This window comes from Moraxella sp. TY6, from assembly GCF_048551375.1.
In the GTDB taxonomy this organism is placed as follows: domain Bacteria; phylum Pseudomonadota; class Gammaproteobacteria; order Pseudomonadales; family Moraxellaceae; genus Faucicola.
Genome location: NZ_JBLYZJ010000002.1, coordinates 1 through 57,671, shown reverse-complemented (window position 1 = coordinate 57,671; position 57,671 = coordinate 1). Strand labels below are relative to the sequence as shown.

The 57,671-nt window shown below is 43.0% G+C and carries 52 protein-coding genes (1 of these 52 running past the window's edge); 29 read left to right on the top strand and 23 right to left on the bottom strand.

Annotated elements, in window-relative coordinates:
• From ACK1U4_RS02155 to ACK1U4_RS02145, 3 genes are all read right to left on the bottom strand, one after another.
• Positions 1–543 carry the start of an NAD(P)(+) transhydrogenase (Re/Si-specific) subunit beta gene (locus tag ACK1U4_RS02155; RefSeq protein ID WP_419400905.1) on the bottom strand. Its footprint begins 846 nt before the window's first position, so 543 of the gene's 1,389 nt are visible here — the first part of the coding sequence; it begins with the start codon at positions 541–543; its stop codon lies beyond the left edge, outside the window.
• Between the two features lie 11 nt (positions 544–554).
• Positions 555–932, bottom strand: coding sequence for a proton-translocating transhydrogenase family protein (locus ACK1U4_RS02150; protein ID WP_419400856.1), 378 nt, complete (start codon positions 930–932; stop codon positions 555–557).
• A 157-nt stretch (positions 933–1,089) separates the two neighbouring features.
• Complete coding sequence (locus ACK1U4_RS02145; protein WP_419400855.1) at positions 1,090–2,211, bottom strand: NAD(P) transhydrogenase subunit alpha; 1,122 nt, start codon at positions 2,209–2,211, stop codon at positions 1,090–1,092.
• Between the two features lie 323 nt (positions 2,212–2,534).
• On the opposite strand from ACK1U4_RS02145, the gene ACK1U4_RS02140 reads away from it, so the two are divergent.
• Entirely contained in the window at positions 2,535–3,902 is a 1,368-nt protein-coding gene (locus tag ACK1U4_RS02140) for a glycerophosphodiester phosphodiesterase family protein (RefSeq protein WP_419400854.1), read from the top strand.
• Positions 3,903–3,969: 67 nt separating this feature from the next.
• Here the strand turns inward: ACK1U4_RS02140 and ACK1U4_RS02135 are convergent, their stop codons facing one another.
• Positions 3,970–5,019: a ribonuclease Z gene (locus tag ACK1U4_RS02135; protein WP_419400853.1), complete on the bottom strand. Its 1,050-nt coding sequence runs from the start codon at positions 5,017–5,019 to the stop codon at positions 3,970–3,972.
• A 188-nt stretch (positions 5,020–5,207) separates the two neighbouring features.
• On the opposite strand from ACK1U4_RS02135, the gene ACK1U4_RS02130 reads away from it, so the two are divergent.
• Positions 5,208–7,007 carry a sigma 54-interacting transcriptional regulator gene (locus tag ACK1U4_RS02130; RefSeq protein WP_419400852.1) on the top strand — a complete coding sequence of 600 codons (1,800 nt, stop codon included), beginning with the start codon at positions 5,208–5,210 and terminating at the stop codon, positions 7,005–7,007.
• Between the two features lie 14 nt (positions 7,008–7,021).
• Here ACK1U4_RS02130 and ACK1U4_RS02125 read toward each other — a convergent pair whose 3' ends face one another.
• From ACK1U4_RS02125 to pheA, 9 genes are all read right to left on the bottom strand, one after another.
• The gene (locus ACK1U4_RS02125; protein WP_419400851.1) at positions 7,022–7,522 is read right to left on the bottom strand and encodes a hypothetical protein; all 501 of its coding nucleotides are present in this window, start codon (positions 7,520–7,522) and stop codon (positions 7,022–7,024) included.
• A 13-nt stretch (positions 7,523–7,535) separates the two neighbouring features.
• On the bottom strand, positions 7,536–8,051 hold the full coding sequence (gene folB, locus ACK1U4_RS02120) for a dihydroneopterin aldolase (protein ID WP_419400850.1): 516 nt from the start codon (positions 8,049–8,051) through the stop codon (positions 7,536–7,538).
• A gap of 15 nt (positions 8,052–8,066) precedes the next feature.
• Positions 8,067–9,038, bottom strand: coding sequence for an EamA family transporter RarD (gene rarD / locus ACK1U4_RS02115; protein ID WP_419400849.1), 972 nt, complete (start codon positions 9,036–9,038; stop codon positions 8,067–8,069).
• A gap of 99 nt (positions 9,039–9,137) precedes the next feature.
• Positions 9,138–9,686, bottom strand: coding sequence for a CbrC family protein (locus ACK1U4_RS02110; RefSeq protein WP_419400848.1), 549 nt, complete (start codon positions 9,684–9,686; stop codon positions 9,138–9,140).
• 6 nt (positions 9,687–9,692) lie between these two features.
• Complete coding sequence (locus tag ACK1U4_RS02105; protein ID WP_419400847.1) at positions 9,693–11,912, bottom strand: bifunctional prephenate dehydrogenase/3-phosphoshikimate 1-carboxyvinyltransferase; 2,220 nt, start codon at positions 11,910–11,912, stop codon at positions 9,693–9,695.
• Positions 11,913–12,005: 93 nt separating this feature from the next.
• Positions 12,006–12,650, bottom strand: a complete 645-nt coding sequence (locus ACK1U4_RS02100; protein WP_419400846.1) for a hypothetical protein — start codon at positions 12,648–12,650, stop codon at positions 12,006–12,008.
• 132 nt (positions 12,651–12,782) lie between these two features.
• Positions 12,783–13,724, bottom strand: a complete 942-nt coding sequence (locus ACK1U4_RS02095; RefSeq protein WP_419400845.1) for a DMT family transporter — start codon at positions 13,722–13,724, stop codon at positions 12,783–12,785.
• Between the two features lie 289 nt (positions 13,725–14,013).
• Complete coding sequence (hisC, locus tag ACK1U4_RS02090) at positions 14,014–15,108, bottom strand: histidinol-phosphate transaminase (protein ID WP_419400844.1); 1,095 nt, start codon at positions 15,106–15,108, stop codon at positions 14,014–14,016.
• Positions 15,109–15,132: 24 nt separating this feature from the next.
• Entirely contained in the window at positions 15,133–16,239 is a 1,107-nt protein-coding gene (gene pheA / locus ACK1U4_RS02085) for a prephenate dehydratase (RefSeq protein WP_419400843.1), read from the bottom strand.
• 563 nt (positions 16,240–16,802) lie between these two features.
• Here pheA and tal point away from each other — a divergent pair.
• Entirely contained in the window at positions 16,803–17,738 is a 936-nt protein-coding gene (gene tal, locus ACK1U4_RS02080; protein ID WP_419400842.1) for a transaldolase, read from the top strand.
• 173 nt (positions 17,739–17,911) lie between these two features.
• Here the strand turns inward: tal and ACK1U4_RS02075 are convergent, their stop codons facing one another.
• Positions 17,912–18,439 (bottom strand): adenine phosphoribosyltransferase, encoded by a 528-nt coding sequence (locus tag ACK1U4_RS02075; RefSeq protein ID WP_419400841.1) that lies wholly within the window; start codon positions 18,437–18,439, stop codon positions 17,912–17,914.
• Positions 18,440–18,778: 339 nt separating this feature from the next.
• Here ACK1U4_RS02075 and ACK1U4_RS02070 point away from each other — a divergent pair, with 339 nt between their 5' ends.
• The 4 genes from ACK1U4_RS02070 to ACK1U4_RS02055 all read left to right on the top strand — a co-directional run bounded on the left by ACK1U4_RS02070 (position 18,779) and on the right by ACK1U4_RS02055 (position 22,519).
• Positions 18,779–18,943 (top strand): rubredoxin, encoded by a 165-nt coding sequence (locus ACK1U4_RS02070; RefSeq protein WP_419400840.1) that lies wholly within the window; start codon positions 18,779–18,781, stop codon positions 18,941–18,943.
• A 17-nt stretch (positions 18,944–18,960) separates the two neighbouring features.
• Positions 18,961–20,343, top strand: coding sequence for an FAD-dependent oxidoreductase (locus ACK1U4_RS02065; RefSeq protein WP_419400839.1), 1,383 nt, complete (start codon positions 18,961–18,963; stop codon positions 20,341–20,343).
• Positions 20,344–20,546: 203 nt separating this feature from the next.
• Positions 20,547–21,497 carry an alpha/beta fold hydrolase gene (locus tag ACK1U4_RS02060; protein ID WP_419400838.1) on the top strand — a complete coding sequence of 317 codons (951 nt, stop codon included), beginning with the start codon at positions 20,547–20,549 and terminating at the stop codon, positions 21,495–21,497.
• An 89-nt stretch (positions 21,498–21,586) separates the two neighbouring features.
• Positions 21,587–22,519 carry an NAD(+) kinase gene (locus ACK1U4_RS02055; protein ID WP_419400837.1) on the top strand — a complete coding sequence of 311 codons (933 nt, stop codon included), beginning with the start codon at positions 21,587–21,589 and terminating at the stop codon, positions 22,517–22,519.
• 3 nt (positions 22,520–22,522) lie between these two features.
• Here the strand turns inward: ACK1U4_RS02055 and ACK1U4_RS02050 are convergent, their stop codons facing one another.
• Positions 22,523–23,551 carry a methionine synthase gene (locus ACK1U4_RS02050; RefSeq protein WP_419400836.1) on the bottom strand — a complete coding sequence of 343 codons (1,029 nt, stop codon included), beginning with the start codon at positions 23,549–23,551 and terminating at the stop codon, positions 22,523–22,525.
• Between the two features lie 28 nt (positions 23,552–23,579).
• Positions 23,580–24,554: a DUF1852 domain-containing protein gene (locus ACK1U4_RS02045; protein WP_419400835.1), complete on the bottom strand. Its 975-nt coding sequence runs from the start codon at positions 24,552–24,554 to the stop codon at positions 23,580–23,582.
• A 376-nt stretch (positions 24,555–24,930) separates the two neighbouring features.
• Here ACK1U4_RS02045 and ACK1U4_RS02040 point away from each other — a divergent pair, with 376 nt between their 5' ends.
• Genes ACK1U4_RS02040 through ACK1U4_RS02030 form a run of 3 tightly spaced genes read left to right on the top strand, consistent with a single transcriptional unit; the run spans position 24,931 to position 27,598 of the window.
• Positions 24,931–25,458 (top strand): hypothetical protein, encoded by a 528-nt coding sequence (locus ACK1U4_RS02040; RefSeq protein WP_419400834.1) that lies wholly within the window; start codon positions 24,931–24,933, stop codon positions 25,456–25,458.
• Positions 25,459–25,473: 15 nt separating this feature from the next.
• Complete coding sequence (locus tag ACK1U4_RS02035) at positions 25,474–27,048, top strand: DUF3482 domain-containing protein (protein WP_419400833.1); 1,575 nt, start codon at positions 25,474–25,476, stop codon at positions 27,046–27,048.
• A gap of 52 nt (positions 27,049–27,100) precedes the next feature.
• Positions 27,101–27,598: a hypothetical protein gene (locus ACK1U4_RS02030; RefSeq protein ID WP_419400832.1), complete on the top strand. Its 498-nt coding sequence runs from the start codon at positions 27,101–27,103 to the stop codon at positions 27,596–27,598.
• A 334-nt stretch (positions 27,599–27,932) separates the two neighbouring features.
• Here ACK1U4_RS02030 and ACK1U4_RS02025 read toward each other — a convergent pair whose 3' ends face one another.
• The gene (locus tag ACK1U4_RS02025) at positions 27,933–28,616 is read right to left on the bottom strand and encodes a YARHG domain-containing protein (RefSeq protein WP_419400831.1); all 684 of its coding nucleotides are present in this window, start codon (positions 28,614–28,616) and stop codon (positions 27,933–27,935) included.
• A gap of 157 nt (positions 28,617–28,773) precedes the next feature.
• On the opposite strand from ACK1U4_RS02025, the gene ACK1U4_RS02020 reads away from it, so the two are divergent.
• Positions 28,774–29,454, top strand: coding sequence for a DUF2306 domain-containing protein (locus ACK1U4_RS02020; protein WP_419400830.1), 681 nt, complete (start codon positions 28,774–28,776; stop codon positions 29,452–29,454).
• Here the strand turns inward: ACK1U4_RS02020 and ACK1U4_RS02015 are convergent.
• Entirely contained in the window at positions 29,435–29,821 is a 387-nt protein-coding gene (locus ACK1U4_RS02015) for a hypothetical protein (protein ID WP_419400829.1), read from the bottom strand. The genes ACK1U4_RS02020 and ACK1U4_RS02015 overlap by 20 nt on opposite strands.
• A gap of 276 nt (positions 29,822–30,097) precedes the next feature.
• On the opposite strand from ACK1U4_RS02015, the gene ACK1U4_RS02010 reads away from it, so the two are divergent.
• The 12 genes from ACK1U4_RS02010 (at position 30,098) to ACK1U4_RS01955 (ending at position 40,504) form a co-directional block, all read left to right on the top strand.
• The gene (locus ACK1U4_RS02010) at positions 30,098–30,772 is read left to right on the top strand and encodes an alpha/beta hydrolase (RefSeq protein ID WP_419400828.1); all 675 of its coding nucleotides are present in this window, start codon (positions 30,098–30,100) and stop codon (positions 30,770–30,772) included.
• A 145-nt stretch (positions 30,773–30,917) separates the two neighbouring features.
• Positions 30,918–31,454, top strand: coding sequence for an REP-associated tyrosine transposase (locus ACK1U4_RS02005; RefSeq protein WP_419400827.1), 537 nt, complete (start codon positions 30,918–30,920; stop codon positions 31,452–31,454).
• A 144-nt stretch (positions 31,455–31,598) separates the two neighbouring features.
• Positions 31,599–32,699 carry a cell division protein ZapE gene (gene zapE / locus ACK1U4_RS02000; RefSeq protein WP_419400826.1) on the top strand — a complete coding sequence of 367 codons (1,101 nt, stop codon included), beginning with the start codon at positions 31,599–31,601 and terminating at the stop codon, positions 32,697–32,699.
• A 36-nt stretch (positions 32,700–32,735) separates the two neighbouring features.
• Positions 32,736–33,011 (top strand): hypothetical protein, encoded by a 276-nt coding sequence (locus ACK1U4_RS01995; RefSeq protein ID WP_419400825.1) that lies wholly within the window; start codon positions 32,736–32,738, stop codon positions 33,009–33,011.
• Between the two features lie 97 nt (positions 33,012–33,108).
• Complete coding sequence (locus ACK1U4_RS01990) at positions 33,109–33,762, top strand: FMN-binding negative transcriptional regulator (RefSeq protein WP_419400824.1); 654 nt, start codon at positions 33,109–33,111, stop codon at positions 33,760–33,762.
• 87 nt (positions 33,763–33,849) lie between these two features.
• A complete protein-coding gene (locus ACK1U4_RS01985; protein ID WP_419400823.1) occupies positions 33,850–34,359 on the top strand; it encodes a hypothetical protein in 510 nt (169 codons plus the stop codon).
• 378 nt (positions 34,360–34,737) lie between these two features.
• Positions 34,738–35,976, top strand: a complete 1,239-nt coding sequence (locus ACK1U4_RS01980) for a P1 family peptidase (protein WP_419400822.1) — start codon at positions 34,738–34,740, stop codon at positions 35,974–35,976.
• 300 nt (positions 35,977–36,276) lie between these two features.
• A complete protein-coding gene (locus ACK1U4_RS01975) occupies positions 36,277–36,840 on the top strand; it encodes a nitroreductase family protein (RefSeq protein ID WP_419400821.1) in 564 nt (187 codons plus the stop codon).
• Between the two features lie 204 nt (positions 36,841–37,044).
• Positions 37,045–38,253 carry an NAD(P)H-dependent glycerol-3-phosphate dehydrogenase gene (locus tag ACK1U4_RS01970; protein ID WP_419400820.1) on the top strand — a complete coding sequence of 403 codons (1,209 nt, stop codon included), beginning with the start codon at positions 37,045–37,047 and terminating at the stop codon, positions 38,251–38,253.
• The gene (locus ACK1U4_RS01965) at positions 38,250–38,732 is read left to right on the top strand and encodes a SixA phosphatase family protein (protein WP_419400819.1); all 483 of its coding nucleotides are present in this window, start codon (positions 38,250–38,252) and stop codon (positions 38,730–38,732) included. Before ACK1U4_RS01970 ends, ACK1U4_RS01965 begins: the two co-directional genes overlap by 4 nt.
• Before the next feature lie 12 nt (positions 38,733–38,744).
• Positions 38,745–40,022, top strand: coding sequence for a type II secretion system protein GspL (gene gspL / locus ACK1U4_RS01960; protein ID WP_419400818.1), 1,278 nt, complete (start codon positions 38,745–38,747; stop codon positions 40,020–40,022).
• Complete coding sequence (locus ACK1U4_RS01955) at positions 40,019–40,504, top strand: hypothetical protein (RefSeq protein ID WP_419400817.1); 486 nt, start codon at positions 40,019–40,021, stop codon at positions 40,502–40,504. Before gspL ends, ACK1U4_RS01955 begins: the two co-directional genes overlap by 4 nt.
• Positions 40,505–40,660: 156 nt before the next feature.
• Here ACK1U4_RS01955 and ACK1U4_RS01950 read toward each other — a convergent pair whose 3' ends face one another.
• The 4 genes from ACK1U4_RS01950 to ACK1U4_RS01935 all read right to left on the bottom strand — a co-directional run bounded on the left by ACK1U4_RS01950 (position 40,661) and on the right by ACK1U4_RS01935 (position 44,411).
• Positions 40,661–41,329 carry a DUF2057 family protein gene (locus ACK1U4_RS01950; RefSeq protein WP_419400816.1) on the bottom strand — a complete coding sequence of 223 codons (669 nt, stop codon included), beginning with the start codon at positions 41,327–41,329 and terminating at the stop codon, positions 40,661–40,663.
• Between the two features lie 81 nt (positions 41,330–41,410).
• Positions 41,411–42,181 (bottom strand): DnaA ATPase domain-containing protein, encoded by a 771-nt coding sequence (locus ACK1U4_RS01945; protein ID WP_419400815.1) that lies wholly within the window; start codon positions 42,179–42,181, stop codon positions 41,411–41,413.
• A gap of 183 nt (positions 42,182–42,364) precedes the next feature.
• Positions 42,365–44,047: an RNA repair transcriptional activator RtcR gene (rtcR, locus tag ACK1U4_RS01940; protein WP_419400814.1), complete on the bottom strand. Its 1,683-nt coding sequence runs from the start codon at positions 44,045–44,047 to the stop codon at positions 42,365–42,367.
• A 28-nt stretch (positions 44,048–44,075) separates the two neighbouring features.
• On the bottom strand, positions 44,076–44,411 hold the full coding sequence (locus ACK1U4_RS01935) for a hypothetical protein (RefSeq protein ID WP_419400813.1): 336 nt from the start codon (positions 44,409–44,411) through the stop codon (positions 44,076–44,078).
• A 249-nt stretch (positions 44,412–44,660) separates the two neighbouring features.
• Between ACK1U4_RS01935 and ACK1U4_RS01930 the strand changes: the two genes are divergently transcribed.
• Positions 44,661–46,382, top strand: a complete 1,722-nt coding sequence (locus ACK1U4_RS01930; RefSeq protein ID WP_419400812.1) for an RNA-binding protein — start codon at positions 44,661–44,663, stop codon at positions 46,380–46,382.
• A 700-nt stretch (positions 46,383–47,082) separates the two neighbouring features.
• Positions 47,083–48,093 carry a hypothetical protein gene (locus ACK1U4_RS01925; RefSeq protein WP_419400811.1) on the top strand — a complete coding sequence of 337 codons (1,011 nt, stop codon included), beginning with the start codon at positions 47,083–47,085 and terminating at the stop codon, positions 48,091–48,093.
• 98 nt (positions 48,094–48,191) lie between these two features.
• On the opposite strand, the gene ACK1U4_RS01920 is transcribed toward ACK1U4_RS01925, so the two are convergent.
• Positions 48,192–50,804: a heavy metal translocating P-type ATPase gene (locus ACK1U4_RS01920; RefSeq protein ID WP_419400904.1), complete on the bottom strand. Its 2,613-nt coding sequence runs from the start codon at positions 50,802–50,804 to the stop codon at positions 48,192–48,194.
• A 513-nt stretch (positions 50,805–51,317) separates the two neighbouring features.
• On the opposite strand from ACK1U4_RS01920, the gene mrcB reads away from it, so the two are divergent.
• The 4 genes from mrcB (at position 51,318) to ACK1U4_RS01900 (ending at position 57,301) form a co-directional block, all read left to right on the top strand.
• Entirely contained in the window at positions 51,318–53,822 is a 2,505-nt protein-coding gene (gene mrcB / locus ACK1U4_RS01915; RefSeq protein ID WP_419400810.1) for a penicillin-binding protein 1B, read from the top strand.
• A 42-nt stretch (positions 53,823–53,864) separates the two neighbouring features.
• The gene (gene prmA, locus ACK1U4_RS01910; protein WP_419400809.1) at positions 53,865–54,782 is read left to right on the top strand and encodes a 50S ribosomal protein L11 methyltransferase; all 918 of its coding nucleotides are present in this window, start codon (positions 53,865–53,867) and stop codon (positions 54,780–54,782) included.
• 214 nt (positions 54,783–54,996) lie between these two features.
• Positions 54,997–56,121: a DUF3426 domain-containing protein gene (locus ACK1U4_RS01905; protein ID WP_419400808.1), complete on the top strand. Its 1,125-nt coding sequence runs from the start codon at positions 54,997–54,999 to the stop codon at positions 56,119–56,121.
• A gap of 211 nt (positions 56,122–56,332) precedes the next feature.
• Positions 56,333–57,301, top strand: a complete 969-nt coding sequence (locus ACK1U4_RS01900) for an IS4 family transposase (protein ID WP_419400903.1) — start codon at positions 56,333–56,335, stop codon at positions 57,299–57,301.
• Positions 57,302–57,671: the final 370 nt, after the last annotated feature.

The following is a 57,671-nucleotide window of genomic DNA, read 5'->3' as shown; positions in this document are numbered from 1 at the left end:
GGACTCGGTCATAAAATATACTGCACCGCAAGCAATCATGGCGATAAACAACACGGCTTGCACAGGCTTAACCCAGCCACCTTTAAGGGTTTTCGCCCATTTTTTGGCAGCCAATTTACCAAACGCAAACATCGAAGCCGAAAAGGTAATCGCACCGATAAAGCAACCGACAAACAACTCAAAACGACCTACCGTATCATGCTGAACACCCTTATGTAGCACGCTTGCCAACGCAATCGCAACAGCAGAAAGACCGACCAATGAGTGCATTAATGCCACGGTTTCAGGCATTTGGGTCATGGCAACGGTGCGAGCTTTCCACGTACCGACCACCGCACCCAAAATCATCGCCCCAACAATCAAAACAAATACAGGACTAGGTGCTAAGAAAAAAGTAGTAATAATCGCAATCGCCATCGCAATCATACCAAAACGATTACCACGGATTGCCGTTTTTGGGCTTGATAAACCACGCAAAGTTAAGATAAACAGCACTGCACCGACCAAATAAAACCAATCAGCATGCTGGGCGACCCAATTCATATTCTCATTCATTAGGCATCTCCTTCTTTGTTGGCTTCAGCTTTAGTGGCTGGTTTATCTTTTGATTTGTCTTTGGATTTAAACATGGCAAGCATACGCTCAGTGACGGCAAAACCACCAAAAATATTAATACTGGCTAAAAATACCGCAAATGCTCCCAATAAACTGGTTGGGGTAAACATATTGCCATCAATCGTTACTGTCTGTAGCATCGCACCGACAACCACAATACTCGATAACGCATTGGTCACTGCCATAAGTGGCGTATGTAAAGCAGGCGTTACACCCCAAACCACGTAATAACCCACAAAAATTGCTAACACAAAAATACTAAAAATTGCCACAAAAGGCGTTGCAGACGTTGCAGTCGCTAAAATGCTCATTAACATAAAACCTCCTAACATTTAAAACGGTTTAAGTAACCGAACAATTTTTAACCCCCTCTAACTCCCCCTTAACAGGGGGAGAACCGCTCCCTCCCCTGTTAAGGGGAGGGTTGGGGTGGGGTTTTATTGGCATTTTGCCCTGTTACTTGCTTAAAATGGGTTAGCGACTGGCTAACAATACTTGACCTTGATGGGTGACGAGCAAGGCTTTTTGAATTTCCTCATTGGGGTCTAATGCAAAGGCTTTATTGTCATCCACTAAAGTAGCAAAAAAGTTATACAAATTATTGGCATAGAGTGCTGAGGACTGGGTTGCCAAGGTTGACGGAATATTAGGTGTTCCCATAATCGTCACACCATTGGGCGTGATGATATTTTGTCCGACCACTGACCCTTCGACATTACCGCCTGTTTCGACTGCCATATCAAGAATCACCGCACCTGATTTCATCTTATCAATGGTGGCTTGATGAATCAGACGAGGGGCATTGCGTCCTGGTACTTGAGCCGTGGTAATGACGATATCCGCTTGACTGACTGCTTTATCCACGACACTGGCTTGGTCTTTGATATATTGCTCAGACGGTGTCCACGCATAGCCACCTGTTGACTTGGCTTTGGCTTTTTCGTCATCACTCATTGGTACATCGAGCCATTTACCGCCCACTGATTCCACTTGGTCACGCACAGTTGGACGTAAGTCACTGGCTTCAACGACCGCACCTAGACGGCGAGCCGTTGCAATCGCTTGTAACCCTGCCACACCCACACCCAAAATCACAACACGGGCGGGTTTGACCGTTCCTGCCGAGGTCATAAACATCGGAAATGGACGACCAAACTCATTGGCTGTCAAAATCACTGCTTTATAACCAGCCAAGTTGGCTTGTGACGACAATACGTCCATATTTTGAGCACGAGAAAGGGTACGAGGTAATAACTCCATCGCATATACACTTGCCCCACGATTGGCATAATCTTGCAAATTGGCGTTACGATAAGGATTCATCATACCGATGACAATGGCATTTTGTTTCAATTGATTAATTTGCTCAACTGGCAAGCTATTAACCGTCAATACAATGTCGCTGGTGCTAATGGCATCATCCACAAGCTTTGCCCCTGCTTGCTCCAATGCCTCATTGGTAATAAACGAACCTTGCCCTGCATCACGCTCTACCACCACGTTATGCCCTGCTTTGATATACTTTTTAATCGTATCAGGGGTAATGGCGATACGTTTTTCATAAGGGGAGTTGTCTTTTGGTACACCGATTTGCATAAAGTCGCTCCTAGTTGAACAAATTTGCCATGCTTAACTTATGGTTAAGCCACCTAAAAATAATGGTTATAAATTAAAAAAATGATAAATAAAATAACATAAATTAAAATGATAATACATAATTATATTTTGAGATGAGGCAATTTTTTCTGACTGGTAAGTTTAAAAAAATATTATGCTTAAATAAATTTTGATAACTTTTTGTTATTTCAAAAGATAACTCCTACCTATGCCTGTCACACAACTATCATGTTATCGTCATGTTAATTTCACAAAAAACCTGTTAACTGTGTAAACATTTAAATACTTTTGAGGAATCACTGATGTTCAACCATAAACGCCACCTTATCACCCTTGCTATCGCCAGTACCTTGTCACTAACCGCCTGCAATAATGACAACAACGACAACAATAAAAACAACACGTCAAATAACACACCTTCACCCAACACCCCTCAATCCAATACACCCCCCTCCAACCCAAGCACGACTGTGACTGCCGATAAGCTACTTTCACAACCTGCCTTAACTTATGGGGTACGTCCGCAGTATTTGGTCAACGACATGGACGCAGGGGCGGTCAAAGACAAACTAGCAAGCTGTGCCTACCAAGCCCCAAAACGTACCGAGTTTTCGATTGCCCACCGTGGTTCGACTTTGCAGTTTCCAGAGCATAGTCGTGAAAGCTATATGTCTGCCAATCAACAAGGGGCAGGCGTACAAGAATGTGATGTCGCCTTTACCAAAGACCATGAATTGGTTTGCCGTCATTCGGATGCGGATTTACACACCACCACCAATATTTTAGCGACCCCACTTGCCAGTAAATGTAGCCAAAACTTCACCCCAGCCACATTTGATGCGACTGGCAAGCTACTCACGCCTGCCTCTGCCAAATGTTTGACTTCGGACATTACTTTGGCAGAATTTAAAACCCTAAAAGCCAAACAAGATGGGGCAAATCCGAATGCCAAAACCGTTGAAGAATACCTAAAAGGCACACCGTCTTTCCGCACCGACCTTTATAGTCAAAATGGTACGCTGATGAGCCTAAAAGACGCATTGACTTTGTTTAAACAAATGAATGTCAAAGTCACGCCAGAGCTAAAACAACCGACTATTACCATGCCTCATAATGGCTATACTTATGACAACTACCGCAAGCAATTGATTGACACGCTCAAGCAATTTAATTACACCGCCGACCAAACTATCGTCCAATCATTCAATCTTGACGATATCAAATACTGGATTGCCAACAACCCAGACTATGCCAAAACAGCCGTATTCCTAATGGATGACAGCAATGCCTCAAAAGACGGCATGACCTTTGACCCACAAAATCCAAATACTTGGAAATACAGCATGGCAGAGCTTAAAGCGATGGGCGTGCAGAACCTTGCCCCTGCCACATGGCTACTGGTGACTAATGCTAATGGCAAAATCGCTCCGAGTGAGTTTGCCAAACAAGCCAAGGCTCAAGGGTTTGGCTTGATTACATGGACGATTGAGCGTTCTGGCCCATTGGCGAGTGGTGGCGGTTGGTATTACACAGGTATTAATGCCCTAACCAACAATGATGGTGATGTGTATCATTTGGTGGATGTGCTTGCTAAAGAAGTGGGCGTAAAAGGGATTTTCTCGGATTGGCCCGCTACCACGACTTATTATGCCAATTGTAACGGTTTATAATGGTCGAATAATTGAAGTAAAAAAGACGCTTATCACTTAGCGTCTTTTTTGTTTTTTAGTCGAAAAATCATCTATTTGTGGTTTTTCTTTTTACCCTTGTTTGTTGCACTTCAAACTCATCAAAATCATTCGCTAACCAAAACTTTCCTTGATAAAAACTTCCCACTTCCTCACGCAAATGCCCCATATTGAGCGTGGTATGGCTCGGCTTGTCAAATGGCTGAAAGCGACCACTAAAATGCGTCAAAATCAAATTCGGCAATCCCACTGACTGAGCAAAGCTCGCCACTTGCTTGGCACTCGAATGCTGAGGGTCAAAGCCATCCCCTCGTTGGGCGATTTTATCGGCAATCGCTTGGGTATAAGTCGCCTCATGCACCAACAAACTCACGCCTTGACACGCCTCACGCAACAAGCTCGGCGTATCATTATCCCCTGCCACGATGATAGCTGTGGTGGGGCTGATTGCCTCGGTCAAATCCTTAGCCAATAGCGTCCGCCCATCCTCAAGCGTCACATCATAGCCATGTTGCAACTTGCCCCATACCGCACTCGGTGGCACGCCCATCGCTTGAAGTTTGGCGGTGTCTAGCTGTACGGTATGCAAGGTTTGGCAAATTTTAAACGCATGACTGGCAACACGGTGGGACAACGCAAACGGCTCAATCGTCAATTGATGGCTGTCTGATAATGACAAATCAACAGCTTTAAACCGCTGATTGGTTAAAGACAAACTTTCAAGACTGATAAAATCAATGTTAAAATTAAAATATAGTTCGGTATGCAAGGTCAAACTATCCAATAAATTGCCAATTGCCTGTGGAGCAATCAAGGTCAACGGCTGTTTGCGTCCATTCATCGACATACTCGCCAATAGCCCTGCCAAGCCATAACAATGGTCGCCATGAACATGGGTAATGCAAATCGCTCGCAACTGCTGAAGCGACAACGGCGTATGCAGAATTTGGTGCTGTGTCCCCTCACCACAGTCAATCAGTAGCCAAGGCGTGTCTTTGGTGGTGCTATAGGGGTTTATCAGCGATACGCCCAGCCCTGTGACGTTTCGCTGTTTGGTGGGTACGCCTGCCGATGTCCCCAAAAATGTGAGTTTTAACATGACCTTATCCTAATATTCGTATTCTAACCGCAAAATCCGACCAATAACTGACGCAAATTGTCAGTTTATGCTATAATCGTTAAAATCAACCGATTGTTACCCTTTTGTCCCATTTGTGTGACTTTAAATAAAAAGCTAACCCTTTATTTTAACAAGCATATTTATAATTTAAAAGGATTGTCAGACTTATGTCATTAGCACTCATTATTGACGATGAAGCCGACTTATGTCGATTAATGCAAATGACGCTCAAAAAAATGGGCATCGAATCGATGGTGGCGTATGATTTTGCCACAGGGGTTGAGCATTTAGCCAATCATCATTTTGACTTTTGCTTGACCGATATGCGATTGCCTGATGGGTCTGGACTCGACCTTGTTAAACTAATTAATAAAGAACACCCCACCACACCTGTCGCTGTCATCACGGCTCATGGTAGCATGGATTTGGCGATTGAGGCACTAAAACTGGGGGCATTTGATTTTGTCAATAAACCATTAGAATTGCCTCGCTTACGCCAACTGGTCGAAAATGCCCTAAAAGTCGCCCAAGATGTCGAACAAGCCCAAAGCACGCAAGCCCCAGACCCTTTTGCCAATCGGCTAATTGGTCATTCCGAACCCATCGAAAAACTCAAAGCCACCATCCAAAAACTCGCTCGTAGCCAAGCCCCTGTATTTTTGTGGGGGGAATCTGGTACAGGTAAAGAGGTGGTCGCCAAATTGATTCACGATTTAAGCCCACGAGCATCCGCCAGTTTTGTGCCTGTCAACTGTGGAGCGATACCATCAGAGCTGATGGAAAGTGAGTTTTTTGGGCATAAAAAAGGCAGTTTTACAGGGGCAACCACCGATAAAGAAGGGCTTTTTCAACAAGCCAATGGCGGTACGCTGTTTTTGGATGAAGTGGCAGACTTGCCCTTAGCCATGCAGGTCAAGCTCTTGCGAGCTATTCAAGAGAAAAAAATCCGCCCTATTGGTGGCACACAAGAGGTCGCTGTTGACATTCGTTTATTGTCTGCGACCCATAAAAACTTGGCTCGTCTAGTCGATAAAGGCGAATTTCGCCAAGATTTGTATTACCGCATCAACGTGATTGAGGTGATTTTACCCAGTCTAAACGACCGCAAACAAGATATCGGCATTCTCGCCAAACACTTTTTGCAACTCATCGCCCAAGATTGGGGGCTTGAACAAACCCCAGAACTTACCGATGAAGCGGAACACGCCCTGCTACAACACCACTATTCGGGCAATGTGCGTGAGCTTCGCAATATGCTAGAGCGTGCCATTACCCTGTCGGATGGGCATATTATCGGTGCGGAGCATCTGAACCTAACGAGCAACCATGTCACCAACAATACCCCCAAAACAACTACCGAACCAACGGCTCATACAGCCACACCATCTAATATTGCCGAAACGTCCAATGATGATTTTGCTAAACAAGTGATGGCTCAACCCACTGGCTTTGACACTATGAATCGGGAAAATATAGCGGATAATGGGAACAATCACACGCCACCACCATTACAACCCACCCATCAACCTACTAGCCAAACCAGCACAAAACCTGCGGATACTAGTAAAAAAATGTTGATGTATGGTAATGGGGCGTTTGACACCCAATTGACCGTCAATACCTCGATCAATATTCACGGCAATAAACCCGAAAAAGCCGATAAAGTCATCCAAACCATCGCCCCCATTCCTGCCAAAGTCATGGGAACGGTTCACACTGCCTCGAATACTGCTAATACAACATCTGATAATCGGCAAAATACGGATAAAAATTTTTGTGAATTACCGCCAGAAGGGCTGGAAGAATACCTACTCAATCAAGAACGTCAACTGATTATCACTGCCCTTAATCAAACAGGGGGCAATAAAACCAAGGCAGCTCAGTTGCTCAATACAACCTTCCGTTCATTACGCTATCGTATGAAAAAACTGTGTATTGATAGTGATGACGATACCGACAATGAGTAGCTAATCTGTCATTCCTACATTTTTTGAAACAACTTCACATAATCCATCGGTAATTGCTCAATCCCTTGTTTATCATAACTGGCAAGCGGTAGCCGTCTGGTTATCGCCCACCAATTATCAAGGATGGGGCTAAAACCAAAACCTGCCAAATCAATATTTTTATTATCAAACTTACCACTTTCCGCTGAAACAACTTGCACCGCTAATACATCGACATCAAGCGTCACCAACGGCTTGGCAAATTCCCCTCGCTCATTTTCCTGTTCTAACTGTTTGGTCATTGCCAAAAAATCCTGCACACCCATCGGTTCATTGAATTGCAACACGCCAATTTGATTATGATAAACGGGTACATCGAGCAGGGTGTTTTGACAATCATTGAGCAAGACAGGCGTGACGATAAGCTCGCCTAAATTGGCAAGTTGATGCTGACAATTTGCCAAATAATGCTCGGCTTTGACATTACTTGCTAACGATAACAGGCTTGCTGTGATGAGAAAGTTGGGTGTATTCATGGTTTAAGGTTTATTAATTCTGACGAAATCGAGTAATCTTCACCCCAACACTATCCGCTTCTTTGATGGCGGTAGGTTTGTGAATGGTGATGGTGACTTTTTCTGGGGCAAATTCCGCCAAAATCATCTCTGCCACCAGATGAGCCAAGCGTTCTAGCAATGCCACTTTATTGGCAAGGCTGACTTCGGCAACTCGCTCACTCACGCTTTTATAATTAATCGCATCATGGATATCATCGGTTTGTGAGGCTTGGTATTGACAGCCGACCATCTCGATATCATAAATCAACGGCTGGGTAATTTTCTGCTCCCACTCATACACGCCAATCACGGCATCGACCTTTAACCCCTTGATAAATACCGTATCTGTAGAATTACCTGTTAGCCGTGGCGTTTGGCTTTGGTGCAGATTATCGGCATGGACTTTTGCCAGTGCATCCGAAGCAGAATATAGCGATTCGTGCATGGGTTCTGGTGTGGCTTTTTCTGAGATATCAGGATTTTGTTGGTCTTGCGATTGCGAGGTCATGGGATTTTCCATTGTTTACTTAGAATTTTTATTGCGTTGTTTAATTAAATCATAGCTAAAACACGCCAGCCCAGCCCAAATAAAGGCAAAGGTCACTAATTTGCTCATATTAAAAGGTTCATGATACAGGAAAATCGCCAAGAAAAAAATAAACGATGGCGTTAAGTAATTCATAAAACTGAGCAAACTAAAGGCGACCATCTTGGTGGCTTTGTTAAACATTAGCAAAGGTATCAAGGTAATCGGGCCTGCCAATATCAACAGCCCAATATCAGGCGACACCCAAAACGCAAGCTGACTACTCGCCACATCGTGCATGGCAAACCAACCGATAAACACAGGCACAAGCATGGTCGTTTCGATAAACATCGCCGATAACGCATCAAGTGGCGTGTGACGATGCATCAAGCCATATACCGAAAAACTCAACGCAAGCCCTAATGACACCCACGGTAATTTGCCCATCGCAATAAGCTGAATCACCACGCCTATGCCTGCCAACGCCACCGCCGTCCATTGTAGCGGTCTGAGTCGTTCTTTAATCACCAATAAGGATAACAATATCCCCACTAAAGGACCAATATAGTATCCCAAACTCGCCTCAAGAATTTGGTTATGATTGACCGCCCAAACATAGACTAGCCAATTCACTGAAATTATCGCCCCAGAAATAGCGGTGTATACTAACCATTTTGGGTTATCTTTGATTATTTTAAGCCATTGCCATTTTTTGGTAATCGTCATAATCGCCAAAATGGTGACAAACGTCCAAATGATACGGTGACCGATGATTTCAACAGCATCATAGTCTTTTAATAGCTTGAAATATAATGGAAAAAATCCCCAAATGACGAATGCCCCCAATGCGGTTAATATACCTTTGGGGGTGGTGACGATGATCGGTTTTTCGTGGTCGGTGACATCAACGGCTCGTGTGGGTAGTTCGCTGTTGATGATGTCGGTAGTGTGTGGGGGTTGGGTCGCCATTGTTTTGTTCTTGTTAAAATGCTTTTTAGGGTGGTATTTTAACATAAATTGGCTAGGTGATTTTGGGATAATAAAGCTTTATATTTCAAATAATAACTCCTAACTCGCATCAACATATAAACGGTATTTGCCACATTTTACACATTGAAATAAATATCCTGCCAACTCACTATCACGCCCTAGCTCATTTCTAATCATCTCTGCTGGATAACCACTATTCTCAATATCTTCTATTAATTCATCGAGCAGAGGGCGAATCGTATCAACATCTGCATAACTGATAAATGCACAAGGTTCATTACAATGAGTTAGCCAATACTGCTGTTGCCATGAATGATAGCTAGGTGTTCGATAGGCAATTTCATCAAACAGTTTGTTGGGATTCTTGGGTAAAAAAGCCTCTTCGGTTTCTAATATCTCCACAGTTTCAATACTTAAGTAATTATTGAACTGACCACCATATTTATTACTCGCACTACCATCAGAGATACAAAATGGGCAAATATAGTCAAGTTCTTCAGCCGAATAAAACGAACAGTCATATTTTAATTCACTTGGCTTACCACAAACATCACAAACACCTTGCTCTTTGATAAAAATATCTAAATCATAGGCGTTTGGATGATATTTAAAGATTGGGTAGTTCATTATTCATTACTCACCAACTACTGCCACTTTTAAACCCGCACTATTTACCAATTCTGCAAAGTTCGGAAAGCTAGTATTCACCGTTTCCGTGCCATGAATGGTAATGGTATCGCTAGCACGCAAACTCGCCACCGTAAAGCTCATGGCAATACGATGGTCATGATGACACTCGATTTCACCACCACCAAACACATGGTCAATGTCACCTTTACCGATAATCTCAATGCCATCATCTAGCACAGTACAGTCAATGCCTAGCGTTTTTAAACCATCTGCCATGACTTGAATACGGTCAGATTCTTTGACACGCAATTCTTCCGCCCCATGTAGCACAGTTTTACCAGTCGCACAGGCAGAAGCGATAAACAGCACAGGAAATTCATCAATCGCCAACGGCACAAGGTGTTCAGGGATTTCGATACCTTTGAGTTTTGACGATTTCACCACGATATCCGCCACAGGCTCACCGCCCACGATGGCTTCATTGGTTAGGGTCAAATCTGCGCCCATGAGTTTTAGAATATCAATCACGCCTGTGCGAGTAGGGTTGATACCGACTTGCTTGATGGTGACGTTGCCCTGTTTGGCAATCGCCCCTGCCACCATAAAGAATGCCGAACTCGAAATATCCGCAGGGACAGCGATATCACAAGCGGTCAAGCGACCACTGCCTACAATGCTAATCGCATTGCCTTCTTTCTCGACTGGGTAACCAAATGCGGTCAGCATACGCTCGGTGTGGTCACGAGTGACTTCTGGCTCAATCACGGTGGTTTTGCCATTCGCCCATAATCCTGCCAATAGCAGACAAGATTTGACTTGAGCGGATGCCATTGGCATTTCATACGTGATACCTTGCAAGGCTTGATTGCCTGTAATGCTTATCGGTGGCGTGCCTTTTTCACCTGTGGTTTGCACCTTTGCACCCATTTCACGCAAAGGCTTGGCGACACGTTCCATCGGACGTTTGGATAGGCTTGGGTCGCCTGTCATCACGCTGTCAAATTTTTGGGCGGATAAAATCCCTGAAAGCAGCCGCATACTTGTGCCAGAATTACCCATGTACAGGGCATTTTTGGCAGGTTTTAACCCATCAATACCAACGCCATGAATAGTGACTTCGCCATTTTTAGGGTCGGTGATGTTTACGCCCATATCTCGAAACGCTTGCAAGGTTGCCAACGCATCTTCACCCTCAAGAAAGCCTGTGACATGGGTCACGCCGTCAGCAAGGCTACCGAGCATAATCGAGCGGTGCGAGATGGATTTGTCCCCTGCCACGGTGTGCGAGCCTGTGAATTGTTGGGATGGGGTGATGATGTAAGTCTGTGTCATGGTTTGTTGTTCCAAATAAGCAGTTTTATTAAGCATATGTCCAAAATGTTGGCGAGCGTGGCGAGCATTGGTGAGTAAGCCGAGTATGGCTTGTGAATCATCAGTTTCAATCATCGCACGCAAGTTGGCAAGGTGTCGGCTAAAGTCATCAATACTGCCGAGCAAGGCGGTTTTGTTGGCATAAAAAATGTCGTGCCACATAGTCGGGTCACTGGCGGCAATGCGGGTAAAATCCCGAAAGCCCCCTGCCGCAAAGCGAAAGATGTCCATATTATCGTCATGGGCGGACAGTTGGTCAACCAAGTTAAATGCCAACAAGTGAGGTAAATGACTGGTACGAGCCAAAACATTGTCATGGTGTTGTGGGGTCATACTGATAACCTCTGCCCCTGTACGTTGCCACAGCTCGGTCACTTGGCTGACGGCTTGTGGATTGGCATTCGGCAATGGCGTGATGATGACTTTGTGATTGGCAAACAACTTGGCATTACGAGCATCAATACCTGATTTCTCCGCCCCTGCAATGGGATGAGCAGGGATAAAGCCTGTTGGCATCTCGCCAAATACGGCTATGGCATCGGCAACGATATTACCTTTGGTACTACCCACATCAGTGATGATGGTGTTGGGGGTAATCACGTCTTTGATTTGCTCAAGGATACCTTTAATCGCTTGCACTGGGGTAGCGAGGACGATTAAGTCCGCCCCTTTTGCTCCTTCGATGGCGGTTGGGTAGCCAGCGTCTAGTAAGCCATAGGCGATACCTTTGTCAATGGTCGTTTGTGAGCGACTGACAGCGACTATTTGTTTGGCAAGCCCTTGGTCTCGCATGGCTTGGGCGAGGCTTGCACCGATTAGACCTAAGCCGATAAAACATACTTTTTGGAACATTTTTTAAATCTTCATGTTTATATATCTTGTAATGTAAAGCACCTAAATTGTTTTAAAAGTTAGGTGCTTTAACTATATAGCATAGCCTTGAGTTTACTTACTTCTATTTTTTAAATAATCTAGTATTTTTTCTCCATCTTTCATACGAATAAGCGTTTGCAATGGAATTAAGGTTCTATCTAGAATCTTATTCATTTCCTTAAATGAAATAGGTTGTTCTAAGACCTTGAACTCATGTAATTTTCTATAATGAGTTTTATCAGCTATACCATAGTGTTCATCTTTAACTACTATTGCATCAGCTTTGCCATATGCCACGATTCCTTTTCCAGATTCATAAAGAAAGACAGTAGAATTTGGTTTAATAGAATCAATTTTCTCTTTATAACCATCTTCAAAAGCAGCCGCTATTCCTTCTCGCAACATACGTTTATGGTCATCCACATCATGTACCTTACAAGTATTCAATAAATAAAATAAATTGTTTTGATTCTCATTAGATTCTATTTTTGTGTCAATTTCATAGTTATTTTGATTTCTTATATTATCCCAAGCTGGTAGTATTGCAAACTCAATAGCTTGATACATTAGTTCTTGTCTAGTCAGATTATAGTAATCAGCTAAATCTTGAATCTTAGCTTCCTCCTCTTCAGTCACACGGATAGTCATACTAACCTGCGAAGCTTGGCTTTTTCGATTTTTGTTAAGATGTTCAATAAAAGTTGATTGCTTATTCACTACAAAATTCCTTATATCAAAAATTAGAAAATTTAGTTTAGTTACGTAACAAAAGAATTATAGTGATTAATTTAAAATCTGTCAAATATAACCTGAATCTAATCTGAATCTAATCTGAATCTAATTATAAAATCATTGTCTTTTAAAGTTCGCCAAAAACACCGCCCCTGCAATCATCACCCCACCGATAAGCGTCATCAAGGTCACTGGCTCACCAAGCCATACAACCCCCAAAATCACCGCCACCAACGGAATAAAATAAATATACAAAGACGTTTTTACCACGCCCAAATAATGATTGGCTCGATTCCACAACACAAAACACAACGCAGAAGCAATCCCACCCAAAAACCCCAAATTTGCCAAATTGACTGACTGTAAGGCTTTCACATTCACAAACGCCTCGCCCACCAACCCCATATAAATCGCTGTCGTCACAATCCCATAAAAAAAGATTTTTCGCATACGCACAATCGGGTTTAGCCCATCGTTCATTTTTGCCATCAAAAACCCAAAAAACGCCCACACCAAGCCCGATACAATCGCCAAGCCATTACCCAGTAAATCATTGCCAAAATTGGTAGTAACGGACTGATGAGGGTGTTTCGGTGCTTGGCTATAAATCACCAACGCCACGCCCACTAATGCCATGATACACGCCCAAAATACTCGCTGATTAAAGGCATGGGTTTTTAGCACAAAACTGGCAATCAACACAGTAAATAAGGGTGATGCCGTCACCAACAACGCCACATTACTGCTATAGGTATAAATCAAAGCCGTGTTTTCGGTCAAAAAATACAGCGTAATACCGCACAGCCCTGCCCCAATATAAAGCAATTCCGTGTGCAAGCTATGCCAAGTGCGAAACCGAGGTGACATCACCCACAACAAGCCATACGCCATGATAGCACGGTAGAGCATGATTTGAGCAGGTGACATACTTGCCAATAGCACTTTGGTACTGGCAAGCGTTGACCCCCACACCACCACAATAAATAACGCCACCAGATGCCACAGTAATGGGTGGTGGGTATTTTGATTTGTCTGAGTTAGTGGTTTACTAGATGACATAAATAATGCTCAAAATTATACCCAACCCAATAAATATCATATTGCGGATTGTAGGTGAGAAACACTGTTTCGCAAGGCATAAGCCCAATATTTCACATCTCAAATAGGGCGTAAGCATTACGCCCCTACGACTTTAATTTTTTTGATAATGTTCAACTGGTAAGTTTTAACAAATCAATGGTAAGGTGCGTCTCACGCACCAACTTAGATTACCTTTTTTGATGGTGCGTATGACGCACCTTACGATTAGCAAAACTTACTTCTTATGCAATACCATTTTTTAAATACATCAACTTAACACTTGTGCCAAGGTATCCAAAAAACGATTGTTTTCTTCTGGTAAACCCACGGTGACACGAATCCATTCCACCAAGCCATAGCCTGCCATCGGACGTACCACCACGCCTTGCTCAAGTAGGGCTTGATACACCGCCAAACCATCGCCCACATTCACCATCACAAAATTGGTCGCTGATTTGACATATACCAACCCCAACGAATCAAAACCTTTATACAAGGCATCACGTTGTTCACTGTTAAATGCTCGATATTGTTTGATAAAATCTTGGTCTTGCAACGCCCCTTTTGCCCCTGCATGAGCGAGCATATTGGTATTAAAGGCTTGGCGAGTGCGATTGAGCATATCCGCCACCGCCTCACTGGTAATAGCATAACCAATGCGTAATCCTGCCAGCCCATACGCCTTAGAAAACGTACGTAAAATCACCACGTTATCATGGTTTTCAAGCAAGGTTAAACTGTCATTACTGACAAAATCACTGGTCAATTCGATATACGCCTCATCAATCACCACCAACACATCGGCAGGAATTTTTTTGATAAATTTACGAATATCTGCACCGTCCAATAACGTGCCTGTCGGATTGTTTGGATTGGCGATAAATACCAGTTTGGTATTGGGGTTGTCCAACACTGCCTGTTGCATGGCAGATAAATCATGCGAAAAGTGCTTGGCAGGCACTTCGACTGGGTCGGCATCCACCAACATACTGGCGACTTCGTACAGCGAAAACGCATATTGCGAGTACACCACTGCCTCTTTATCATTGACAAACGTTTGCACCAATAAATTCAGCAATTCATTTGAACCATTGCCCAACACCACGCCATTGGCATCCACGCCATAAAACTTGGCAATGTCTTGCTTAAGGGCAAACCCTGCCCCATCTGGGTAGCGAGATAGCTCGCCCAATGATTGCTCAATGGCAGTAGCGACTTTGGGCGAACAGCCAAGCGGATTTTCATTACTGGCAAGCCGAATGATATCCGACACCCCATATTGGGCGGTGATTTCATGGTTGGGCTTGTCGATTTGATAGGCTTTTAGTACGTTAATACTAGGGAATGCTGGTGTGATAGTCATGGTTTTCTCGCTTAATTTTATCTCTTACAAAACCGCCTTCGGATACGAACCCAAAATGCGTAAATCTTTGACTTGTGGGCGGATTTCTGCCAATGCCTTTTGCACATTGTCATCATCAATATGCCCAAGCATATCAATAAAAAACACATACGCCCACTTACTTGGACGCTCTGGGCGAGTTTCGATACTGGTCATCGACACGCCATGTTTTGCCAATGGTTGCAAAATCTGAATCAACGCCCCTGCCTTATCATTGGCAGACACCAAAATCGAGGTTTTATCCTGCCCAGATGGTGCGACCGCCTCACGCCCCACAATCAAAAAGCGAGTGGTATTGGACGGATTGTCCTCGATATTTTCATACAGTTTATGCAAATCATACTCAGCCATTGCCACATCCCCTGCAATCGCCGCCGAATGCCATTCGTTTTTGATACGTCTTGCTGCCTCGCCATTGCTCGACACCGCCACACGCTCGACATTTGGATAATGGGTATCAAGCCATTGACGGCACTGAGCAAGGGCTTGCTGATGGGCGTAAATCTTTGAAATCGCTGTCACTTTGGTATGCTCACCGACCAAAAATTGATGATGAATCGGCAGTTCAACCTCACCGATAATCTTCAAATCCGAAGTCAAAAAACCGTCCAACGTATGATTTACCACGCCTTCAGACGAATTTTCGACTGGCACAACGCCATACATTGCCGAACCTGCCTCAACTTCACGAAATACATCGTTAATGGTAGCAAGTGGCACGGTAGTCGCCGCTTTACCAAAATGCTTGAGCGAGGCGGCATGAGTAAACGTCCCTGCAGGCCCTAAATAAGCGATTTTTTGTGGGGCTTCGAGGTCAAGGCACACCGACATAATTTCACGGAATAAGCGAGCCATCTTATCGGCTGGCAATGTTCCGCCCAATGCGTCATTGCGTTCCATCACTTTTTTAAGAACTTGGGCTTCACGCTCTGGGCGATAAAAAATCGGATTATCTTCGCTGTCTTTTTTGGCGATTGCCACTTGGTTGGCATAGCCTGCACGCTCATTGATGAGTTTTTGAATTTGCTCATCCACGGTATCAATTTTTTGGCGTAAGGCTAATAAATCGTTAGAAGAATTTTGTTCGCTCATGTTGTTTTCCCTCATACTTGGTATTTTGGTAAATACTAGCATAAAATGGCGGATTAGAGGGATAATTTCCCCATGTTAAAGGCGGTTTTTGGGGTAAATTTTGGTTAAGAGGGATAAAAATTTTGGTTATCAATGATTGGTCTGTATGCCTAGAAAAATTCACTAAAAATGATAAATTTTCATCAAAATTACGCTAAACTTCTGTTAAGATGGTAGATATAGGAATTATGCAAACTTTACTCATCTTGCTAAATAAAGACGCTAGACCCCTGCCTACGCAGGTTTGACGAATCATTCAAACTTGCTCGTCATTCCTGCGAATGCAGGAATCCAGTGTCTTTTGGGTAAGCTTTAACATAATATAGATGGCTTGTTAAGTTCATTATTTGCACCATTTGAACATTTTGCTCTAAATCTCCCCCAACCCCCTCTTTACAAATGAGGGGGCTATGCTTCCTTCTTTTTGGAGAATAAAAATCTCCCTTTGAAAAAGATGAGAAATACCTTACGCAAAATGGAAATTAAAACTTAATATACCCCTACCTTTAATAATAGGAAAAACAATGACTTCTACCTTAAACCAACTCAAAATGATGACCACCGTGGTCGCCGATACAGGCGATTTGCAAGCTATCGCACGCCTAAAACCAGTCGATGCCACCACCAACCCAAGCCTCATCACCAAAGCCCTATCCGACCCAGCTTTTGAGCCGATTTTACGGCAAAGTTTAGCCAAACATCATAACGACATTGATAAAGTCATTGACGAACTTACCGTGTATATCGGCACAGAGATTTTAAAGCTCATTGATGGGCGTGTATCGACCGAAGTAGATGCTCGCTTGTCATTTGATACCGAAGCGACCATTGCCAAAGCCAAAGAATACATCCAAGCCTACGAGCAAGCAGGGGTGGACAAAGAACGTGTGTTAATCAAAATCGCCTCGACATGGCAAGGGATTCAAGCAGGGCGAGAGCTTGAGCAACAAGGCATCCATTGCAACCTCACGCTACTATTTGGACTCCACCAAGCCAAAGCCTGTGCCGATGCCAATATTACGCTGATTTCGCCATTTGTGGGGCGGATTTTGGATTGGCAAAAGAAAAACTTGGGCGTGGAAAGTGTGGCGATTAATGAAGACAAAGGCGTGCAATCGATCAAAACGATTTATGCCTACTACAAGCAACACGGCTACAAAACCCAAGTCATGGGGGCAAGCTTTCGCAGTGTGGAGCAGATTTTAGCATTGGCAGGTTGTGATTTGTTGACGATTGCCCCAGATTTAATTGATAAAATGGCGAGTATGGATGTCAAAATCGAGCGTCAATTATTCCCAGATATGCAGTTTGAAAAACTAGATAAGCAAACACCTGATGAAGCGACTTTTAATGAGCAATTAAACCAAGACCCAATGGCAAGTGAGTTATTGCAAGGGGGGATTGATGGCTTTGTCAAAGCAAGGGAAGAATTGGTAGCTAAATTGCAAAGTTTGGTTTGATATTAGCATTCTTTCCAAATTACCAAGTAGTTACCCACGGAACCTATAGTCGTTTAAAATAGAAATAAGACAGTCTTGTAGGGGCTTATTGCATAAGCCCTCTTTGTAAAAAAGTTAGAATCTCACACAGGGCGTAAGCATTACGCCCCTACAAATTTATGCGTTATTCCTAATTAAGCCGTCAAAACCGTATAAACAGGCACATCCAATGGAGCGTGCAAATCCACTAAATCCAGTAACACCAACGCACCCAGTACCGTATGCCCTGCTTCTTCACACAGCCCAATCGTGGCTTTGAGCGTACCCCCAGTCGCCAAAATATCATCAATCACCAACACTTTGGCAGGTGGTAGCCCTGCTTGCATCTCAAGCGTGTCCGAGCCGTACTCCAACGCATAGCTTTTATTCGCCACAGGCGGTGGCAATTTGCCTTCCTTACGCACCAATACCATACCTTTACCAGTATGCCCTGCCAATAGACTGGCAAAGATAAAGCCTCGAGCCTCTACCCCTGCAAAACAATCGACTTCTTCCAACAATCCATTTGGCAAGGCTTGTAACAAAGCTTGCACCACTTCGTTAATATGATTACGAAGTAAGGGCGTGATGTCATAAAAATCAATGCCTGCTTTTGGGAAATTCGGCACGGTGCGGATGATTTGCCAAAATGGGTGGGTTGGATTTGGGGTATTTGTGGTCATCAGATTTTCTCTTTTTAAGTGTAAGGTTTAGATAATTTATAAAATCACCTTATTCAAAAAGACGCTAGACCCCTGCCTTCGCAGGGGTGACAGAGAATTAAAATATTTTCGTCATTCCTGCGAATGCAGGAATCCAGTGTCTTTGGACAAGGTTTATAAGCATCAATATTTTTTACATTTTACCATTGTTTCACCAATCAGATGTATCTTAACATTGAAAATTTCAGTGAATACTTGTACACTATAATTTTAATAATATTTATGGGCTTTTTAGCCGTTTTTTAGCCAAAGCTGTTAAAATAACGCAACGTGATTCATAACTTGTTAGGTGCAAATCAAATGAAAAAATACCAATGTATCGTATGTGGTTGGATTTATGATGAAGAATTGGGCTGTCCAGAAGACGGTATTTCCGCAGGCACAAAATGGGAAGATATCCCAGACGACTGGCTATGCCCAGAATGTGGCGTGGGTAAGCAAGATTTTGAAATGATTGAAATTTAAATTGGATTAAAAATCTTATGTCAGACAATACGTTTAAAGACCCTATCATTATCATTGGGGCAGGTATGGCAGGCTACACGCTGGCTCGTGAGCTACGCAAACTCAATGCCGACACGCCCATTACGCTGATTGCTCGTGATGGGGCGGACAGCTACGCCAAGCCGACTTTGTCCAACGCCCTTGCTCAAGGTAAATTGGCGGACAACATTGCTAATGCCAGTGCCGAACAAATGGCGGAAAATTTAGCCATTAGCGTGATGAAATTTTGCCAAGTTAATCATATTGATGTTGAGAAGAAAACCATCACCGTTGAGCCTATTAATTTAGCAACGCAAAATTCAAACGCCACTCAAATATTGTCGTATGCTAAATTGGTGCTTGCGACTGGGGCAAATCCTCGTTTATTGCCAAATGTTAACGTGGATAATGAACGGATTTTTGCGGTCAATCATTTGGATGATTATAAAAAATTTCAGCAAAAAATCCATGCCTTACTCACCCAAGCCAATGCCGAAACTGGCTATGGAAAAGTTAACGTAGCGATTATTGGGGCTGGCTTAATTGGCTGTGAGTTTGCCAATGATTTGGCAAGTAAAGTTAATTCAGCCGATAATGCGAATGCACTGAACATTACCGTGTTTGACAATGCCAAATTACCACTTGCTAATCAGTTGCCTGCTGTGGCTGGCGAGGCGTTACAGACTGCGTTGCAAGATGTTGGGGTAACGTTTGAACTGGGTGTGACGATTGATTCAATTCAACCCAGTGGCAATTTAAACAATGTAAACGATGGTAAGAGTGGCGTTGAAATCGTGGTAAAAAATGCCAACGCTGACCTTATTCACCATCAAGCCGATGTGGTGCTAATCGCCATTGGATTGGTTGCCAATACCCAACTTGCCGAAAATGCAAGGCTAAAAATCGCCCAATTATCTGATAGCGTTAGCACAGACACGCATTTGCCACGCACCGCCCAACAAGGCATTTTGGTTGACCAGTTTTTGCAAACCTCTGTCAAGGATGTGTATGCGATTGGTGACTGTGCCAATGTGATGGGTAGTTTTATGCCGTATGTCATGCCGTTGATGAACCAAGCCAAAGCCCTTGCCAAAACCTTGAGCGACCAACTGACCGACCCCACACTGCCACCGACCAAAGTCAACTACCCTGCCATGCCTGTGGCAATCAAAACCCCTGCGTTGCCGTTGGTGGTATTGCCTGTGTCGGCTCGTTATTCAGCGGATGACATTGATTGGCAACAACAAATGACGGATGACGGGATGGTTTTGTCGGCTTTTGCTAAGGGTGATAGCGAAAAACTATTGGGTTTTGTGCTAGTCGGTAAAGAAGCAGGCAAACAACGCATGGCTTTGGCAAAACAAGTGGCGGATTGGCTTTAGTATCATCTTTATTTTTTAACAGAATTAGGACTTACACGATTTGCAAATTTACCTTGCTTAATAAAGACGCTAGACCCCTGTATTCACAGGGGTGACGAGAAACCAAAAATACTTTCGTCATTCCTGCAAATGCAGGAATCCAGTGTCTTTCGTATAAGTCATCATATCGTAATAATAAATAATCTTAACACAATGAGTTTGTTATGGATTTGACCCAATTCGAGTTCACCCAATCGCCGATTAGCGACTTTATGCAGACTACCTTTATCGACATTGATGATAATTTACGTCTGTGTGTCGAAGTCGGTGGCGACCCCAGTCATCCGCCCTTGCTACTGATTTTGGGCTTGGGTTCGCAGATGGTCTTTTGGACGGATAACTTTGTCAAAGGGCTGATTGACGCAGGATTTTTTGTCATTCGCTTTGACAACCGTGACATTGGATTGTCGACAAAAATCGCTCGTCCGTTTCCTCGTTTTCCCATTAACAATATCAAAATGATGGCTCGGATGCAGATTGGGCTGACCAATCGCCATTATCCTGTGGCGTATAATCTGTTTGATATGGTGGAAGATACCAAACGTTTGCTCGATAAAATGGGGCTAGAACAAGTGTATGCGGTGGGGGCTTCGATGGGCGGTATGATTGCCCAAATCCTTGCCTGTAAATACCCCAAAAAGGTCGCCAAACTTGGGCTAATGTTTACCAGTAATAATCAACCGATGTTGCCCCCACCCAAGCCTAGGCAGTTACATACCTTGATTGCCCACCCCAAAACCACCCAAGTCGATGATGTGGTCGCCTTTGGTATTTGGGTCATGCAACGTATCGGCTCACCTAATCATGTCGATGAAGCAGAAGTCGAACGTATGGTGCGTCTGCGGTTTGAGCGGAGTTATCACCCTCGTGGCTCACTTCAACAATTACAAGCGATTTTGGCAACTGGGTCGATTGTGAAATATGACAAAAAAATCACCCAACCCACAATTGTGCTACATGGCGAAAAAGACGGCTTGATTCCGCCTGCTCATGGGCGTGCGGTGGCAAAGGCGATTCCAAATAGTGAATTTCATTTGATTCATGGCATGGGGCATGATTTGGCAAAGCCATTTGTGCCTGTGTTGGTGGATTATTTGGTGAAGCATTGGCATTAGCCGTTGGGTTCAACAAATTTCATAAAACTCCTAATATAGTTATGCTAAAATAGTGTGTACCTACCGCTATACTGTAAGACACTATTACTATGACCGCCACTCTTATCAGCAATCCTGCCTTTCGCCGTATCGGTATCATGGGGCGTGCCAACAAAACCAGCATTATCCAAAGTATTTATCAACTTTGCGATTTTTTTCACAGTCAAGGTTTGCCAATTTGCATCGACCACCAAACCGCTCGCCTGCCCTTATTGGATAAGAAAAAACTTGGTGACGTAAGGGTGGTTGACCGTAGTTTATTGGGTGGCGAATGCGACCTTGTTGTCGTGGTGGGGGGTGATGGGTCATTGCTTCATGCTGCCCAAGTGCTTGCTAAATATAGCGTGCCTGTCGTGGGGGTCAATCGTGGACGTTTAGGCTTTTTGGCAGATGTGCATCCTGATGATTTAGTACAACAATTTTCTGATATTTTAAACGGACGCTTTCACCTTGACCATCGGTTTTTGTTAAAAATGGAAATCCGTCAAGGTAGCCATGTGATTTATGAAGACATGGCTCTCAATGATATCGTACTGCATGCAGGTAAATCGGTACATATGTTGGATTTTAACCTAAAAATTGATGGGTTGGATGTGTATCGCCAACATAGTGATGGGTTAATTGCCTCGACTCCGACAGGCTCAACCGCTTATGCCTTGTCTGGTGGAGGCCCAATTGTGCATCCCACCTTGAATGCGATTTGCCTTGTTCCCATGCACCCACACACGCTGTCTAGCCGTCCGATTGTGGTTGATGGTAATAGCGAAATCAAAATCCGTATCCATAAAGACAATCGCACTCAGCCGATGGTCAGTGCGGATGGTAAACCGTCCGTTCCGCTCAATCAAAACCAACGCTTAATCATCCGCAAACACCCCAACAAACTGATTTTATTACATCCGTGGGGCGTGGATTTTTTTGAGGCGTGCCGTACCAAACTGGGTTGGAATACCTATGCGGAAGAGTTTTCACTAGATAGCTAACGTTTAGCCAACCAGTTCTTGCCGTACAATATCCGAACCTGCGGTTAATGCCTGTAATTTGGCATTGGCAACCGTGCGAGATAAAGGGGTCATGCCACAATTTGTTGATGGGTACAGTTTATCAGCATCGACAAAGTTTAATGCTTTACGCAGGGTTTCTGCCACTTGCTCAGGGGTTTCGATGATGTTGGTCGCCACATCAATCGCACCGACCATGACTTTTTTACCTCGAATAATTTCGATTAATTCCATTGGCACACTTGAATTTTGACATTCGAGTGACACAATATCAATCGCAGACTGCTGAATTTTTGGGAATATTTCTTCGTATTGTCGCCACTCACTGCCCAAGGTTTTTTTCCAATCGGTATTGGCTTGAATCCCATAACCATAGCAAATATGCACGGCGGTTTCACATGTTAGCCCTTCAATGGCTCTTTCGAGCGTGGCAATACCCCAATCATTGACTTCTTCAAAAAACACATTAAAGGCAGGCTCATCAAACTGAATGATATCCACCCCAACGGCTTCTAAGGCTTTGGCTTCTTCATTCAAGATTTTGGCAAATTCCCATGCCAATTTTTCACGGCTACCATAATAGCCATCATACAAGGTATCGACCATGGTCATCGGGCCAGGCAATGCCCATTTGATAGGCTGATTGGTATAGGCACGTAAAAATTTGGCATCCTCGACAAACACAGACTGAGGGCGTGACACCGCACCGACCACGGTTGGCACACTGGCATCATAACGGTTGCGAATTTTGACAGTTTCACGTTGGTTAAAATCCACCCCTGCCAAATGTTCAATGAAAGTTGTGACAAAATGTTGGCGTGTTTGCTCACCATCACTGACAATATCAATGCCTGCTCGCAATTGCTCTTGTAATGCCACTAGCAGGGCATCTCGCTTGCCATCAAGCAATTGGTCAGGTGGCAATTTCCAATCTGACCATAATTGCTCAGGCTCGGCTAACCAAATTGGTTTTGGCAGGCTACCTGCCGTTGATGTTGGTAATAACTTATTCATATTCGTCTACTTATCTTTTAATGAGGACTTAAAGCACCACGGTATTTGCCCATTGCTGTAATAAATTTCTATGTGGCTGAATAAAATTGGCTTCCGTATACTGACCTTGTTTGATGGCTAACTGGGTACGCTCTTCACGGTCATAGTCAATTTTTGTCAAAGAATGGTCTGGATTATCTAAACTAGGACGATAACATTGCCCTGCTTTGGCATTGGCGTTATAAATCTCTGGGCGATAAATTTTTTGAAAGGTTTCCATCGTGCTAATGGTGCTAATCAATTCAAGATTGGTATAATCATTCAATAAATCGCCTTTAAAATAAAACGCAAATGGGGCAACCGATTTGGGAGGCATAAAATAACGTACCGACAACCCCATTTTGGCAAAATAATCATCGGTCAATGAATACTCATTTTGCTGATACTCCACGCCCAATATTGGGTGTACATTGGTGGTTTGGTAGTAAGTTTTGGTATGAGAAACACTCAAACAAATCACAGGATTTTTGTGAAACTGGCTGGTGTAGGCATCCGACTCAATCAAATATTGAAATAATTTACCGTGTAATTCACCAAAATTATCAGGCACACAAAAAGCAGGTTTTTGTTTATTATATGCCAACAACAACACGCTAAAATCATAATCTCGCACATAAGACGAAAAACTATTGCCAATAATCCCATCAAGACGTTGATTGGTATGATGGTCAACAATGGTGGTATTTAGCACCTCAATGGCAGGAAAACGCTCACCATTGCCCTCAATATCAACATCCACCGAAACAATATCTAGCTCAACTGAATAGCGATCGGCATTTGGGTTATCCCAGTTTGCCAAATCATTAAAACGCCGATTAATCATTTGTAAGGTATGACGCAAATTCTGCTCACGGTGTTCACCTCGTGCAAGATTGGCAAAATTGGTGGTCAAACGTGTATGTTGTAGCGGTTGATAATGCTCATCAAAACGCAATGTATCAATAAAACACTGAAACTGGCTCATAAAACTACCTCAATTTTCAAATAGTACAAATATCATTCAAATTGCCCTGTTAATGACGGTATGAATGTCTGGGGTATATTTATACCTAATTTTTAACATGAATAAAAACGATATAATTATTATAAAACATGAGAAAAATTCAATTTATTATTTTTATTAAATACATAGTTTAACTATCAATTAAAAATATTTTTATTTGCATTTGTCAAATGTTAGCGATATGATTGATAAAAAATGCCTTGGGGTTCTCTTTATTTACCGTCATCTAAAAAAGTTTAAAATCTCAAAATAGGGCGTAAATATTACGCCCCCACGACTTTAAATTTTGGATTTAATGCTATTTACAATCATCCATAACAATAAATTGGAATAATTTATGCAAAGCTATTATGATGTCACCAATTTTATCCATGAAAAACTTCAACAATTATCAAGCGAACAACAAGCGGATTTTATCAAAAATTTGATTTATCACTTTGTCAAAGGTTTGCCAACCGATTGGCTTGAGGGTGAATTAGACAGCGAAAAACCGCATTATCAAGCCATTATTCAGCAAATTTTGCAACCGAATTGGCATGATGAGATAATTGAACAACAATTGCTGGTGCTTGATGATATTATGTTTAGCATGGGTGATGCTTATCCTCATAATACCAGTGAGGCACTGCTGATGATTTGGGAGTTATTGGATTTTTATTTATCACTTCGAGAAATGGCTCAAAAATCTGATAATAGCCATGAATTGGGAATGTTATCTGCCATCAGCTATTTAGAATATGTTGAGAGTTTGATAGAAAATAATCTTGGGCAAGCTTCGGATTTTGAAGATTGGTTAGCACAACCCTTGATGGCGACTGCCTTTGATGATATTAAACACGCCTTAACCCTTGCCCAAAAAATCTAAAAATTTGAGGAAACTATGGAAAATAATCAACTCACCAAAACTGATACAGACCTGCAGATTAATTTAGACAAAGATTTTTTTCCAGCCGTCAAGCCCACCGCATCGTTTCCTCAACCCTCATCTGAACCATTGCCAAAACAAGGTGAGCATGAACTTACCCCTTTTGACCCAAGCAATCAAAACCATCAATTAAACCAAAATCAATTAACACAAAACAGCCCCAAAAAAGTCAGCATTGGTGAAAATGAAGCGTTAAAACTTGCGGTGGTCGGACATACTAACACAGGCAAAACCTCGCTACTGCGTACCCTATTGCGTGATGTATATTTTGGCGAAGTCAAAAACGCCCCTGCCACCACTCGCCATGTCGAAAAAGCCCTAATTAGCGATAGCCAAACTGGACAAAACTTAGTGGCGTTATACGATACCCCCGGATTGGAGGATGCGACAGGCTTGCTCGATTGGCTTGAGGAAAATACCGCCAGTCGCCGTGATGGGGTGGAACGTTTGCAACAATTTCTCGCCAGCCCACTCGCCCAAGATGACTACAGTCAAGAAGCCAAAGTCATTCGCCAACTACTTGCCAGTGATATGGCGATTTATGTGATTGATGCTCGTGAGCCTGTGCTTGGCAAATATAAAGATGAACTCACCGTGTTATCATGGTCAGCGATTCCTGTGATGCCTGTGTTTAATTTCACCCATGAGCAAAATAGCAATATCATCGAGTGGCAACAACAACTGGCTAGACGCAATCTGCACGTTTCCACACGCTTTGACTCAGTGGCGTTTGAATTTGATGACGAAATCAAACTATGGCAAAACCTTGCCACCATGCTGATTCAGCCTGAGATTGTTAGCCAACTCATTGAACGCCGTCAAGCCGATTGGGATGGCTTGTATGATGATGCCAATATTATCATCGCTCACTTTTTGTTGAATGTGGCAAGCTTTGTCGAAAGTATTCACGAAGATGACGACCCCCTACCCACGCTAAATAAAATGCAAGAAAAAGTCCGCCAAGCCGAACGAGCAGTGCAAGACGAATTGCTAAATTTATATAAATTTTATGATAACACTGTGGCGACCACACCGCTTGAATTGACGGAATATCGCCGTGACCCCTTTGACAGTGAGCTACTGGCAAGCTATGGCATTCGCACCACCAGTGGGGCAGCGGCAGGGGCATTGATTGGACTGGGGATTGATGCAGCGACTTTGGGAACATCGTTGGGACTGGGTACGGCATTGGGCGGTTTGATTGGGGGGATTGCAGGTAATACTGGGGCGATTGCTGATAAAATCAGTGGGGTCAAACGCCTATACATCGACCCTGCGACCATTACCTTGCTAGCCACTCGTGCGATGGATTTGCTCAATGCGTTACGTCATCGAGGGCATGCGTCCACTGAAACAATTATGACCAAGCAAGCCCTTGCACCGTGGTCGCCAGATAAATTGCCAAGTTTGCTAAAAAAAGCCCGTGGCAAACCTGAATGGTCTTCGTTAAATGGTGGTAAATTGGCTAACTCTGCCCATGATTTGCGTGATGAATCGGCGTGGCAATTATCACGGCAATTAAGACGTTGATTTTGAAAAAATTACCCTTATTTAAACTGTAACATAAATAAGGGTAATAACCATGAATGACATTCAATTTAATCCAAATTTACAACGAGCGGAAGATGAGCCAGAACTGACTGATGCACAGCTTGCCGAGCTTGAAAAAAAACGCACTCACCTCAAACAACAAGCCGAAGCCATCATCACCCTTGCTGAATCACAAACTAATTCAGCATTAAACTGCCTACACAAAATCAACGTGCTAGGCGGTACGACCGAAAAAGCCTACACTGCCGTGCAACAGCGGATTTTACAAGACCAAGACGCTCATGGGGCATATCATGCCATTGCGATGGCTCAATCCACTTCGGATTTGCCGTTTGATGTGCCAAAGCTTATTGAGGTGGTTTTACAACATGGCGAACCTGCCTTGCAATTTCGCTTGTTAAAGCTATTTGACACCCAACCACTGACCGCACCGCCACTACCCCAGCTTATCGAGGCGATTCAAACCGCTGATGATGGCGTGACCGTAGAGGCGTTACAGCAGTATTTACAAACCAAACTCAAAAATTAAAATAAGACGAGGACTATGCTCGAAATGACGAAATTTAAATAGGACTTACGCAATTTTGGATAACTTTGCAAATAAAAAAGATGCTAGACCCCTGCCTTCGCAGGGGTGACGAGTAATTAAAATCTTTGTCGTCATTCCCACGAATGTGGGAATCCAGTGTCTTTTGTGTAAGCCCTACTATAGCCGTTTAAACTACAAATAAGACAGTTTCGTAGGGGCATATTGCATACGCCCAAAATTTCAAAGTCTTATTTTTGATTTAATTCACTATACCTAAACTTGGGGTAAGAAGTATTAGCATCTTACATAGAATCCCCTCAATGTTTACCAACCGTTACCGCCCAAATTTACTGGGATTTTTCTTGGCATACGCAGTCATGGCAATGATACGTTTGATATTTTCTTTTTCGACTGGGCTTAACGCTTGGTCAACATTGGTATAGCAAGGTACATACCAATCCTCTGTCGCATATTCACTGGCAATACCAACATCTTTAAACGAATAGCCGTGGCGTGCAAAAATTTCATTTCGCATACCGTCTAGCTCCTCAGCCGACATAAACAAATCATCGTCTTCCAATAAGCGTTCTGAGGCTTCTGGGTTATAACCTTTACCCTTTTTAAAGCCACAACTTGACTTGCTTAGGCTAAAATTTTTAGGGGCGATGCCTTTTTTGGTATCATTTTTGGCAAATACTTTCCAAGACCCTGTCAAAACTGTGGGCGTACTTTTTGCCACCAATAAACTAAACTGCCCATCGCCAGTGCGGTCGGCAGGCTCATTGAGTAACACTCGCCAGTAGCTGCCTTCAGCTTTGACTGTGCCTGTCAGTGTGCGATAATTTTGCAAATACAGGCTTCGCCCTTTGATAGTACCATTATTGATACTGTCGATAAAAATGGTGGCTTTTGCCTCACCAAATTTGCCCGAATACGCCCCTGTGCTGATGTCTGCCAATGCCATGATTGGCAAACTGGCACAGCTTAAACTGATAATCAATGAAGTGAAAATACGCATGGTGTTCCTTATGTTGTTTAATTGTGTTGAAAAGTTATCATCCAGCATGGATAAAATACTGGACTTTTATTAGTTGTAAATATGATATAGTAAGAGCAGAAAGTCAATCATTGATTGTAATTTTAAGCGTCATCAACGAATCGGAATCCCCAAACTCATGCGTTTGCCATTTTTTGCCACCACACCAAAAAAATCAATATTAGCCCCTGTTTTTACTGGTATGGCGTTAATATGTTTGGCATATTTTTGTTGGCTAATGGGGCAAATCGTGTGGGGCTATCGCACACTTGACCCTATGAATGATTTTTTGATTCTCAAGCAATTTTGGGTCAAATTTGATTGGTGGCGATGGGCTTTTTGGACGCACGTTTTTAGCAGTGGCTTGGTGTTATTAGCAGGGTTTAGCCAGTTTTGGCAAGGCTTTGGCTCGTTAGACTATCGCAAATGGCATAAATACTTAGGCTATTTTTATGTGATAACCGTGCTAGGTTTGGCATTGCCATCAGGTTTTGTATTGGCGTGGACAGCGTTAGGCGGTTGGCTAGTCAAGGGCAGTTTTTTGACGCTGTGTGGGTTGTGGGGGTATACCACCATCATGGCAGTGGTAACGGTACGCAAGCGACAAATCGCTCGCCACCGCACTTTGATGGTGTATAGCTATGCGTTGGCGATGTCAGCGATTACCCTGCGATTGCTCAAATTGGGGCTGTATCAACTTGCCCCTTATGTCGATTGGCTGACACCGATGACGATTTATCGTACCGAAAGTGTATTGGCATGGGTGATAAACCTCGCCATTGCGTGGCTATTTCTCAAACTTACGGGCAACGGAAAGTGATGGTATATTCATAATCATCATCACGAGCAATACTGGCTTTATTACCAAAAATCCCTCCAATCACGCCCATCGCTTGGTCTGCGATACGCCCCAAACCTTCATCCAAAACACCATTATATTTTGTAGTATCACTTAACACAATCGGTGAATGATTGCGACATTGTTGCGTGGCATAGTTAATAGCATTGGTCTTGGCGATGGTGGAAGTTTTGCCCAAACCTGTGGTTTCAAACACGTTATTGGGGCGTTGAATCACAGGTAAATTGGTGGGCGTACTTTGACAAGCAGTAAGTAACACGCTACTTAACACCGCAAGTGTGGCCGTTTTTGATGATAAATTTAACAGAGAAAATGAAAACTTTGGCATGGTAATAACCTTTTGTTAGTGAGGGCTTCAACCTTAAACAACGCCTAGTTTGCCCAAAAATCCACCAAATGGCAAATTCGATAACAAATCATTAACAGTGAGCAAGTTATCGGCATTTTTAGCAACATTTTGCGAAATACGCTGACCACAAAACCACGCCAGCCACCGATAGAATTTTTTATAAAAACACCGATTTCACATAGCTATTTAAGGCATTTTTGGGTAGGATAAGGGGTTACATTTTGATAATTTATGCTAGTTTTTCGGTGATAATTCATGTTAAAACCCCACCCCCATATTTTAGTTGATGCCCCACAGGGTAAACTCGAAGTCGATGCCCTTTGGCAAAATGGCAATCCAACCGACCCAAATACCCAACGTGTCGCCCTACTCTGCCACCCCAATCCGCTCCAAGAAGGCACGATGATGAATAAAGTCGTGTCCACCATGTACCGCTTTGCAAGGGATAATGGGATGCACGTTGTCCGCTTTAACTATCGTGGCGTGGGACAATCAACTGGTGAATATGGCGATGTGGTCGGCGAAATTGACGATGCGATGACGATGTTACATTGGATTCATGGTCAAACGGACGCTCGTCAATTATGGTTAGGTGGATTTTCGTTTGGGGGATTTGTGATTGCCAAAGTCGCACAGCAACTGGCAGAACAAGGGGCATTTTTGGGGCTTGATGATTTTGAATTGACGGATTTGGCGTTAATTGCCCCTTCGATTGAGAAAAATAGCACTGCCGATTTGGTATTGCCAACGGATAAAACTTTTATGGTGTATGGTGAACATGATGATGTCGTGTCACCGCAAGTGATGGTGGATTTTGCCAATGAATTTGGGATAAGACAGGCGATGGTGGCGAATACAGGGCATTTCTTTCATGGCAAATTGGGCGAGTTGAAAGAGCAATTGCAAAATAATACATCAAAATTAGTTTGATAATGTAGATAATGTAGCGTGGGTTAGCGACAGCGTTACCCACGAAATCAAACACATATTTAACTTTGCTCAATTACTTACCCACGAATTTTATAGCAAAAAATGATTAACCCACGTTTTGTAGAAAATTTTTCAAGGATGAAATATGAGTTATCGGCGAAACTTTCAACAAGGTGGCACTTATTTTTTAACACTTTGTCTCGCTGATAGGAAAAGTGATTTATTAGTTGAAAATATAGCAACTTTACGCCTTGCTTATCAAAAAATTCAAGATAAAATGCCCTTTTATACCAATGCGATTGTTATAATGCCCGACCATATACATTTGCTATGGACACTACCTGTCGATGATAGTGATTATTCATCAAGGATTAAATTACTCAAAAATTATTTTACAAGACAGTTGCCACTTAATTTAAAACATACGTCAAATTTAAGCCGAAAAGATAAAAATGAGCAGGGTATATGGCAACGCCGATTTTGGGAACATACGATTCGAGATGAGTTTGATTATAACTCACACGTTGAATACATTTATTTTAACCCTGTTAAACATGGCTATGTCAAAAATGTGAAAGATTGGCAGTTTTCAAGTTTTCATCGAGATGTTAAAAAAGGGATTTTTACCTTAGATTGGGGAAGTGATTTAAACATTAATACCAATTTAGAATTTGGTGAATAGAATTTTCGCAAACCAAAGGTAAGGGTGGATTAGCCTTCTGTTTGGCACGACTCATGGAATTAAAAAGCATTATTTACAGAATTTATCGTGGGTAACGCTTCGCTAACCCACGCTACTACCAAACGCAATTTTTTGGACTTAAATATGAACAACCTCTCACCCATTCAACGCTATGAACAAGCCCTCCAAACAGGCGAATTCAGCGAAGACACCCAACAACGCCAAGCCATGCAATACCTTGACGGCGTATATCAACAACTCCTCGCCAACCAAGCCAAATCCAAAGGCTTGTTTAGCTTTTTGCGAAAAACCGAACCGCCAAAAGGCTTATATATGTGGGGCGGTGTCGGACGTGGCAAAACGTGGATGATGGATATGTTCTACGAGTCGCTACCTGCCGAAGGCAAATTGCGTCAGCATTTCCACCACTTTATGAAACGAGTGCAAAGCGAACTCATCACCCTACAAGGTCAGCAAGACCCCCTCCAAAAAGTCGCCGACATCATCCATAACGAAGCCCAAGTGATTTGTTTTGATGAATTTTTTGTGTCGAATGTGTCGGATGCCATGATTCTTGGCGATTTGTTTACCATGCTATTTAACAAAGGCATTACCCTTGTCGCCACCTCCAACATCGCCCCCAATGGGCTGTACAAAAACGGCATTCACCGTGACCGCTTTTTGCCTGCGATTAGCGAAGTGGAAAAAAACTGCACCGTGATGAACATTGACAGCGGTATCGACTACCGTCTGCGTGTCTTGCAACAAGCCGAGCTGTATGTATCACCTTTGACCAAAGAAAATCAACATTGGCTCGCCAATCGCTTTGTGGCATTGAGCAACAATCAACACGTTTATCAAGAGCCGATAATGGTCAATGGTCGAGAAATCCCCATCAAAGGACGTACCGAAAATACGCTGTATGTCGATTTTCGTGCCTTGTGTATGCAACCACGCTCGGCAAGCGACTTTATCGAGATTGCCAATGATTTTAGCACCGTGTTGGTCGATGATGTGCCTGCACTAAACGATGTGGTCTCCGACCCGACACGGCGATTTATTTATTTGGTCGATGAGTTTTATGACCGCCGTGTCAAGCTGTTGATTCGTGCGGAGCAGTCGATTCTTGAGTTGTATCAAGGCGAAAAATTGGCATTTGAAATCGAACGCACTCGCTCTCGTTTGCTTGAAATGCAATCGGAAGACTACCTAAAAGCCGAACATCGGTTAGATGATGTTAGTTAAAATATGATTGGCTGATAACAAAATGAGGATAATACCATGGCAACATTAGCGTTACCACCTTTGATACAGCAAGTTTTGCCGATATTACGTTCGCTTAATGCCGAACAAAAACAACAAGTTATTCACGAAATATCAGCCCCTAGCCAAAAAATGGTATCTGACAGTCAAGAAAACAATGCTCAATTAGCTTGGGAAGTTGGACAGCAGTTTTTTGGTAGCTATGATAGTGGGCGTGATGATTTATCACAAAATGCCAAACAAATCGTCAAACAACGAATCCGAGAAAAATATCGCCAACACGCAACGCATTGATAAAATAGCCACGATTGATTCGGATTTTCACATTTATCGCATACATGGTAAATATCCGTTTCGATTGGTACTTTAACCAAATTATAGGTAAAAACTTATGTTTATTCCCAAAGATTTTCGCATGAGCGATTTTGAGCCAGTCAAAGACTTTATCCAACAAACCGTGCTTGCCAATATTGTCGCCAGTCAAAACGATGTCATTGAAATCTGCCCTGTACCGTTACTGTGGCAGGATGATGGCAGTGAGTTTGGCTGTTTGATTGGTCATGTCGCTAAGATGAATCCGATTGTTCAATATTTGGGTTTGGGTAAAAATTGCAAAGTGATTTTTAATGATAATGGGCATTATATCAGCCCAAACTGGTATCCAAGCAAAGCCGAAACGCATAAAGAAGTACCGACTTGGAACTATCAAAGTGTGCAATTGACCGCCACGCCGACCCTGTATCACGATGCGGATATGATTAAAGGCATTATCGGCGATATGACGGATTTTTTTGAGGCTCAATTTAGCCAATCGCCTTTTTCACCGTGGTCGCTTGCCGATGCACCAAGTGAATATATTGAAGCGATGTGTCGGGCGTTGGTGGGATTTAAGTTGGATATTGTGAGCTTTGAGGCGAAGTTTAAATTGAGCCAAAATAAATCGCTCGACAATCAAAATGGGGTGATTAAGGGTTTACAGAAAGTTGATACAGCTAATGCCAAAGCTATGGCGACTTTGGTGAATAAGCATTGTGGCTCATGCTAAAAGTGAAGTTTTGGCAATCGTAAGGTGCGTTCTACGCACCCTTTAAACCACAGATTATCAATGATTTTATAAATCAAAGGCTCTAATATGGCTTGGGAAAAATTTCATAGTTTCTTAAAAACATCAATAATTGCTGAGAAATATGATACAGAAGAAATTGTTGAAAATCATAATTTCAATAGTGAGAACGATTATTTGTTTATTAACTCACGCAGAAATGGGCTTAAATGGAATTTGAAAGAAATATTCCAAACATTAAATGATTCGTTTGGTTTGGAATTTTTATTGAATGATGAAGATTTACCTCACGAAAACCTTGATGAAACACAAATAATTTTTTCTTCACAACAGCAAATGGATGTCATTAATTCAATCCATACCCTTTATCAAGAAATAGAAAATCAGCGACCAAAATTACTTGGCGATGATATCTATTGTCTAGTTCAAAAAGCAAAATTACTTGAAACGTCAAATTTTAGCTTTGAAGATAATGATTCTATGACTGAAGCAATTTTGACAATCGAAGAAATTAGACGTTTTTTTGAAGATAGTGTGAAGAAAAATCAAATCATCATAAAATATGAGAGCAACTCGTAAAACAAAATTAAAAAGGAAACCAAAATGTAAAAACAATAATTTTTAGAGCTTCTTGCAATAGTGCATTTTGAAGAGAATCATTCCTACCGACCCACGATGAACAATGTTTGAACCGTTGATTTCACTGCATTATCCCCATATCACGCTACTCCTATCCTCTGTTATATCAAAACAACTACCCGCCCCCATTGCTCGGCTGTCCATGCTTAGTTACTGAACAAAAGAATCGATAATTACTTGCTTTTTTATTAAAAAACAAATACCATCTAAACAAAGGTAAACAGTATCACTTAAATTAATTACATTTAGATTAGTTATCTTAAGATTACCTACCTTTTTTTACATAAAAACACATTTCACTTGGAGAGAATTGTAAAGATGAATATAAATAGATTTCAACTAAAAACTATTAGTAAATTTATTTCAGTTTTTATCGCTGGCGTATTATTTTGTTCACAATCTTACGCAGAACAGCCACGAGCTAGAGATTTAGGCATACCGCTTGATGGAAAAACGGGTAAATTCAACGCAATTACAGACGTTCAAGGCGTTGAAGTTGGTCATACAACATTAATATCAGGTGAAGGTGCATTAGAAGTCGGTAAAGGCCCAGTTAGAACTGGCGTGACCGCAGTATTACCACGAGGTCATAAATACGACCCTGTCTATGCAGGATGGTATAGTCTAAATGGTAATGGAGAAATGACAGGTACGACTTGGGTAGAAGAGTCTGGCTTTTTGGAAGGCCCAATCATGATTACAAACACCCATAGCGTTGGTGTTGTAAGAGATGCAGTGGTTGAATGGGAATATAAGAACAAATTTTTTGACCCTCTTCCAGATGAGCCAGATATTTTTTGGGCATTACCTGTTGTCGCAGAAACCTATGATGGTGACTTGAATGATATTAATGGATTTCATGTAACAAAAGCAGACACATTTGCTGCACTCGACAATGCCAAATCAGGCAAAGTAGCAGAAGGTGGCGTTGGTGGTGGTACTGGTATGGTTTGCCATCAATTTAAATGCGGTATTGGCACAGCTTCACGTGAAATTGTGGTTAATGGTAAAACCTATACCATCGGTGTCCTTGTTCAGTCTAACTATGGTACACGTGATTCATTAACCATCGCAGGTGTACCTGTAGGTAAAGAAATCACCGACTTAATGCCTGTTTGGGACCCTATCAAAAAAGAAGAAGGTATCAAGAAAGCAGAAGCTGTCAGAAAAGTTCAAGACACAGGCTCAATTATTGTGGTTGTTGCAACAGATGCACCATTACTGCCTCACCAATTAAAACGACTTGCTCGCCGAGTTCCAATAGGCATTGGTCGCCTTGGTGGTTATGCTTCAAATAGCTCTGGTGATATTTTTATGGCGTTTTCAACTGCCAATAAAGGTGCTGCAAACAGAGAGAAAAACCAAATGGTTGAAATGATACCTAACGACCAAATGTCACCATTCTTTGAGGCGACTGCTCAAGCCACAGAAGAATCAATTTTAAATGCCTTGGTAGCTGCTCAAACTATGGTTGGTAAAAATGGTACTACGGTATATGAGCTACCAGAGCAAAGAGTCGTTAAATTACTAGAAAAATACAATAGACTAAAAAAATAATATAGTGCAATACTGACTATATGTAATTGATTGCTCTAATCCGAACCGAAAATCCTGACAGATTTTCGGTTTGGTTTTTAAGGGTTTGAGTCAGTTAACAATTAGATGAAGTTATTCAAGAAATTGTAGGTTTCCAAAATTTTTTAGAAACAACGAATGACGTTTATTACTGTCAAAGTAACGATTTTGGTTACCTAAAAAATCAAATAGCGTTTATTTTAGAAAAATTTTCTGAACTTAAAACCATGAGAAATGATATTATCATTTGGATTGGCTAAAAAATTAAAAAAGGAAACCAAAATGCAACCACAAGAAATTCTCGATTTTATCAAATCCCGCCGTTCAATGGGCAATCTTATCGCCCCTGCCCCCACCCAAACCGAAGTCGAACAAGCCATCGAAGTCGCCATGACCGCCCCCGACCACAAAGGGCTACAACCCTACCGCTTTGTCGTACTACAAGGCAACGCCCTCACCGACTTTGGCAAAGCTCTGCACCAAGCCAGCCTCGACCAAGGCGAAACCGACCCTGCTACCCTCGCCAAAGCACTTGCCATGCCCCACCGCTCGCCCATGATTATCACCGTCATCAGCCACTACCGTGAGCATGAAAAAGTACCGCATTGGGAACAGCTTGCCTGTGCATCCTCAGCCACCCAAAACCTACTGCTTGCCCTACAAGCAATCGGCTATGCGACCGTATGGCGGACAGGCAATCTCATTGACACTCAGCCAGTCAAAGATTATTTTAACGTCACTGATAAAAATCAAATTGTCGGCTTTGTATATGTTGGCACGGCAGGGGCAGAATTGCCAAAACGTCCGCCGATGTTGGTGGATGATTTTATTGATTATCGTGCATAGTTTGACTACAATGCTTTGCGTAAATTTGAATTGTTATAGTCGTTTAAATTAGAATTAAGACATAGTTTGTAGGGGCGTATTGCATACACCCAAAATCTCAACGTATTATTCTTGATTTAATTCACTATGGTTTAAAAAATTGTATCAGTCACCGTTTATCCGTTTAAATTTGCTTAGGCTATTTGGCAAAGCAAGGAAACCGTTATGAAAAAACCCCAACTGCCCACCTTTAATGTCAGTGAAAATCTCGAAAAGTTAACGACCAATCGAGAAAAAGTCAGCGGTTTACTCAGTGACTTACTCGAAAAAGCCAAAGCCATCAAAGACAAAGAAGCCGAATCCGCTCAAGCCAATCAACATGACCGCAACGCTTTGACAAAACCTTATACCAACCCACTCAAAATCACCGTGTTAGGCGGTGGTAGTTTTGGTACAGCAATGGCAAACTTATCCGCCAAAAACGGCTGTGATGTGACGCTATGGGTACGTGACAAACGCACGGTCAAAGCCATGCAAAAAACCCATATCAACAAAAAATACTTACCTGACCACAAACTTGACGAACGCCTAAAATTCACCCATGAACTTGCCGATGCGGTCAAAGACAAAGACATCATCTTTGTGGCTGTACCAAGTTCGGCATTTCGTGAAACCTTGCAAAAAATCTCACCCATGCTCACCTCGCAAGCCGTGGTATCACTGACCAAAGGCATGGAAAAAGATACCTTTGCCTTGATGAGTGACATCATTGAGCAAGAGCTACCCAATGTGGCATTTGGCGTGATGAGCGGCCCAAACCTTGCCAAAGAAATTATGAACAATATGCCATCTGCCACCGTCATCGCTAGCCAATCCGAAGCAGTACGTCATGCGGTGCAAATGGCGTTACACAGTGCGTTCTTTCGTGTGTTTGCCAGTGATGATGTGACAGGTGTGGAGCTTGGTGGGGCGTTGAAAAACATCTATGCCATTGCGATGGGCATGGCGACTGCCTATGACATTGGCGAAAATACCAAAGCCATGATTTTGACTCGAGCCTTGGCAGAAATGAGCCGTTTTGGGGTCAAAGCAGGGGCGAATCCGCTCACCTTTTTAGGCTTGTCGGGCGTGGGTGATTTGTACGCCACTTGCTCATCGACTTTGAGCCGTAATTATCAAATTGGTGAGATGTTGGGGCGTGGCTTGAGCCTTGAGCAAGCGGTGAAAAAGTTAGGGCAAACCGCTGAGGGTATTAACACCATTCAGCAAGTGAATGAAAAAGCGATGAAAGATGGGATTTATATGCCGATTACCCATGCCTTACACGACATTATTTTCCAAGATAAAGCCCCACTTGGCGTGGCATTAAACTTGATGGAAAGTGGCTTTAGAAGTGATGTTGAGTTTGTCATGCCACATGAGGTGAAAAAATGAAAATCATCCTAACTCGTCATGGCGATGCAGGGGCTTATACGTTGCCCGACCATGAGCGTAATTTATCCGACCTTGGCAAAGCTCAAGCCACACAGACCGCACACTGGCTAGCTGACTATGCCAAAAAAAACGGCTCACCCACCCTATTTATCTCAAGCCCCTACAACCGAGCCTATCAGACTTGTGAAATCGTCAAACAAGGCTTTCCCACTGTGCCACACACGGTTTTTGAGCATATCACCCCAGATGATGATGCCAAAATTGCTATTGATGGGCTATATCCACTCGTGGAGGACTTAGCCGAAGATAGCTGTGTGGTGATTGTGTGCCACATGAATATCATTGCTTATATGGCAAGTATTTTGACAGGTGATACGCCAGAATCTTTTGGTTTGGCAGAGGCAAGGGTATTTAAGGCAGAGGTTTTTGCACCCAATTTGGCAGTTGAAATTGAGCGTTTTTCCCCAGTTAATCATTAGAGAACATTGATTGTGATTCATATTTGGCTACCCAATCCACAAGCCCCCTTACGAGTGTGGCAAGACACCACCCAAACATGGCAAACTGCTGACAACTGGCAAGAAGTCGCCACGCTTATCAACCTTCAACACGCCAAAGCAAAAGACAAAGTTGCCTGTTTATATTTCCCAAGTTTAAGCGTCCTAAAAATCCAAACCGAACTCACCCCCAGCCAACTCAAAGCCTTAGGGGATACAGGCAAACGCTATCTATTTGAAGACATTAGCATTACAGCGGTCGATGACCTTATCGTCAACACCCAACCCAACAGCGAAGCCCCTGCCCTCTACGCCTTGCACCAAGCTGACCAAAGCCAATGGCAACACAGTGCCAGTTTGGTAGGTGTTACACTGGGGGCATTATTGCCTGACTTTGTATTATTGCCAAACCTAGCACAGTCTGCCACCGCTCCCTCGCAAGGGACAGTGACTTATTATCAAGATAACGACACCGCACTGCTTCAACTGCCCCACGAGCAAGGGTCAGCCGTGAGTCATTTGCCGATTACCTTGCATAAATCGACCAATATCGACTATGTATATCTAACAGGGCAAATTGACCAAGCATTAACTAACCAACTTGACACACTCAGTCATATTAGCTATCAGCTTTCGGACGCAATGCCTCAGCCTGTCGCCAATCCGACACGCCATTGGCTGAATTTTACCATCCGCCAATCCACCACCAAATTTTCCCCCTACCTCAAAACCATACTGATGGTGGCTGGGTTTGCACTGCTTTTGAGCATGGTGGTTGATGGGTTGCGTTGGTATCATTATCAAAAAGCCACAGGGCAAGCCAAAACCTTGCTCAAGCAACAATATGAATCGTGGTTTCCAAACGAAAAATTTAACACTCGCCTTAATATCCAACGCCTTATGGCAGACAAATTGGTCAATAATCAACCCAGTAATACCAATATATTAAGCGTGCTTGCCAGTGTACAACCTGTATTACAACAGTACCAAATCACTGCCAAACAGCTCAATTATCAAAACAATACCGTGCAACTACAGCTAGTCGCCAAAGATAATGCCACGCTAACTCAAGCCGTCAGCCAACTGACCAATCAAGGTATCAATGCCAAACTAGGCTCGGTGACTGGCAATGCCCTTGGCAATGCGATTGCCAATAATCCTGTTAGCCCCACCAATCCCAATGAACCCAGCCCCAATACACCCACTGGCATGAATAGTAATGCACCCAACAGCCCCACAGGGGCAATGGCAATGGTAGAAATTCAATTATGATAAAAAAACTCACCGCACCTAAGATGACCTTTGCCAAACCCTTGACCCAAGCCATCAGCCATTTATCATTGCGTGACCAGTTGGCATTATTGGCGTTGGTGGTATTTTTGGTTGTGACAGGAGCATGGCTATTGCATGATAAAGCCAATGCGAGCCAAAAAGCGTATGATTCGGCTTTGAATGAGGTATTTTGGCTTCGCAGTCAAGCCAGTAATATCAACCCTAATCAAGCCACCGCACAAGCCCAACCGCTAAATAAAGCCGATATGTTACGCCAAATTTTGGCAAGTGCAGGGATTACAGGGCAGGTTACCGAAAATGCAGGGGCGATTCAGCTAAGTTTTAGCCATGCTCAAGCCCCTGTGATTAACAATGTGATGAATCAAGCGGTGCAACAAGGGCTGAGTATTCAACAATTACAGATGAATCAACCCAGTTTGGAAAAAATTGAAGTACAAGCAACGTTGAGTAGTGGCAAATAATCTAAACGATTGTATTCAAAATAAACATTATCACTGTAGGGGCTTATTGCATAAGCCCAATTGCTAAAATTTCAAATAGGGCGTAAGCATTACGCCCTTTCACTTAAATCTCCCCCAGCCCCTCTTTACAAAAGAGGGGGTTTTATTTGCTATTCGCTATTTTTGCACCCATTGACGGATTTTATCACGCTCGGCTGGGGTGGCTTTTAACCACAGGTTCATAAATTGGTCAAGCGTATCTGAGCTAGCACTAGCTACCGCAGGTTGGGTCGCTTGAATCGCAGGAATCGTATTGGCAGGTTTGCCTTCTAAGGCATTGATGGTTTGTTGATTGGATTCGATGGCTTTATTACCGCCCCCAAACACCCCACCCAATGCCGTCCCCAATCCTATGAATAGGCTTGAGCCACCAACGCTGGTTGACTGTTGACTTGCTAAGGTTTTACCATTTTGCACCACGGCAAGGGTTGGTTTTTTGGCATATTCTTTGGCACTGGTATAGTCGTTTGGTTGATTTGCCATGACTAGCTCATAGCTTTGATTATCCGCCAATTCGACAGGCACGCTGATATTGCTTGAACGCAACATATCGTGATTATCACCACGCAATTCATACAGACGGTTGTATTTTGCTGTAATGACGTGCTTCCCTGCTTCTAGGGTAAATTTACGTTGGGGATTGCTAAACATGCCTGTTTGGACTTCTTGACCATTAATCGCTGTGACGACCACATTTTCGCCCAGATTGAGGGTGACTTGGGCTAGGGCAGGTAAGCTCGTGGCAGTCAACAAGGTGGCTAGTAAAATTTTATGACAGTTTTGCATGGGGGATTCCTTGGTTATGGCTATTTATGAATGGCTTTTGGTTGGGTGGTTATTACAAAACAAATGTAAGGTTAAACGATATCAAAAGTCCAAAAAATCATCATGTTCATCAATCGCCAAATCTTGTAGCTCATAGGTCAATGTTTGGTCATTGATGATACTCACCGCCTCTTGGATTTTGGCTTTGGTCACATAGGTGCGTTCAAGGTTAGAAAATAGTGGTTGTAAGTGATTAATCACCGCTAACATCGCCCCCACTCGGTACGGGCCTTCATTAAGTAAATGTTCGGTGATACGAGAATCAAAATGCCAATTCCGCCGTTTTAGCACTGCCTCTAAAATCAACTGACGGTCAAGGCGGTTTTGTCCAGAGGGGAGCTGATAAGTCGGTGATTTGGCAAGGCGTGACATCAAGTCTTTTAGCTCAAAATCCAATTGGTTCACAGGCAATCGACTGGCAAAAATCAGCGTAGATTGGTGTTCATGTGCCAAATTAATCAGATGAAAAATCGCTTCCTGCCAATTGACTCGCCCTTGCAACGCCTCGATATCATCAAGGGCAATCACCTGCATGGTTTCAAGCCCTGACACCACCATAGGGTCAGCGTCTATCAGCTCACGCAATGATAGATAAATCACTGACTGCCCAATCTCACGAAATGATTCGCTGATTGCCGATAATAGGTGGGATTTTCCTGTGTCTTGCTCGCCATACAAATACAATTGTTGTAACAGCCCAACGTGCATTTGCCGAACCACGTCAATAATCGACTCCCACCCCGGCCCTGCAAAGTCACTGATACTGGCATCTTGTTTGATATGTAAATCAAGGCTGAGTTGTTGCTCAAACATTCATTCGCTCACTAGGTTTTAGGGGGCAATGGGTGGTGTTGGTTGGTTGTTTATGATGGGATAAACTGGATATGCTCAACTTTACCCTATCAACTTGAACCCGTCAAATTTACCTATTATAGCTTAAATTTTAGAAATAGCTACTTTTGGGGATAATCGTACAAAATTTTCAAACCAATGACGCTAGCCTTCGACCAAATCATCATATTTTAGCCCAAATTTTAACAAAAATTTGCGGAGTCTATCACTATCATTGGGATTTTTGAGTTTTTCTCGTGAATGATTAAACAAATACCGCCCCACTTCCGCTTGATTTTTGCCTTGGCGTTTGGCTTGTAAACATACCTTTATCACAGCAATTAATTGAAATTTATCAAACTCGTCTAACTCATTGATTTGCTTATCGCTTAAATATTGGGATAATAACAAATCATCCGTTTTTTCGGTTTCATTGTCTTGTGCAGACGCTGTTGATAGATGAACAGCCCACAAGTTTTGCAAGCGTATAATTTCTTCATTGACATCATTTAGGCTAATTTCAAAATCATCCGCCAAAGTCGTTAAGCGAGCCATACTGGCGGTCAAATCCCGAAAATTGCCTGCCCATACCGCTTGTTCACTTTTAGCAAACTCAAGGTAACATTGCAATGCTTTTGGCTCAAAGCGGTAATTCACCTGTGCCAAATTACCAAGTCGTGCCAACTCATAGTCAATATTGGCAGGCAAATCGGCAATCCGCTCTTTTAGCGATGGCAAAAAAAACGTCCAAGTATTGAGCCGTGAAAACAAATCTTCTCGAAATGTGCCTTGTTGCACCGCCAACCGCAAATCTTTATTCGTGCCTGCCATCAGTTGCAAGCTGACATTCACAGGCTTATCACTACCGACAGGATAAAATTCCCCTGTTTCAAGTGCGGTCAATAACATGGCTTGCTCATCGAGTCCCAACTCGCCAATCTCATCCAAAAACAACAGTCCACCATCAGCTTTTTTGAGCAATCCCTCTCGGCTACTCACCGCCCCTGTAAACGACCCTTTGGCATGACCAAACAACATCGAACTCGCCGTATCGCCTCGCAAAGTCGCACAGTTGATATCAATAAATTCACCGCCAATCTGCTGTTGCTGTCGTTTGATGGTATACAGCTGGCGTGCTAGCCGTGACTTGCCTGCCCCTGTCGCTCCAATCAACAAAATCGGTGCAGTTGAGCGACTGGCGACCTTTTCGATTTGCTCAATCAATTGGTTATAGGTGGGGTTTTGGGTGGCGATATTGGTTTTGAGAGTGGCGACATTGGCTTGCTGTTTTGCCAAAAAACTGGCGGTCAATTCATCATAACGAGATAAATCAAGGTCGATGATTTGATACTGCCCTGCGAAACGCTGATTGTCATGTGGTTTATCGCCTTGATTTTTAACCGCTTGTTTTTTATCAATTTGTTTTTTGGTTGGTGGTGCAGTTTGTAAAATTTTGGCAGGTAAAAAACGATTGTTAATCAGCAAAAACCAACAAATCTGAGCAACGTGTGTGCCTGTGGTAAGATGAACAAAATATTGGGTATCGCTATCAAAATCAAAGTTGTCACAAACCGCCAATAACTTACCATACACTTCGGCAAAGTCCCAAGGGTCGTTCTGCTCTTGAGGAATGGAATACACTTGGGTGGTGGGGCTGACGGTGGCAATGTCGGCTTTGACTTGTTGATAGAGGGGTTCAGCTCGTTTGTTGTGGATTAGGTAGAGTTCATCGACTGCCAAATCATCGTGCATACATAGGCTGACGTTGGGTCGCCAGCGTTGCCAACGGTTTGGGTTAAAGCCGTTATCGAGGGTCGTGCCGAGAATGCTAATAATGGTGGTTTTCACTATTTTTCCTAATCTTTTTAGTGGTGAATCAAGTTATCATTTTATTTTCAATAAGAAAAGCACGCCAAATTTTCATAGAATTATCTTTATTATCAAACAAATCTTCAAAAAAGTAGCGGTCAGACAACACTTTCGGCGAAAGATAAAACTCATTGTCTGAACACAAACTCACTACCCAATCATCACCTAAATTATTATCAACTACTGCAAACATTTCCATTGGGTAACATATCGGCTCAAACTTATCATTGATGACCCTTAATCTCTCATTTGATATTTCAACGACAAAATATATTTTACCAATCGTCAATCCATTTAATGACTGATAAATTGAATCAAAATTTTCTTTTAACTTAACCAACATTATTGCCACCCCTTATATAATATATTCTATAATTTTAGATTTAAAACTATAATAAAACATTCTTTATTTAGTATCGTCTTTATTTAAATTTTAATATTGAATTTTTAATCATACAAAAATCAATCATTTAAAAATTATTTTTATAAAATTTCAAAGGTTGGCACGCCTTTAGCAAAGTGATATACATGATGCAAATAAATTAGTCGATGAATAAAAGACAATCCCAAATCGAATGCTAAGGAGCAAGCCATGAACAAACAACTATTTAACAACCACTCAAAATCCACCGACACGCTGAACGAAGCAGGTGGCAAAGCTTACGCCTTGACCCCAAAACAAGCATTGGCTCAACTCGTGAGTACAGGTACATTGAACCATACTTTTTATGTCGATGCCAATACCCAACTTGACCAAATCCTTGCCACTGCAACCAAAGTTGATAGCGAATTTTTGGCAAAAGTAGCCGTGTATGGTCGCCATCATAGCCGTATGAAAGACGTACCTGTGTTGCTATTAGCACTGCTTGCCACTCGTGAAGACGGTCAACCCTTGTTTAAAGCGGTTTTTAACCAAGTCGTTGACAATGGTAAACAGTTGCGTAATTTTGTGCAAATCATGCGTTCAGGCGTGGTCGGTCGCAAGTCGCTTGGTAGCCTTGCCAAAAAACAAGTCAATGAGTGGCTTGCCGATGCGTCAGATTACCGCTATGTGTCTGCCAACATTGGCAACTCGCCCACGCTTGGCGATGTGCTACGCATGACCCACCCACGCCCAGATGATGAGCGTCAAGAGGCATTGTACCAATGGACGCTAGGACGTGATTATAAACTTGAGAATTTGCCGACTTTGGTGCAACAACTTGTGGCATTCCAAGCGGATAATAGCCAACCTTTGCCAGATGTGCCATTACAAATGTTGATGTCGCTTGATTTGACGACCGCACATTGGGCGACCATCGCCAAAAACGGCAACTGGCAAATGCTTCGGATGAACTTAAACACCTTTGCTCGTCATGGCGTGTTTGGGGTGGACGGTATGAGCGAGATTATCGCTGATAAATTGGCAGATGCGACCGCTGTGCGAAAAAGTGGCGTATTTCCTTATCAGCTTTATACCACTTGGTCAGCGTTGGATAGCAAAGTGCCAAGCGTGGTCAAAGATGCCCTTGCCAATGCCATGACCACTGCCCTTGCTAATGTGCCTGTGTTAGACGGCAATATCGTGGTGGCGGTCGATGTGTCTGGTTCGATGAGTTCGCCAGTCACAGGCTATCGCCGTGGGGCGACTTCGGTGGTGCGTTGTGTCGATGCGGCAGCGTTATTTGCGGCAGCGATAAAGAAAGCCAATCCAACGGCTCGCATTATGCCGTTTGACACCGAATTACGCATGGTAAAATCGCTTGAAGCCCTCAAAACATCGGCTCAAGTCAAAGCTTTGGCAAAACAAGCCGAGCAAACCGTGCCAAACAGCATGATGCAAAAAATCGCCCAGTCACGCTTATTTCGCCAACAAAAAGCCGATGAAAAACTGGCAAAACAACCGTCAATACCAACAACGCCAGCACCACCTGTTGACATTGATGTGTTTGCCTTGGCGACTGAATTGGCAAGCCTATGCGGTGGCGGTACGGCGGTTTCAATTCCGCTTGAGCGTTTGAACCAAGAAAATGCCAACGTGGATGTGATGATTTATTTCTCGGATAATGAATCATGGGCTGACCCCCACTATGGGCGAGGCACGCAGATGATGGCACAATGGGATAAGCTGAAAAAACGCAATCCCAATGCCAAACTGATTTGTGTCGATGTGCAACCTTACACGCATAGCCAAGCCCGTGAGCGTGAAGATGTGCTAAATGTCGGTGGGTTTGGCGATGAAGTATTTCGTATGATTGATTTATTCGCCAAAGGTCAATTACAAGCTGACCATTGGGTAGGTAAAGTTGACAAAATCGTGTTGCCAACATCTTAAAAAAACAATTAAAAAATACTTGACATTATGTTTATTATTTTTTAATATAATATTTATCGCTAAATGCCGTTATGACTACATCCTGCTATGATATCTATGTCATAACATTCTTGGTTAGCGATACCTTTTGATAAAATGTGTGATAGATTACATGGTAAAGCGAAAGCAAAAAGGTTCAAATCCTTACCACTCAATGTAGTGGATACATCTATCCAATTTGGTTTATCAAAATCGTCAGCGAATGCCGATAAGATTACATAGGGACTTTTCGTCAGTAATGACCTGTAGGTTCGAGTCCTACCAATACCTAAATAACCTTTGGGTATTGTGGCGGAAGGGCAAACGCAAAAAGTAAGAAATCTTATCAAATTTGGTCGTTGACACCCTTTTTAAACGTTTTACAAATTGCTAAAGAATGCCAAAAAGACTACATGATTATTAATCCGTGTGTCGAGGGTTCGAGTCCCTCCTGCTTCACCTTTTATTATGAGGCAGTAGCTCAGTCGGTAGAGCAACGTAACGTCTTTTTAACACTGGTCTTTAGCCCCTTCATTTTTATCAAAAAGCCATGTTTAGCCAGTCTAATCATGGCTTTTTTGTGTCAGTTTTGGTTTGGATATCTTGTTAATTTCACAACATTTGCAGTATGATAGCCTGTAGTTTTTTTCTACTCCAAAACCCCAAAAATAAAGGGCGAAATATGTCTGCCATCAAATACGTCTTATTGTCTGCCACTTTGGTGCTAACGGCTTGCCAAAAATCGCCCGATGCCACCACTGAAGCCCCTACACCACCCAAACCCAAAACCGCAAGCACTGTGGTCAGTGAAGTACCAACCGCTAGCACCACAGGGGCAACGGTGATTGTCGCAGAAACGCCTGCCACCTTGCCACCACCACCGATTGAAATTCAGCAATTGGGCGTGCCTGTGTATGTCGAAGGAACGCCTGCTTTGCTCCATCCCATCATCACGCTATTACAAGACAGCAAAGGTATCATCGCTCTCAAATCCACCAGTGACAGCACGGACAAATCTGATACAAACTATCGCAATGACATTATCTCCGCTTATTTTAACAAGATAGGCTTATTTGACTTTCAAACCGATATTGATAATTTGGTGTTTGAAAATATTACCAATGCCAAAACCCAACGGCTTTTTGGGCAAAATACCTATAAAATCCACCGTGTATTTTTCCCCTATATTGCTGAAGACAATCGCTATTTTGACACCAATAAATCTTATACCCCAAAAAACACGCCTGCCCCAACCCAACAGACCGCTCAAAGCTCTGCTCAAACGGCAAGCACGCCTGCCTCGACACCACAACCCACGCAACCAACCAAGCCTACCTCAGTCAATCAAAAATTCACCACCAAAATGCTAGAAGTGGATGGGGTAAAATATTTGGCATTACCTCGAGTCATCTATGAGGTCAATGAGGCAGGAAAATCCAGTAGTTCAGAAAAGAACGCTCAAGAAAAAATGGCTCTGTATATGAGTGATAATTTTGGGCAAGGCATCACACGGCTACACCCTGCCGAACAATTTTTGACTAACACGGAGTGGGTAGAAGCCTTGCAACGTTTTTATTTTATCACCCAAGCGGATAGCGATGGCAATGGTATTATCAATGATAAAGACCAAACTTATCATTATTATGTGGACTTTACGCCCAATATGCCTGTGATTCATAATTATCGCTATTAAACGGCAGATTTAGGATAAAGTGCGTCATACGCATCCTTAAAAAAAGGGCGGTATTCAATACGCCCCTATTACGTCATTGCATATCTATTGTTAAGAATTTACGCTCGTTTTAACCGTAACGCATTCATCACCACAAACAATGAACTTAATGACATCCCAATCGCCGCCAACCACGGTGGCACATAGCCCAAACTGGCAGGAATCAACACGATAAAGTTATACACCAACGCCCAACGGAAATTTTGGGCAATAATTTTATCGGTTTTAACAGCGACTTGGTGAGCCTTAGCAACCGCTTGAATTTGCCCATTTAAAATCAGCGAGTCACTCGATACCTGTGCCAAGTCCGCCGCCCCTGCCATCGCTGTCGAGATATTTGCTCCTGCTAGCACAGGTGCGTCATTGACCCCATCACCGACCATCTGCACGATATGCCCTTGTTGCTGCAGGGCTTGTAGGTGTTCGACTTTTTGGTTGGGGGTCAAGCCTTTATACACATTGGTAATACCGAGTTGTTGGGCGACATGATAGGCTTGTTCGCTAGGGTCGCCTGTTAGCATTAGCACTTGTACGCCTTGCTGTTTTAGGCTGGCTATCATGCTGACGGCTTCATCACGGATTTTATCATGGAAATAAAAATGGGCTAAAACTTGCCAATGTTCACCATCGGTTTTAACACTTAGCGTCACACTGGTGCTGGCTTGGTATTTGGCTAAATTGGGCAATTGTTGATTTTGCTCTGCTATTTGATTGGCTTCGGCTGTATCTTCCCCCACTGCAAAACCATAATGCCCCAAACGGTAGGTTTTTCCATCAATCATGGCTTGTAGCCCACCGCCTGCGATATGGCTCAGTTGTTGGGTGGTGGGTAGGTGAATTTGGCGAGTTGCCGTGAGCAAGGCATGAGCGATGGGATGACGACTACCAACTTCTAACGCCCCTGCGATTGCCAATAGATTATCGGTATCAGCGTTTTGCGTTAGGGCTTCAATCGCCAGTAAATTGGGCTGTCCATAAGTCAATGTACCTGTTTTGTCAAAAGCAATGTGCGTGACTTCCGCCAAGGTGGTGATGGTATGCCCTCGTGTCGCCAAAAATCCCAAAGTTGCCAAACGATTGGTCGCCACGGTCAAGGCGATTGGGGTGGCAAGTGACAACGCACAAGGGCAAGTCGCCACCAGTACCGCCACCGTTGCCCACATCGCATGAGAGGGATTGATAAAATACCAAGCGATAAACACCGCACTGGCAATGAGCAACACCCGTGCGACAAACCAACGTGCCAGTTTATCGGCTTTGAGGGCGATTTGGGGCTTTTCACTCAGCGAGCGATTCACCAATCGGTCTATCACACCCATTTGGCTATCTTTGGGCAAGGTCGTGACCTGCATGATAAACGGCTGACTGTCGTTTTGACTACCGCCCACGATATTATCGCCCAGTTGTTTGACAATCAAATCGCTTTCCCCTGTCAACAGGCTTTGTGACACGGTAGCGGTATTTGACAACAAAATCCCATCGCTAATCACACTGCTTCCTGCGTCAATGCGAACGATATCACCCACCTTGATGGATTGGGCAGTGACCAAACTTTCTTCGATGGGTTGTTGTTTAACCGTTGCTTCGGTTAATGCGTTAGTTATTAAATTATCGTTAGCAAGGTTTTGATAATACTGAGAAAATTGGGTTAAGTCATCACCTGTCAAAATGGCTTCATGCCCCAATTTTGCCACCAAAATCGGCTCAACCACCACCAAATCATTGGCAAGATTGGACGCTTTCATACGGGCATTATGCTCGACATATTTACCTGCCAATAAGAAAAATATCAGCATACTTACCGAGTCATAGTAAGTTTCGCCTGTGTGGGTCAAAGTGGCATATAGACTGGCAAAAAAGGTAATGACAATCGCAATGCTAATTGGCACATCCATATTGACTTGTTTGGCTTTCATCGCCGACCAAGCCGACTGAAAAAACGGCAAACCCGCCACCAAAAATACAGGAATACTGACAAACAGCGATACCCAGCGTAAAAACTGACGGTCATTGTCGCTAATGCCTGTATAAGCCCCAAAATACAACGCCACTGCAAACATCATCGCCTGCATCGCCCCCAATGCCGAAATGCCCAACTGAAACAGCATTCTGCGATTATCACGAGCCAACATCGCCTCATGGGTATCTTGGCGATACGGTTTGGCATCGTAGCCGATGGCTTGTACATTGGCGAGAATTTGGCTAATCGGCAGTTTATCTTCGTTCCACACCACACGCATCCGTTGATTGGTGAGGTTGACTTGGCATTGCCCCATGCCGTCAAGGCTTGCCAAGCGAGTTTCGATAAGCCAACTACAGGCGGCACAGCGAAGATTGCTCACTGACAGTTCGGCAACGCTCTGCCCTGCCTGCTCATAGACAAATTGCGACTTAACTTCATCATGGTCATAGGCTTGCAGTTGATACAACTCATCTGGCAAACTGGCAGTACGGTTGATTTCACTGCGGTCAAGGTAGTATTGCTCAAGCCCTGCCTCCACGATACTTTGTGAAGCCAACTGACAGCCCATACAGCACATGGGGCGGTTTTCGCCCAAAATTAGACTAAAAAACGGCTTATTCGGCAAGGGGTCACCACAGTGAAAACAATGCCCCTCGGGGGGTAGCACCAGTTCGGTATTTTGGTAAGTGGTGGTTTTGGCTTCGCTCATAGACACAGACGGCTCTTGGTGGGGGAATTTTATCAATAGACCTCTTTCAATACCCCCTCTAACTCCCCCTTAACAGGGGGAGAACTGCCCCCTCCCCTGACAAGGGGAGGGCTGGGGTGGGGTTAAATAGAAGATTTTTATTAAATCTTATAGTTTGAAAAGAGGTCTAATATAATAAAGCAATAAATCCAAAATCCCTCTTTTCACTCATTGGGCGTATGCAATACGCCCCTACAGAGGCTATTATTAAACAGGCGGGATTTTTAATTTACTGCAAACTAACGTGTTATTGTAATCGAAAATGCGAATTTTTGCTGTGGGTATTATCAATTACCGCATGATTTTACAGGCAAATAACATAGTTTTGTAGAGGCGTAATGCTTACGCCCTGTTTAAAATTTTAAACATTGGGTTTATGCAATCAGCCCCTACCCTCACAAAAATCTTCATTGAATTTTTTATCATTTTACGTCATTATAGAAGCCATTTTTTGATTGTTACGACAGTGCCAGCATGAACTCACAACCCACTAACCGCCGATTAACAACCACCAAAACCACCCCATCATACCCTGCATGGGGCGGTTTTGTGCTAAGTTTTATCGTGGTGGTAGTGCTATTGGTGGCGTTGATTTTGCTTGCGTTATACGTGGTGAAGCAAGACCGTGTAATCACCCAAAAATTTGAAGGCAAACGCTGGAATATCCCTGCAAAAATTTATTCTCAACCGTTACAACTTTATCAAGGGGCAAATTTATCCCCCAACGAATTGGATAACTGGTTGAATTTATTGACCTATCGCCCTGCCAAAGATTTCCAAACTGCAGGGACATTTATCAAAAAAGGCAATGAATATACCATTCACACTCGTGAATTTAGTTTTTCTAATACCAATATTGAACCGAATCAAGTTCTTAAAATTACCCTAAAAAATAACCAAATCGAAAAAATCCAAAGCACTCAGCCCAATGGCTCAGGTGTGGCTCGCCTTGAGCCGATTTTGATTGGGGGCATCTACCCAGATAATAATGAAGACCGCATTGTTTTAGACATTGAGCAAATTCCTCAACCGTTGATTGATGCTTTGATTGCCACTGAAGACCGTACTTTTTATGAGCATCATGGCATTTCGCTTCGAGGCATCGGACGTGCGATTTATAGCAATTTGACAGGGGGTACACGTCAAGGCGGTTCGACCATTACCCAACAATTGGTGAAAAACTTTTATCTTAGCTCAGACCGAACCTTTAAACGTAAAGCCAATGAAGCCATCATGGCAGTATTGCTCGAGATGCACTATGGCAAAAATGATATTTTACAAACCTATCTGAACGAAATTAATTTGGGGCAAAATGGCAATCACTCAATTAATGGCGTTGGTTTGGCATCTCAGTTTTATTATAACCGCCCCATCAATGAGCTACGCCTTGACCAAATAGCGATGTTGGTAGGGCTTGCCAAAGGCCCAACCCAATACAATCCGTTACGCTACCCAGAGCAAGCGATTGAACGCCGTAATGTGGTGCTAAATAACATGCTCGTTATGGGGAAAATTGACCAACAAGCCTACGATGAAGCCATCAAAGCCCCACTCGATGTCACCAAAAACCCGACCATTGGCAAAAGTCGCTTCCCTGATTATTTGGACGTGGTAAAACGTGAGCTGACTAAAGTTTATCAAGAAGAAGACCTTAAAAATGAAGGTTTGCGTGTTTTTACCAGTTTTGACCCCAATATTCAGATTGCTGCCAATAATGCCGTGAGCCAAAGCCTTGATAAACTAAGAAAATCCAATCCAAAATTGCTAGCAGAATTACAAGCATCTTTGGTCAGTGCCAATCCAACCACAGGCGAGCTATTGGCAGTGGTGGGCAGTAGTTCGGCATTTACAGGCTTTAACCGTGCGGTGGATGCCAAACGCCAAGTAGGGTCATTGCTCAAGCCGATTATTTATCTCACAGCCTTTGAGCAGGGCAAATATAACCTTGCCAGTGCCGTGGACGACAGCCCTATTTCGGTCACATTGATGAATGGCGAAACATGGACACCCACCAATTATGGCGGTGGCAGTCATGGTAGTGTGCCGTTATTATCGGCATTAGCCAACTCTTACAACCAACCAGCCGTGCGTGTGGGCGTTGAAGTGGGTGTGCCTAATATCATCACCCAACTCAATCGCATGGGCATTGATGCCAAGCTACCCAACTACCCTGCGACCTTACTGGGTGCGGTGAATCTATCACCAATGGATATGCTGGGCGTGTATCAAGTGTTAGCCAGTGGTGGCTACAAACATGATATTCATACCATTCGTGGCATTATCGACAGTCAAGGACGCACCGTACAAGGCACAACCATCACCAACCGTCAAGCCACTAACCCAACGGCAAGTTATTTGACCAACTTTGCCATGCAACAAGTCATTAAAGACGGTACTGCCAAACCTGCGTTGGTGCTAGGGGCTGACTTGAATTTGGCAGGTAAAACAGGCACGACCAATGACTATCGTGATGCGTGGTTTGCAGGCTACAGTGGTAACTATGTGAGCGTGGTATGGGTCGGATTAGATGATAATCGACCCACAGGCTTGAGTGGTGGTAATGGGGCATTGCCGATGTGGATTAACTTTATGCAACGCCTTAACCTTAAACCTGTCAATCTCGCCCCCACCGATACCATCGAATGGCTATGGCTAGAACAAGGCACAGGGGCATTATCCAATGAAGCTTGCCCCAACGCCATCTACGCCCCAGTCAACACCGAGCAGATGCCTCAAGAAAGCAGTCCTTGTGCGGTGGCGATTTATCAACGTGAACAAGAAGCTCGCTTTGCCGCCCAACAAGCCCAAACCAATAGCGAACTTAGCGATAGCCAACAGCAACGCCTCAATAGCATTACCAATCAGCCATATGTTGACAGCCAATCCCCAGCCACGACCAACACAGAGGGCAGTCAACCACTTAACCCAGAAACACGCTCCAATGAGTGGTTGGATAAAACCAATCAAGAACTTAGATAAATTTTGTTATTTTCACCATTTTTCGTTTTAAGGAAACACACCATGCCTTGGCAACAGCTCCATTTACAATGTGAAAAATCACAAGCCGAAATGACCGAAACCCTCATGTTAGAAGCCGATGCGTTAAGCATTAGCCTTGATGATGCAGGCGACCAACCCTTATTTGAGCCATTACCGGGCGAATCACCGCTGTGGGATGAGGTGATTATCACAGGATTATTTGATACCAGTACCAATTTGGAAGACTTGAGCCAAGAAATCGCCCAACAAGTCGTGGCTAGCCGAGTATGGCTGACCAAAGTCGATGACAAGGACTGGGAACGTGAGTGGATGAAAAACTACCACCCCATCGAATGTGCCAACGGTTTGTGGATTGTGCCAAAATGGCTAACCCCACCCAACCCTTCTGCCACCAACATTATGATGGATCCGGGGTTGGCATTTGGTACAGGCTACCATGCCACCACACGCCTCTGTCTTGACTGGTTGACTGAGCAGGATTTGACGGATAAAACCATTATTGACTATGGCTGTGGCTCAGGAATTTTGGGCATTGCAGGGCTACTATTGGGAGCAAAACATGTATATGCCGTGGATATCGACCCCCAAGCGGTACTTGCCACCAATCAAAATGCCGAACGCAACCAAGTCGCTGACCTTTTACAAGCATTTTTACCACAAGAATTTGACGAATTTTGTAAAAACAATCCGCAAATCTTGCCAGCCGACATGATTACCGCTAATATTCTTGCCAAGCCACTGATGAGCCTTGCTCCCTATTTTGCCACCTTACTAAAACCTACTGGCAAAGTTGTATTGGCAGGCTTAATCGAAAACCAAGTCGAAGCGGTCAAATCTGCCTATCAGCCGTATTTTGAGATGGACAGCAATTTCACTTTTAGCAGTCAAGAAGACAAACATTGGCACAGGCTGTCAGGTTTTCGTAAACCCACAATTTAATAAAACTTGTTGACTTTTTTAGCATTTATCGTTTAAATGCTAATAAAAATAATGTTAAAGTACCAAAACAAAATTATCTTGTAACCTTCAATCTCTTAGCGTGGGTTAGCAAAACATAACTCACGGAAAATTAGATTATAACTTAAATTTGTTCAATTCCTTAAATTGAAATTTATAGGCATTATTAATAACAATATTGTATAGGACTGCTGATATGCACCAAACTCAATGTCCAAGTTGCCAACATATTTTTAATATTACCAATGAGCAATTGTCCCTAAAAAGTGGCTTTGCTCGTTGCAATAATTGCCATAAAATATTTTCTGCCGTTGAGAATCTCATTGGCTCGCCAGTCGTTCCAACTAGCCCAACCGCCCACCCCCCTGTTCAAGCTCCTGCCAAAGACAACAGCTTTCACACTGATTTATTGTTTGATGATGATTCGGGTTTGGATGAATCAGGCAATCCTATCAATGACCCCACGCCCAAAGTACATACCTTTAGTTCCAGTCGCCGTGGCAAAAAAAATGCGAACGCCTCGGCTGATTTGGAAATTATCGAAAACTTTGATGATTTGCCTAGCAAAAAATTGCCAACTTTTACTAATAACAAAAATGCAGACAGTGACCATGATGACTCGTGGGTCAATGAATTATTGGAAGCCGAAAATCGCAATGAAGAAGTAAAGGAAGTCATTCCTAACAGCAAGCTCAGTACCATAAGCCGTGAAAGTAATAACGTATCCAGTCTATTGGATGAATTAGGGGTGGGCGTGGATTTTGAAGCCCCTGCACATGAGGATAAATATTTACAAAAAGTGGAACAACGCTTCCAAAATCAAGCCTCATCACAAAAAGGCATCAAAACCACCTCTATTGGCATGACATTGATTTGGGCGATTGGTAGCTTATTATTAGGGTTATTATTGGTCGCTCAGTATGCGATTTTTAATGTCAATCAATTGGTGACCAAACCCCAAACCCTCAACACCTTAACCAGTGTTTGTGAGTTATCTCCGATTGACTGCAACCTACCGATGGCAGATACCAGTTTACTCAATATCAAAACTCTGACCGTCACCCCAAGCAAGCAAGACAGCAAAAAAACCGATGTGATTTTTACCCTAGAAAACACCGCTCAACGTCAATTGGTTTACCCCAATCTAAAAATCACCTTGCGGTCAGCAACCACCACCCAAGCTCAACTGTTATTGTCACCCAGAGAGTATACCGAAACCGATAGTGCCTATTTGGTTGGGGGGCAAATCAAGCCTGTCAAACTACGAATCGACTTTCCAAAATCCAATTTTGAGCATGTCGATATCGAGCCGATTTATTAATTAAAATACCTCAGCACACGACAAAAAAACAAAAAAGTCTGCTAAGACAATGGCATAATAGTAATTTTTCTGACGAATTAGACCATGCCAAAGCTTAACAGACTTAACGAAATTTTAACCCAAAACCTAAACATGAACAAGGCAAGAATTGCCTGTTTAAGTTTAATGATAATTGCATTGATTACCGCCCAAAACAGTAATCTAAAAAAAAATAGCAAGGCACATACCTAAAGCAGGCAAGACAGACAGTCACTATCGCAGGCTACAGCGATTCATCGCTGAAGCTTCAATTGACTACGACCAACTAGCCGTGATGATATACCGACTATTTAAGCTTGGCAAAGTCACCCTAACCATTGACCGTACCAACTGGAAATGGGGCAAAGCGAATATCAACATATTCATGCTAGGGGTAGTCTATCGAGGTATTGCTATACCACTATACTGGGAAATGCTAGACAAACGAGGTAACACAAGTCAATTAGAACGAAAAGACATCATACAACGCTTTATCAGCCGATTTGGCAAAGATAATATTAACAGCATCCTTGCTGACAGAGAATTTGTTGGAACAACATGGTTTAACTGGCTTAATGACAATAACATTCCCTTTGTCATACGCATTAAGAAAAGTAGCAAAGTCAGCAATCATCATGGCAAACAGGTACAAATCAAAACCCTATTTCGCCATGTTACAAGCAAAGAAACTTACCGACATGGGCGTATATTAACCGTTGATGGTTGTCTTGTAAGGGTGTTCGCTAAACGTGATAAAGAGCATGGATTAGTGATTGTGGCAACAAATCAGTTAGACACACTTGATGCGATGAGCCAGTATGCGAAACGTTGGGAGATTGAGACTTTATTTGCTTGTTTAAAAGGTCGTGGCTTTAATCTTGAAGATACGCATTTAACCCATTTGGAGAGGGTGAGTAGGTTAGTCGCTGTCAATGCTTTGGCATTTTGTTGGGCTTATCATATCGGTGTGCATAAAGATAAGGATAAGCCGTTAAAACGTAAGATAAAGTCAAATGGTCGCCCTCAAGCTAGTTTGTTTGGACTTGGGTTGGATTTGTTAATTGAGGGCTTACGTTTGGTTTTTTATACGAACGATACTGCTGTGTTTCGACAGTTGGTCAGTTTTTTAACCCCTAAACCACTAAAGGTAGCTTGGGGATGATTTTTTGTCGTGTGCAGAGTTAAAATACATAAACTATGTAAACAAATCAGCTAAATCATTTGTTTTATTCAGTTTTTATGCCAACAGACCAATTAAAGATTGGTCTTTTTGTTATTTTTATTACATAAAGCCACTAGATTCTTACAAATCCCTTCCACAGCTTTTTTAGTTTTCATGTAGAATTAAATCATGGCAAACAATAGTGGTCAATAGATAAACAATTTGGTTGATTTTTGAACAAACAATTGATTTCTATAGAAAAAACTATTGTGACACCGTTACAATATGAATAACTGAAGTTACGCACTTCAATAAAAACAAGGTATTATAAAAAAAAGCAAGTCACTAAGAGCCGACAAATGAATAGAGA

Bases quoted from the DNA above. Each gene is read 5' to 3' on its own strand.
- ACK1U4_RS02150 (WP_419400856.1), bottom strand. From the start codon at position 932: ATGTTAATGAGCATTTTAGCGACTGCAACGTCTGCAACGCCTTTTGTG.
- ACK1U4_RS02145 (WP_419400855.1), bottom strand. From the start codon at position 2,211: ATGCAAATCGGTGTACCAAAAGACAACTCCCCTTATGAAAAACGTATC.
- ACK1U4_RS02140 (WP_419400854.1), top strand. From the start codon at position 2,535: ATGTTCAACCATAAACGCCACCTTATCACCCTTGCTATCGCCAGTACC.
- ACK1U4_RS02135 (WP_419400853.1), bottom strand. From the start codon at position 5,019: ATGTTAAAACTCACATTTTTGGGGACATCGGCAGGCGTACCCACCAAA.
- ACK1U4_RS02130 (WP_419400852.1), top strand. From the start codon at position 5,208: ATGTCATTAGCACTCATTATTGACGATGAAGCCGACTTATGTCGATTA.
- ACK1U4_RS02125 (WP_419400851.1), bottom strand. From the start codon at position 7,522: ATGAATACACCCAACTTTCTCATCACAGCAAGCCTGTTATCGTTAGCA.
- folB (WP_419400850.1), bottom strand. From the start codon at position 8,051: ATGACCTCGCAATCGCAAGACCAACAAAATCCTGATATCTCAGAAAAA.
- rarD (WP_419400849.1), bottom strand. From the start codon at position 9,038: ATGGCGACCCAACCCCCACACACTACCGACATCATCAACAGCGAACTA.
- ACK1U4_RS02110 (WP_419400848.1), bottom strand. From the start codon at position 9,686: ATGAACTACCCAATCTTTAAATATCATCCAAACGCCTATGATTTAGAT.
- ACK1U4_RS02105 (WP_419400847.1), bottom strand. From the start codon at position 11,912: ATGTTCCAAAAAGTATGTTTTATCGGCTTAGGTCTAATCGGTGCAAGC.
- ACK1U4_RS02095 (WP_419400845.1), bottom strand. From the start codon at position 13,724: ATGTCATCTAGTAAACCACTAACTCAGACAAATCAAAATACCCACCAC.
- hisC (WP_419400844.1), bottom strand. From the start codon at position 15,108: ATGACTATCACACCAGCATTCCCTAGTATTAACGTACTAAAAGCCTAT.
- pheA (WP_419400843.1), bottom strand. From the start codon at position 16,239: ATGAGCGAACAAAATTCTTCTAACGATTTATTAGCCTTACGCCAAAAA.
- tal (WP_419400842.1), top strand. From the start codon at position 16,803: ATGACTTCTACCTTAAACCAACTCAAAATGATGACCACCGTGGTCGCC.
- ACK1U4_RS02075 (WP_419400841.1), bottom strand. From the start codon at position 18,439: ATGACCACAAATACCCCAAATCCAACCCACCCATTTTGGCAAATCATC.
- ACK1U4_RS02070 (WP_419400840.1), top strand. From the start codon at position 18,779: ATGAAAAAATACCAATGTATCGTATGTGGTTGGATTTATGATGAAGAA.
- ACK1U4_RS02065 (WP_419400839.1), top strand. From the start codon at position 18,961: ATGTCAGACAATACGTTTAAAGACCCTATCATTATCATTGGGGCAGGT.
- ACK1U4_RS02060 (WP_419400838.1), top strand. From the start codon at position 20,547: ATGGATTTGACCCAATTCGAGTTCACCCAATCGCCGATTAGCGACTTT.
- ACK1U4_RS02055 (WP_419400837.1), top strand. From the start codon at position 21,587: ATGACCGCCACTCTTATCAGCAATCCTGCCTTTCGCCGTATCGGTATC.
- ACK1U4_RS02050 (WP_419400836.1), bottom strand. From the start codon at position 23,551: ATGAATAAGTTATTACCAACATCAACGGCAGGTAGCCTGCCAAAACCA.
- ACK1U4_RS02045 (WP_419400835.1), bottom strand. From the start codon at position 24,554: ATGAGCCAGTTTCAGTGTTTTATTGATACATTGCGTTTTGATGAGCAT.
- ACK1U4_RS02040 (WP_419400834.1), top strand. From the start codon at position 24,931: ATGCAAAGCTATTATGATGTCACCAATTTTATCCATGAAAAACTTCAA.
- ACK1U4_RS02035 (WP_419400833.1), top strand. From the start codon at position 25,474: ATGGAAAATAATCAACTCACCAAAACTGATACAGACCTGCAGATTAAT.
- ACK1U4_RS02030 (WP_419400832.1), top strand. From the start codon at position 27,101: ATGAATGACATTCAATTTAATCCAAATTTACAACGAGCGGAAGATGAG.
- ACK1U4_RS02025 (WP_419400831.1), bottom strand. From the start codon at position 28,616: ATGCGTATTTTCACTTCATTGATTATCAGTTTAAGCTGTGCCAGTTTG.
- ACK1U4_RS02020 (WP_419400830.1), top strand. From the start codon at position 28,774: ATGCGTTTGCCATTTTTTGCCACCACACCAAAAAAATCAATATTAGCC.
- ACK1U4_RS02015 (WP_419400829.1), bottom strand. From the start codon at position 29,821: ATGCCAAAGTTTTCATTTTCTCTGTTAAATTTATCATCAAAAACGGCC.
- ACK1U4_RS02010 (WP_419400828.1), top strand. From the start codon at position 30,098: ATGTTAAAACCCCACCCCCATATTTTAGTTGATGCCCCACAGGGTAAA.
- ACK1U4_RS02005 (WP_419400827.1), top strand. From the start codon at position 30,918: ATGAGTTATCGGCGAAACTTTCAACAAGGTGGCACTTATTTTTTAACA.
- zapE (WP_419400826.1), top strand. From the start codon at position 31,599: ATGAACAACCTCTCACCCATTCAACGCTATGAACAAGCCCTCCAAACA.
- ACK1U4_RS01995 (WP_419400825.1), top strand. From the start codon at position 32,736: ATGGCAACATTAGCGTTACCACCTTTGATACAGCAAGTTTTGCCGATA.
- ACK1U4_RS01990 (WP_419400824.1), top strand. From the start codon at position 33,109: ATGTTTATTCCCAAAGATTTTCGCATGAGCGATTTTGAGCCAGTCAAA.
- ACK1U4_RS01985 (WP_419400823.1), top strand. From the start codon at position 33,850: ATGGCTTGGGAAAAATTTCATAGTTTCTTAAAAACATCAATAATTGCT.
- ACK1U4_RS01980 (WP_419400822.1), top strand. From the start codon at position 34,738: ATGAATATAAATAGATTTCAACTAAAAACTATTAGTAAATTTATTTCA.
- ACK1U4_RS01975 (WP_419400821.1), top strand. From the start codon at position 36,277: ATGCAACCACAAGAAATTCTCGATTTTATCAAATCCCGCCGTTCAATG.
- ACK1U4_RS01970 (WP_419400820.1), top strand. From the start codon at position 37,045: ATGAAAAAACCCCAACTGCCCACCTTTAATGTCAGTGAAAATCTCGAA.
- ACK1U4_RS01965 (WP_419400819.1), top strand. From the start codon at position 38,250: ATGAAAATCATCCTAACTCGTCATGGCGATGCAGGGGCTTATACGTTG.
- ACK1U4_RS01955 (WP_419400817.1), top strand. From the start codon at position 40,019: ATGATAAAAAAACTCACCGCACCTAAGATGACCTTTGCCAAACCCTTG.
- ACK1U4_RS01950 (WP_419400816.1), bottom strand. From the start codon at position 41,329: ATGCAAAACTGTCATAAAATTTTACTAGCCACCTTGTTGACTGCCACG.
- ACK1U4_RS01945 (WP_419400815.1), bottom strand. From the start codon at position 42,181: ATGTTTGAGCAACAACTCAGCCTTGATTTACATATCAAACAAGATGCC.
- ACK1U4_RS01935 (WP_419400813.1), bottom strand. From the start codon at position 44,411: ATGTTGGTTAAGTTAAAAGAAAATTTTGATTCAATTTATCAGTCATTA.
- ACK1U4_RS01930 (WP_419400812.1), top strand. From the start codon at position 44,661: ATGAACAAACAACTATTTAACAACCACTCAAAATCCACCGACACGCTG.
- ACK1U4_RS01925 (WP_419400811.1), top strand. From the start codon at position 47,083: ATGTCTGCCATCAAATACGTCTTATTGTCTGCCACTTTGGTGCTAACG.
- ACK1U4_RS01920 (WP_419400904.1), bottom strand. From the start codon at position 50,804: ATGAGCGAAGCCAAAACCACCACTTACCAAAATACCGAACTGGTGCTA.
- mrcB (WP_419400810.1), top strand. From the start codon at position 51,318: ATGAACTCACAACCCACTAACCGCCGATTAACAACCACCAAAACCACC.
- prmA (WP_419400809.1), top strand. From the start codon at position 53,865: ATGCCTTGGCAACAGCTCCATTTACAATGTGAAAAATCACAAGCCGAA.
- ACK1U4_RS01905 (WP_419400808.1), top strand. From the start codon at position 54,997: ATGCACCAAACTCAATGTCCAAGTTGCCAACATATTTTTAATATTACC.